We start from the raw sequence: 57,671 nt of genomic DNA on the forward strand, positions 1-57,671 counted from the left end.
AAGTTTTTTGATTGAGATATTTTTTGAAAGTACTTTTTGAATTAAAAGGCAAAAAATTCTTTACAACACAAAAATAACTTCCATCCTCCATCTTCCTTCTTCCCGCTTCCCTCCTTCAACTTATTTCAATATCTTCGTTCTCTTAAAAAACTATTTCCAATGAGTTATATCATGGTTGACATAGAGTCGGACGGCCCGATTCCCGGCGATTTTTCAATGGTATGTTTCGGGGCAGTACTCGTTAATGAAGAGCTTGACACTACTTTTTATGGAAAACTGAAACCTGTTTCTGAAAAATTCAATCCTGATGCTTTGGCTGTTTCCGGTTTCAGCAGGGAAGAAACAATGAATTTTGATGATCCTGAAGAAGTAATGCTTGCCTTTGAAGACTGGATTAAAACAAATTCCAAAGGGAGACCTATTTTCATCAGTGATAATAATGGTTTCGACTGGATGTTTATATGCTGGTATTTTCATCATTTTATCGGAAGAAATCCTTTTGGTTTTTCTTCCAGAAGGCTTTCTGATCTTTATTGTGGATTGGAAAAAGATACTTTTGCCCAATGGAAGCACCTTCGCAAGACTGAACACACGCACAATCCGGTAGACGATGCCAGAGGAAATGCTGAGGTTTTGCTGTACATGAAAGAAGAAATGGGACTGAAAATTGCATTAAAGTAGACACTCTAATTTTTATTTTTGAATATGAATCTTGACCTTCACTACAAAAAAGCTGATGATACCGATATTGATTTTCTTCTTGATCTCAGAATAAAAACCATGAATCCTCATTATAAAACTTCAGGACTTTCCACTGACCGGGAAACGACTATGCAAAGAGTTCTGTATCAGTTTGAAAAAGCCAATATTATTTTTTTAGACAATCAGCCCATCGGACTGTTAAAACTAGACAGAACTTTTACCAACATTGAGGTCCTTCAACTTCAGATTGATCCCAGTCAGCAAGGTAAGGGACTTGGAAAAAAGATTTTATCTGATATTCTGGAGGAAGCTTCATTAGCAGGAAAGACAGTGTCATTAAGTGTCTTAAAAACCAATAAGGCCCAGCATCTTTATACAAGTCTGGGTTTCAGAATCGTGGATGAAGATGAGTATTCTTATTTTATGGAAACTGAAAAGCAGTAAAGTGAGATCATTTAAGTTTGGGCTAAAGCCGTTGAATTTTTCCTTTGATTCAAACACCAATCTTACAAATGAACGAGCACAAATAGCCACAATCATCTGCGAGATCTGAAAAATCTGAGATTGCTTCACTACGTTCGCAATGACCGTTTACTGATTTGCCATGGTTACATAGATCAGCCTTCCGCCTTCTTCTGCAGAAAGCAGTATTTTTTTACCATCTGTAAGCTCCACCATGGAACCGGGTGGAATTTCTTTTTGCTCTGTAACATCTTTCATTCCGGATAAACCCTGATTTACCAATACCCATTTTCCCTGATGGAAGGTAAAGTATCCCACCGGCATTTTATCCTGCATGGTAAGATTTTCATTTCTTATCACTTTTCTGGAAACATGCCACTTGAATAAATACTGATTGTGATAGACCATCAATCTGTGATTTTCCGGCTTCCACACCTCATCATCAAATTTAAAATACAGATCCAAAACCGGTAATGTTCCCTGATGGGGTGTTCCACAGAAAGGGCATTTGGGCTTGCTGGTATTATCAAAGACATACCATTTTTCGGTACAGTTGGAATTGTGGCAAGGTTGTATCAGGTCTACCGTTTTCAATAAGGCGCTTTCCCATTCGTTGGCTGTAGGACGCCTGATGGGGTCATGCAGTCCGTCTATAAATGTTTTCCTGAACAGATCTGAAAGATAAGGACCTGTTATGGTATAAGGAATTTTTTGCGGATCGCCCCAGAATGCATCCCATTTTCTGAGATGATCTGCTTTTACATGATTGGAAGAATCTCCCGGATGTTCTACAAACAGGGCTTTTTCTCCCATGGATAAAATTTCATCTTTTTCGGAATCCAGATCCCAGATTTTCCCTCCACGCAATGGGTGCCTTCTCAGGAGATACATATACATCAAAACAGCAAGAGCATGAAGATCTGTTTTTTGATTGGGCAGGTGCCGTTTGGGATCCTGAAGAATCAGATTTTTGGTCTTTAAAACTTCAGGAGCAATAAAATCTGCGGTTCCTATGACTTCAGGTTGAAACAGTTTTGGAACAACCAGACCGTCTATATCAATGATACAGGCAGATTTTGAAACGGGATCCACCAGAATATTATTATAGGACAGATCAGAATGTGCCAGCCCCATCTGATGCAGTTTTTTTACTCCTCTGCTGATATTGACTGCAATTTGAAAATAGCTCAGCCAATCCCCCAGTTCAGACGGATCCAGTCTCAAAGGATACTGCTGATTTCTGAACATCGGAGCGGTAAACCATTTCCCTACTTTATCCTGTCCCTGGATATTATCTGAACCGATATATCCTTTGGCAAAATAAAATTTATTGTGATAAACAGGAACCACAATTCCTGTGAGTTTGTTTCTTTCAACAATATCGTAAGGCCATCTGAAAATTTCGTTCAGAAAGTATTCGGAGGTATTTCCATTCTGTATATTCTGCAGATAGGTAGAAACAATTCTCATGATTCTTTCTTTTTGCCCTTCATCCAACGGACTTCGGTAGAAAGCGACTACATACTCTTTATCAGGCGAAAAATAAACATCTTTCACTCCACCCCGGATGGGATTTTCATCTACGTATTCATACGATTTGGCTGTGTCCAGAACAGAAACAACCTTAATGGTCTTTTTCATGGTATTAATAGATTATGGCCAATGTACGGTCATCATGGTTTCCTCTGCTCCAGAAATCGCTCCATAAGAGAAGCTGTTCATCAATTTTTTCATCGTTGACGAAATCTGCTTTCGTCCGGTCATCGTTATTTCCGGCAAGGTCTTCAAAAAGAGACTTCCAGCTTTGGGTATCTTCCAGTTTGTTTTCTGTGGTAAATTTAGGATCATAAATACCATCCGTCATCAGCACGAGATAAGAAAAATCATCCACACAGGTCATTCTAAAACGGGAAGCTATCTGATCATTGAAAATTTCTTTCATGGTGATAAAGCGGGTTCCTCCTCCAAATTCTCCCACATCCATCTGATTTAAGAGTTTCACTTCGGAAAAATCAGCATTGATAAGGTTAATCGGACAGTCTCCTACTCCAAAACTCAGAATGACATATCCGAAACTGAACTTTTTAAGTAATGTGAAAATAAGGGTTGCATGCAGGTCATTTACAGACAACGCATTTTCTGCTGCCGTTTTTTCTAATGTGTGATAAACATTCAAAACGCCTTCCGACAAAAGATTGATGATATTGGATTCTGCATCGGAACGTTCCTCACCGGAAGATTCAGAGGCGTACATACGATTGGTATTGTTTTCAATTTGGCTTATTATTTCCTGTGAATTGAAAAACTGATTGATCGTTGCCGTAGCCAATCTTGAACCTTCTCTGGCAGCCTTAGCCGAGCCCGCTCCATCTGAAACAGAAATAATATTCCAGTCTGCAGGAAGCCTGTTCACAGCAAAATCATCTTCACGGAATTTTCCTTCATGAGCATGGGAACGCCCTCTTTTGGAAGCCACCACAATTTTTTTGTCTGAAAATGAACCTTTGAAGGAGTCTTCTTCGGATTTATAAAAAGCAGCATTTTTATCGCTTGGAATATTTTTCCACAAGTCTTTCGGATCTGCGTTTACAAAAAGCTGGATCTTCTTTATTTCAATCTGGTCCCGATCATGAATGTGATAAAAATGAACATCCAGATGATACATATTATTCGTAACCGGAGTTCCCGAAAGGGTATTATTTTCAAAAGTAAGCCCCGTTCCTTCCAGGTTTCCGATCTTCTGAATTTTTATGTTCGGAAAGTCTTCCATGGCAAGGCTGAATTCATAGAACTGCTTTGCACCGGCATTCTTCAACACCCAATGGGCATCTTTAAACTCTTCTTTTTCTTTATAAACAACAGCTTGTTCTATAGTCTTTGGCTTAGATTCAGAGGCTGATTTCCTGAAAAATTTGCCCATCATTAGCCCAGAGTTCTGTTAATATCAAATCCACCACCAGAGAATCCGTAATAATCTGAAGTTCCGCACCATGGACATTTGCTATATCCTTCTCCTCTCAGGCAGTGAATACCACCACATGAACAGGTAGCCAATGCAATAGGATTTGCACAATGAGGACATGAAGTACCTCCTTCTAGTTCTTCTATATTAATTTTAAGGGAAGTTTTCTGATTTGAGGAAAGTCTGTAGTAGGCTTTTTCATCAATTTTATAAGCTCCGTCCAATCTATAATATCTCGTAGCCATTCCCGGAATACTTGATTCTGCGAAGGCTTTTTTAAATTTCATCAGATAAAGTTTTTCCGTTTCTTGGCATTTTCCGTTCAAAACCACAAAATTATTGTCCGGGAATTTCTGCTCCATTTCGGGATCTACTTTTTCCAGAATAAGAGAATCGATCTTGGATAGGTTGATTCCTTCTTTTTTCGCTTCCGTTACACTCTGGCTGGTTGTTTTAATAGAATCCGTTACCCATTTGAAAAATTCTTTGTAAGAGTTTTCATCCGAATTATTGAATAATAATACATTATCGGCTAAAGACCCGAGAAGTTTATAATTGGTATTTTCACCTATGGATACAGCAATCGTATTGGGTTTTCCGCTGTATTTATGAGTCCATCTTTCAATGGCTTTGGTGGCATCATCAGTGGGAACTCCATCTGTAAACAGGAACACAATGGGCTTCCAGTCTCCTTTTCGTTCATAGGTTGTTTTCACAATATCCCTGTCGATACAATCCATTATTTTGATCAGCCCCTGTGAAAGTGACGTACCGCTTCCAATAGGAATCTTAGGCGGATAAAAGCTGATAATATCCTGCATGGGAGTAATCACTTCTGCTTCTCCGGCAAAACCTACCACGGAAATATAAACGGTTTCCAATGAATAGGGATCTTTTTTCAATTCCCTGATGATATTGGCGATACCTTCCTGTACCTGCTCAATAGGCTCTCCTACCATAGATTCGGAGATATCTACTAAAAAATAAATAGGCAGTCTTCTCATATTGTAAAGACAATTTTTAAATAATAATAGTAAGCTCCGATGGTGGCGGAGGTAACGTGATATTTTCTCCCGTATTCTGAGATTGCCCTCCCTGTGTAATGGAAGAACTCACCCACTTGAAAAAGGAAGAAAGAGTAATGGCATCTGTAGTATCTAGTTTTACTACATGATCCGTCAGTTCTTTCAGAAACTGTTCATCCGCTTTTGGCCCTGCTGCACACCCTACGATGGCACCAAATTCCAATCCTCTGATGACAGGAATCATCTGTCTGTACTTCTGAATATCCGAAGGCTTTCCATCCGTAAATATAAAAAGTAACGGCTGCCAGTCCCCTCTTGCATCGGCTGATTCTTTTATAATTTCTTTCGGAACCAATTCGGAAACCATTTCCAATGCCGCACCTGTATGAGTGGGTCCGCTATCCGGACAGGTAATTTCCATCGGGTAAAAACTCGCCAGATCTGTTAATGGTATAATATTCTTAACCTCTCTATCGAAGGTAATGACACTCAAATGCAGACTGTCCATCGCCTGAGGATCTGCACGAAGCATACTTATAAGGCCGTTGAATCCGTTATTCAATGCCTGGATAGGTTCTCCATTCATAGAACCTGAAGTATCTAATAAAAAATAAGCTAATAATCTCCTGCTCATTATAGACAAGTATTAATTCTGAAGCCGGCGGAGGAAGTCGAAGACTTCCAAGCCGGCTTTTATGTGAGTTGAAAAAAATCGAGAATCTAGTTGGAATAAGAGTACTGCTGTCTCAGAATATCTATAAAGTTATCTGTATGATGCGGCTCTCCCACTGCACGGAATTTCCAGTCGCCATTATGACGGTATGCTTCTGCAAAAACCATGGCACACATACCATTCATACTTGAATCTCCGGAAAGACTATATTTTGTAATTTCTTTTCCTGTAGCATCTACGGCCCGGATAAATGCATTTTCGATCATTCCGAAATGCTGATTATTGGTTTTCCCCTGATAAATGGTAACAAGGAACACAATTTTCTGATAACTCTGGTCCAGCTGATCCAGTTTCACAATGATCTGCTCATCATCTCCATCTCCCGCTCCGGTTCTGTTGTCTCCTGTAAGCCATACATTTCCGCTAGGGTGCTGCATAGAATTGAAGAAAACCACATCTCCCTGATAAAGTCCCATTTGTCTTCCATCATTGGTCTGTATCGTTCTTCCAAGATTGGCTACTTTCCCGTTGCCATCCAGAAGAAAGGCTACTGCATCAAGGTCATATTCAGCTTCTTTACTGAACAGTTTACCAAAGAATCCACTGCCCTGCTTCCTTACATCCCATCCTAAACCAATGGTTACTTTTGAAAGATCATAAACGCTTTCTCCGCGGTCATTCTTTCTTAAATCTATCGTTTGTCCTTTCTGTAAATTAATTGCCATAGTTATCGTTTTGTGTATTTGATGATTTTATTTGATGATTTGCCCTTTGTAGTATTTTTCAAGGAAGAAACCAAGGTCTGCTCTATATCCAATCCCTGAAGCTTCAAATTTCCAGCTGCCATTTCTTTTGTACAGCCTTCCGAATTCTACTCCTGTTTCAATAGAGAAATCTTCATCCAGTTCATATTTTGCAATTTCCTGGTGGGAATGATTGTCTACCACTCTGATATAAGAGTTTCTTACCTGTCCGAAATTCTGCCTTCTCCTTTCAAAATCTTCTATGGTGACCACAAAAAGGATTTCTTCGACTCTTGAGTCTACTTTATCCAGATCTATAACAATAGCTTCATCATCGTCACCATCACTGTTTTTTCCACTAGGATCATCTCCTGTATGAGTAAGTGCTCCGTCCGGAGAATTCAGGTTATTGTAAAAAACAAAATACTCTTCGCTTACTAATTTTCTGTCAGAATCAATCATGATTGCAGAAGCATCCAGATCGAAGTCATAACCGGTTCCTTCATTCGGGTCCCAACCCAATCCTATCGTCATTTTAGTCAAGCCTATCTCGATCTTTTGTCCTTTCTGTAGATTAATTGCCATAGTGTTTTATATTATGATTATTTTTTGCATTAAGATAGAAGTGATTTGTGAATTGACCAAATTTATTGACAGAAAAATGATCCTCACAGCCCAATTAAGACTATTTAAGTCACAAAATGACCATAAAAAAAGGTCCAATTAAAAAATTGAACCTTGTATTGTCTAAAAGTATGTTGAATTAATCTTCAAAATTCTTATCTGAAACGGCAGCATTTCTTGCTTTTGCCAGCATAGGAATAGAAATCAGTCCCATCACCAGCATAATCACAATCTGCAGCGGTAAAGAAATAAAGGAATAGGTAAGCCCCATTTCGCCTCCGAAATCTGCACTTTTTCCTACTGCAATAAAAAGAGCCATAAAACCGTACTTCATCGCAAGATTATAAGCTCCAATTCCTCCACTGGCAGGAATAATCATTCCCAATGTTCCCACAACAATAATGAAGAAACCGTCAGCAAAGGTAAATGCCGATGTTTCAGGAAGTGCAAAGCAAACCAGATAAGCCGCTAAATAATAACAAATCCAGATTCCTAATGTATAAAGGATGAATTTTCCTTTTTCTTTTAATTTAAAAATGGAAGTTAGTCCCTGAAAAATTCCATCAATAAAATTAACAACCTTTCCTAAAAATGGAATTCCTGAAAGTTTCTTTTTGAATACAAAAAATAAGACTGTTCCTACAATCAGAATTGAAATGATCCATAAAATCTTATTAGGATTCATATTTATTCCGGAATTTTTATAGAACGCCAGAATTGCATCATATTTAAACAATAAAGTCAGTCCTAAAAAACCAAGCATACAAACCAAATCAACAACCCTTTCCAGAATGATAGTCCCAAAAGATTTATCCACAGGTACTTTTTCCACTCCATACAAAGCCGTAGCTCTTGCCACTTCACCGCTTCTTGGAATAGTAAGGTTCATCAGATATCCAAATGATATGGACCAAAGAGCATTGGAATTTGAAATTTTGTATCCCATGGGTTCCAGCATCAGGTTCCAGCGAATAGCCCTGAACCAATAAGCAAGAAGTCCAAACACGGAAGCAAACAATACCCAAAGATAATTGGCCTTTGCTAATGACTTCTGAATGACTTTAAAATCAAGCCCTCTTAAGGCAAGCCATAAAAAAAAGCCTGCAAAAGCAAGCGATATTACTATTGTTAGTATTGATTTTACCGGATTTTTTGATGTCTTCTCCATGTACTATGTAAGAAGGTTTGTTTTTTCATCCGGGAAAACGATCTTCGGCTGGAAGTCTTTTGCCTCCTCCGGGGTCATCTGTGCATAAGCGATAATGATGATGATATCATCTCTCTGTACTTTTCTTGCAGCAGGCCCATTCAGACATACTTCTCCTGATTTTCTCTTCCCTTTGATAACGTAGGTATCAAAACGTTCTCCGTTGTTTACATTCACGATATAGACTCTTTCTCCCACTACCAGACCGGCAGCTTCTATAAGATCTTCATCTATCGTTATACTCCCTATATAATTAAGGTCAGAGGCCGTTACTCTCACCCTATGAATCTTAGACTTGAAAACTTCTATTAACATGATGCAAATTTATTAATAAAAATTTATAAAACAGGCCTTTCATCTTATTTTAAAACTCCCACAGACACAGGGGTTTAATTTTAAAAAATACAAGAAATTGGAAAATTGCTTACAAATTTAATAATCATATGGTCAAAAATATTAATTGTTTACACCCAATTTAGGATTTAATAAATGAAGGAAATAATATTAACTTTTTGCTAAAGTCAATAAACATAAGCATTTGGCATGATTTTAGTAACGCGTAACGTAGATTTTCCGTGAAAAGTGGAATTATCATATTTTAACTGTTTTCACCGAAAAGTAAAAATATTTTACAAGTTTTAATAAAAAAATTGCACAATTAGAAAATAGTATTATATTTGCTATAATTACGAACTAACTTTAATATTAAAAATTATGAACAAGTCTGAATTAATCGACGCAATCGCAAAAGATGCAGGTATCACTAAAGTTGCAGCAAAGGCTGCTTTAGAATCTTTCATTGGTAACGTAACTACTACATTAAAGAAAAAAGATGGAAAAGTTTCTTTAGTAGGTTTCGGTACTTTCTCAGTAGCTGAGAGAGCGGCTAGACAAGGGATCAACCCTGCAACTAAAAAACCGATCAAAATCGCTGCTAAAAAAGTTGCTAAATTCAAGGCTGGAGCTGATTTATCAAATGCAGTTTCTGGTGTTAAGAAAAAATAATCATTCAGATTACAAAAATTCAAGGGCTGTTTCTTAGAAACGGCCTTTTTTTATTTCAAATCGTGAGAGGAAATTAAACCGTTAAGGAGTTATTAAGTGGGTTAAGAGTTATTAAGTTTTAGCTAAAGCCCTTCTCATTATTCATAATAAAATAAGCGGGCTAAAGCCCGCTTCTATTGATAGTATAAAGTTTATCTTTTTTCTGGAAGTCAGTTTACTATAAAACTGGCATCACTAACTTCTAATTTCTAGCTTCTAACTTCTAATCTAAGGCGCTAGTCTCGAAATCTTCCAATCCAGATCTTCAAGCTGATAGATTATCCTATCATGAAGACGGTTGGGTCTTCCCTGCCAGAATTCAATTTCATAAGGTCTGGCAAGATATCCGCCCCAATTGGCTGGTCTTGGAACTTCAAGATTTTCGTATTCTTTTTCCAGATCTTTCAATTTTTCCTCCAAAAATTCTCTGTTGGGAATAACCTCACTCTGTGGAGAAACGGCAGCACCCAGCTGGCTTCCTTTTGGTCTTGAATGAAAATACCCATCACTCAGGTTTTCTGCCACTTTCTCAAGATCTGCTTTAATGATGATCTGTCTTTCGAGATTAGGCCAGAAAAAATGCAGACAAGCTTTATGGTTGTTTTCTATTGCTTTTCCTTTTCGGCTGTTGTAATTGGTATAAAAAATAAATCCTTCGTGGGTATATGCTTTAAGAAGCACCATTCTTGTTCTCGGGCAGCCATCTTCCTCTACTGTAGAAACAGCCATAGCATTGGCTTCTGAGATCATTGGGCTCTCACTGGCCTCCAAAAACCAGTCTCTAAACTGCTCAATTGGATTTTGTTTTATCTCACTTTCAATAAGTTGGGATTTCTCGTACACTTTTCTTTTGTCGTGCAGGTTTTCCATAAATATTTTTTATTAAATTTGAGTATGAATCACTCATACAAAGGTAAAATATTAATCTCGACCCCTGACATTTCCGGCGATATTTTTTCAAGATCGGTAGTATTGGTTATTGAACATAATGAAAGTGGTGCATTTGGTTTGATATTGAATAAAAAGAACAGCCAGATGAGTAGCAAATTCAAAGATTTTTTTGACTTTAAAATTGAGGTATATGATGGAGGACCTGTGGAAAATGACAAGGTATTTTTCATCGTAAAGGGTAAAAAAGTTACAGAAATCTATACAGACATTACCGATGAATACTATCTTACAGAGGATATTGAACGTATTATAAATGCAGTTTTGAGCAGCGAACTGAATATTGAAAATATTAAAATATTTTCAGGCTATTCGGGGTGGGCTCCTAACCAGCTAGATACTGAAGTTCAAAGAAAAATGTGGACCGTAGTGGATGTTTACAATCTGGATTATACGCTTCCCAATGATCAGACACTTTGGAAGTCTATCATGCATAATCTTGGGGGAGAATTTCTTCTTTGGGCTAATTCTCCTGAAGATATCTCATTGAACTAAAAAGTATATTTTTCATCTCAGTAGCACAATTAACAAACTTTAAGATTCCTTTAACCAATTTTAAAGAAAGTTTTTCCGTTCTTTGAAAAACCAAAAACCACTGATATGAAAGGTATTACATTACTTACTTTATCAATATTTTCTACCGCATTTTTATCATTCACCCCTATCAACAAAAAATACATTGTCATAGATGCCGGTCATGGCGGAAATGATTTTGGGGCTACACATGGTGAAATTTTAGAGAAAAATATTTCGTTAAGCGTTGCTAAGGAGATTCAGAAGCTTAATAAAAATAAGGACAAATATGAAGTTATTTTAACACGAGATTCTGACAGTTACCCTACTCTTTCCGATAGAACCAATCAGATCAACAAACTGAATCCTGCAATGGTGATCTCCCTTCACGTCAACAGCTCTCCTCAAAAGGAAACGGTTGATAACGGATTTGAAGTATACACCCAGAATTCTGATGTTTCAAAGGAACTGGCCGGAAAAATTTATAAAAAATTCAATGCCCACAAAATAGAGGAAAGTAATCTGCATATTTTAAGGGAGACTAAAGCTCCTGCAGTATTGGTAGAACTTGGGTTCATCAATAATTCTGAAAACAGGAATTATATTACCAGTGAAAAAGGGCAGAAAGAAATCGCACAGAAATTTGTTGATGTCATCAACGAATATTAAATAAAATAAACAATTTCTGATTTACTCAGAATAAAACCCGGTAAAGGACTTCTGGAACTTTGTTGTTTACCGGGTTTGTCAATTTTTTTATGAATTAAAGCTTTTTTTCCAGCTTGCTACCAATTCTAGGAAGCGGGCGTTCTCAAAAGTCTTATTTCTTATCTTCCCTACAGAAAATATCCCTTTTTCATCAGAAATCATTAAAATCTCTTCTGCTTTCTGAGATTCGAATGCGATGATCTCGTGTTCCTGAATATCTGCAAGGTTGTTTTTATGTAAAAAAGTAACAAAATTTTCCATCACAGGAGAAATGTATGCTCCTTCGGTCTGTTTGGGCACTTTAATAATATCTCCTTCCAAAAAAAGAAGATTACCAGCAGTAGTACGAGCTATTCTCTTATTTGGATTCAGAAGGATCACGTCGTCAAGGTCATTTTCCTGCGCATAGATCGCTCCGTAGATATTTTCCGGACAATGAACTCTAATATTGCTTAAAAGGTTATTATTGACGTTAATTTCCTTAATCAAATCCAGATCTAAAGGTCTTTGATGAACAGCAAGTACATCATCCATTTCCGTCACTTCATAAAAATAGGAAACAGAAGATTTTGCCAATGTCAGCCCGTCATTATTTCTGAACACCTGAAAATTAATAATTCCGTTTTTTATTTCCTTTCCTTCAATAATATCTTTCTGAAAAAGAGTTTGAAAAAATTCCAGGGTGTAAGTGAGAGGGATATTCATTCTCATTTTTCTCATGGAAGCCATCAGGAAAAAATAGCATTCTTCGTCCATGATCAAACCACCATTTCTTACAAAGAAAGAAACCTTCACTGAGTCACCCAAAAGAAAGGCTCTGTTCTTTAGATTTAACTCGTCTGATGTAAAATATTGATTTTCCAATTTTTGATGCGATTTATTTACAAAAAAATAATGAACGATAAATCGTTCATCAGTTTTATCATTTAATAAAGTCCGACATTATGCCGCACCTAATTTTATTCTGAGATTTTCAATAAGATTTTCCCAATACATTGCGTTTTCCTCTTCATCCCCTTCCTCACAGAAATCTGTAATATTAAGGGCTAAATCCTCAGTAATATCATCTATTGTGATAGTCATTTCAAAGAAATTCTTAGTTCCTTCATCTTCTTCCCATCTGAAACGCACGAAACCTTCAGGCTTATATCTGATCAAAGTGGCCTTCTCAGCAGGTCCTCCGCCCCAGCTAAAAAAGAAATCATCGCCTTTCTCTGTTACCTCATCCGCAAACCATTCAGATAATCCTTCTGCAGTTGCCAGATATTCGTATAAAATCTCTGATAAACAGTGCATTGGGAATTCGTAATGGACTTTATGTTTCGCCATATAATCTTTGTTTTATCGTCCCGCAATATATAAATTAATTTTTTTATTACGCAAAAAAACAATTACTATTTTATAGAATCTGTATGATATTTATCACCGGATTCAAATCTTTATTACGATAATTTTTAATTCATAAAACTACCATGTGAGGCATAAAAAAATCTCTCCTTTTCAGAGAGATTATATCTTTAATTTTCGTTGAGGATATCGAGAATAATCTGGCATCCTTCTTTAATTTCTTCCAGGGATAATGTAAGGGGCGGAGAGATTCTCAGGTACTCATTTCTGTACAGCTGCCAGAAAACAACAAGTCCTCTTTCCATACATTTTTTGGCCACTTCCAGCGTATATTCCGGGGTTCCAAGATTCACGGCAAGCATTAAGCCTTTACCATTGATATTTTTAATTTTCGGGTGAACTAAAAGTTCTCTGAATAGTTTTTCTTTTTCTTCTACTTCATTCATTAATCCGCTTTCCAGAACTTCTTTTAAAGTAGCGTGGCTTGCAGCGGCGATCAATGGATTTCCTCCAAAAGTAGTGATATGCCCCAGTTTTGGTGAATGCGAAAGGGTTTCCATAATTTCTCTGGAACTCATAAAAGCGCCTACAGGAACTCCTCCTCCCATTCCTTTACCCATCACCAGGATGTCCGGAACGATTCCAAAATGTTCAAAAGAGAATAGTTTACCTGTTCGTCCAAATCCGGGCTGTATTTCATCCAAAATCAAAAGCGCTCCTACTTCTTCACATCTTCTTTTTAGCTGGATCAGATAGTCATTATCTGGGACCAGAAATCCTGCTGCTCCCTGAATGGTTTCAAGGATAACGCAAGCGGTCTTTTCGGTGATCTTATCGAAATCTTTTTGATTGTTAAATTCGATAAAAGAAACCATTGGCAATAAGGGACGGAATTCTCTTTTATGTGTTTCATTTCCTGAAACACTCAAAGCACCGTGCGTATTCCCGTGATAGGAATCTTTAAAGGAAACAATCTCTTCTCTCCCTGTATATCGTTTTGCCAGTTTTAAGCTGCCGTCAATAGCTTCTGCACCACTGTTCACAAGATAGGTAACTTCTAAGGGATCCGGAGTAGCTTCTGCAAGCAGTCTGCATAGTGCTATAGGTTTTTCCTGCGCATATTCTCCATATACCATCACGTGAAGGTATTTATCTGCCTGTTCTTTGATGGCATTCACAATTTTAGGATGTGAATGTCCCAGTGTATTGGCAGAAACTCCTGCTACAAAGTCAAGATATTTCTTTCCGTCTGTACCATAAATATAGCTTCCTTCTGCTTTCTCCACTTCAAAACCTGCCGCGAATTTTGTGGTTTGAGCCTGATATATAAAAAAATCTTTATGCATTTCCATTGTCTCCAAAATTTCAGCAAAGCTATAAAAGATTCATTAAACGCTGAAATTAATACATAAAAAAAGACCAGTGTGTACTGGTCTTTTCTATTATTTTCTGGTCCGTTTAGGTTTTTTAGCTTCTTCTTTGGCTTTTTCGTCATCTATGGTTTTCTGAGCTTTATCGAAGAGCTCGTTATCAGCAGTATACTGTACTTCTTCGTTGTTCGGGCTGTCTACCAATATATCCTGCCATTTTCTTATCCTGTCTTTGGTATTCCAGTTAAAATCCGGAAACTTCCTTCGTGCAGGTTCTATCTTACTCATCGGATAGGTGTCTGAATTTGCACCGATACTGCATGAAATAATCTGTAGGGCTCTTTCTTCAAATAACGCTCCGATAATTCCGCAGGTAGAAAGTGTAATTCCTATTCTTTCCTGTTTTTTGGTTTCCTGATCGGTATCATCAACATATACAATAGACTGGGCATTTCCTACTACTCTTGCTTCTTTAATATCATTCTTCTCGTAGTAAACCGTCATGAATTTTCCTTTCACCTGGTTGAACTCATCTTTCAGGCTTAATGAATCTACTTTACTGATGGCAAAAGCATTTCCTATTACCTTCAGCGAGTCTATATTTTCACTCTTTGTATTAAAATAAGCTTCTACCTTATCTCCGGTTACCTGCTTCTCACCGCTCCAAAGAATTGGGTTGGTATACATGTGCATGATTCCGTCTGTTTCATTGAAAGCGATAGAGTCTGCTCTCCCCTGTGCATTAGATTTATAAACACGTGCTTTTTTGTAGGCTCGCAGATAACTTTTTTTCACTTTTATATCCAGTGAATCCGGTCTTTGATAAGAAACAATTTTCTCAGCAGCAAAATAAACGGAGTCTTTTTCCATTATTTTTACTGCATAAGGATTTTTCGTCATCATTGAAGAGTCTTTTTTCTCAAAAATTTCTCCGTAGCCTCCTTTTATATATCTCTTTTCTTTCGGATCATCAAGGGTTACATTTCCTGTTGCTGTACCAAACCCTGTTATCTGATTGTAGTACATCTCATCACCGGTAAGGATTTTATCGTTATAAAAGATCCTGGAGTTTTTGGTCAGAAAAGCCTCCTTTGTTTCCATTTTATAAATTCCTTTTTCAGTATAAATCCTATTTTTAGGATTGGTTTTACTGGTAATAGTTGTAGGGCCTAGAAAATCAGCAATTTTTGTATTTTGATTCTGCTTGATGTTGGGTCCTTCTATAGTATATTGAGGGGTTTCAATTTTCACATTTCCTGTAAGGTCTACGACTCTTGTATTGAGGAAATAAGTTCCTACTTTGGCATAGGTCACATTCTGACCATCAGAGATCGTTCCTCCTGTATTAAAATAAGCCTGATTAGCAAGTCTGTCATAATACAGAATATCAGTTTTTATCGTTTGTTTGGGATCAGTAAGGACTACATCTTTTCTGGCAACACCTTTCTGGGTATTGGCATCATATTCCATTTCTCCTGCTGTAATGACAGAGCCATCTGTATTCTGAAGTTTTGTATTGCCTATAGCCTTTACAAAGTTCTCTTCATTGTACAAAATGACTTCATCTGCGGTAAGAATGGAGCCTTGGTGTTCAATCTGAACATGCCCAACAAAATATTGATTCCCGTCATATTTTTCAGGATTTTTCTTGATTTCGTCTGCGTGGATGATCTTTACTTTATCTTCAGGTCTCATCTGCACCTGTTTAGGCTGACCAGATGAAGGAGTCTGCAAGTAGGGATCTCTCTTCACAGGGGTTTTATCCTGCGCAAAATTTAGCGTAGAAATAAAGAGTAACAGAAAAAGGATTATTCTCATTAATTAGTCATTCTTAGTGCCATAGAAATATAGCGAATGAGAATCAATATTTACGCCAAATGCTTCTTCAATGGCTTCTTTGATTCCTTGGATTCTTGGGTCACAGAACTCAATAATTTCTTCAATTTCCTTATCAGAGCCTTTTTTGTAAATTACCAGGTGGTCATGTTGTTTGTCAAAATAAGACTTTTCGTACGATGAAGAAGTCAATGTTTTTTCTCCAAACTGATGCTTACGGATCAAACCTGCATCAAGGAAAATTTCAATCGTGTTGTAAATCGTTGCTTTGGAAACATGATACTTTTTCTGCATCATTAGAAGATACAGATCATCAACGTTGAAGTGATGATCCATATTATAAATTTCTTCCAATATCGTATATCTCTCAGGTGTGTTTCTGAACCCCTTTTCTAATAAGTAGTTTCTCAAAACATCCTTGATCAAAGCTATATTTTTTTCTTTTTGTATTGTATCCATTAAAAAAATTATCTACAAATTTATTGAATTTTATTTAAATAGATATTATGGTTACATGCCAGAAGTTAAGAGTTGTGGCGGAAATACCCCGACTGCTCAATCTTGTTGTCATAAACTGTTAATTCTGTGATCGGCGCAGATTCCACTTCAACGTTATGAGAAGACACTCCCCAAGCCTTAAAGTCGTCACTTCCGATATACTTCACAAAGTTGTAAATGTTAAGAATAATCTTCTGTTTAACAGTTAATAGTATATCGTTGATATATGTATTATCTATGATCACATATTTAAGATCCGGCGGTATCTCGTGAGCTCTCAAAGAAGGGTGGCTGCTTCTTGAAGGAATTGTTCCGTCAGCCATTAAATCTTTAAGTACCATATTGAAGTAATCATTGATTCTTCGGTCTACTTTAAATCCTAAAAGAAAGTTGATTTTATATACGGTCCCGGGAAGAATTTCATCTACCGTATATCTGAAGGTATATGGATCTTCCTGGTTAACGATGCTCAGAATAAAGTAATGATCGGCTCTTTTCGGCTGTTTTTTGATAATGGAATAGATAATTTTGGATTCTACTTCATCATTTCTTTTTGCTCTGCTCAGATAAGCCAGATTGGTAGCATATTTCGGAATGGTTTCATCCAGCTTCATGTCTTTAAGGATAGACACGTATTTTTCTATTTTCACAAACTGGATAAATCTTGTTTTGATCAAACGTCCGTTATACCATGCATACATAGAAATTCCGATAGAACCAGCCAATACAACGGTAATCCATCCTCCTTCCATGAACTTGATGATATTGGCACTAAAGAAGCCTAATTCGATCGCCATATATACTAATGCGAAGAATAATATCAAAACCTTGCTTACTCTATGTTTCAGTAGCCAGAAGACCAGCAGGACGGTTGTCATCAACATCGTAACGGTAATGGAAAGTCCGTAGGCTGCTTCCATCTTACCGGATTCCCTGAAATGAAGAACCACAATAATACATAGAATAAGAAGTCCCCAGTTGATTCTTGGGATATACATTTGTCCTTTAACTCCGGAAGGATAATCAATTTTTTGATTGGGCCACAGGTTGAGAGACATTGCTTCAGAGAAGATTGTAAAAGAACCTGTAATTAATGCCTGGCTGGCAATAATTGCGGCAGCTGTTGCTAAAATTACGCCTGGTATAATCATCCATTCTTCCATAATTCCAAAGAATGGGTTTACTACAGAAAATCCAGGTTTATTATGGTTGGTCAAAAGCCATGCTCCTTGTCCAAGATAGTTCAGAATAAGCATAATTTTAACGAATGCCCAGCTTACTCTTATGTTCTTGGCACCACAATGTCCTAAGTCTGAATAAAGAGCTTCTGCTCCTGTCGTACAAAGGAAAACGGCACCTAAAATAACAATCGCACTCGGAGAGTTCGCAATCAGTTTGTAAGCATAATAAGGATTGAAAGATCTTAGGATCTCAAAGTTTTCACTCAAATGCATTACTCCCAAACCTCCTAATACTAAGAACCATACCACCATTACAGGGCCAAAAAATTTCCCGATAAAGCTGGTTCCGAATTGCTGCACCACAAAAATGGCAATCAGAATTCCAATTGTAATGGGAACAACCGGTGTGTGTGGATTATAGATTTCAAGACCTTCAATGGCTGACATTACTGTAAGCGATGGTGTAATTACTCCGTCTGCGATAAGGGCCGCAGCACCTACGATTGCAATAAGATATAACCACCCTTTTTTAAGGTTTCTTACGAGTGAAAACAAAGCCAGGATACCTCCTTCTCCTTTGTTATCTGCCCTCAAAGCGATGATCACGTACTTTATCGTAGTCTGAAGGGTAAGTGTCCAAATAATACAGGAAAGAGCTCCTTCTATGTATTCATTGAATGGCATATTACTCCCCTGCGATCTCGCATTCACAATCGCTTTCATTACGTAAAGCGGTGAGGTACCAATGTCCCCAAAAACAATTCCTAAAGACACTAGAATTCCGATAAAAGAAAGTTTCTTTATATCAAAATGATAACCATCTTCTGTAACTTCTGCCATATCAGCTTATTTATTTTAAAGGCGCAAATTTATACTAATTTTATGACGTCAAGAACTTTTCTTCATGAATATAATAAATGAAAAAACTTCCTTTCGGAAGTTTTTCTCTATAACTATTTTACGTACATCGCTTTTTTAATTTCCTCTTTCACTTTTTCAAGCTTAGGGAACCATTCTGCAAACAATGCTGCAGAGTAAGGTGCAGGTGCATCAGGAGTAGTAATTCTCTTGATAGGAGCATCTAAATAGTCAAATGCTTTTTGCTGTACCATATAAGTAATTTCAGAAGATATAGAAGCAAATGGCCAAGCTTCTTCTAAAATAACCAATCTGTTTGTTTTCTTCACTGATTCTAAAATAGTGTCAAAATCAAGAGGACGAACAGTTCTAAGATCGATAACTTCTACAGAGATTCCTTCTTTAGCCATATCTTCAGCAGCTTGTAAAGCCAGCTTCATGATCTTACCAAAAGAAACCAAAGTAACGTCTGTACCTGCTCTCTTGATATCTGCTTTTCCTAATGGTAAGTAGTATTCTTCTTCAGGAATTTCCATTTTATCTCCATACATCTGCTCAGATTCCATGAAAATAACCGGATCATTATCCTGAATTGCAGTTTTCAACAACCCTTTTGCATCGTAAGGATTAGAAGGAACCACTACTTTAAGACCAGGAATGTTTGCAAACCAGTTTTCAAAAGCCTGAGAGTGGGTAGCTCCCAATTGACCTGCAGAAGCTGTAGGGCCACGGAAAACAATTGGGCAATTCCATTGTCCACCACTCATCTGACGGATTTTTGCAGCATTATTGATAATCTGATCAATTCCTACCAATGAGAAATTGAATGTCATATACTCTACAATTGGTCTGTTACCATTCATCGCAGCACCCACAGCAATTCCTGTAAAACCAAGTTCTGCAATTGGGGTATCGATTACTCTTTTAGGACCAAACTCATCCAGCATTCCTTTTGAAGCTTTGTATGCACCATTATATTCTGCAACTTCCTCCCCCATTAAAAAGATGGATTCGTCTTTACGCATTTCCTCGCTCATTGCCTGTGCAATTACCTCACGAAAAGTATATTCTGCCATATTTATTCGAAAAATTTAGACTACAAAAATAGTGTTTTTTTATTATACACATCATAAAAAGGCTCCACATTTGAATGATGAAGTCATAATATTAATTTTATTTAAAACGGTTTTTCTTCATGACTACTCAATTCTTTATAGTTTTTTCTAAGATCCATTAAAATTTTTCCGTAGGTCATTTTATAGATGATATACAATAAGAATAACCCAATCAACAGAAAAATTCCAAAGGCAATATAATTTCCGGTTACAGGCATCAGTTGATTGGGATCTGTAAGTGCAGCATCCATGTGGTGCCGTGTATTCCATCCATCTTTAAATCCTGCCATAAAATCTCTCGTATTATGATCAAAATGAATGATACCGTCTGCAACAGCCAAAATCAAAGAAATACAGGCATATCCTAAAATAAGTGTTCTCAGATTCAAAATACTTTTCATCAGGGAGATGCTGTTCTGCCCGGTTTTCATTTTTTGGAACAAGGTGATGATGATTGCCATAAAAACTAAAAACATTCCCATTCTTACATAGGGAAACTGTTTGTCCAGATAACTATACAACGTCCATAAGATGACTTCAACTATTCCAATAATGAATACCTTTTTTGTGATGGAAACAGATTTATGTTTTATCATTGTATAAATTTCTTTTTCGGAATATTCCTTGAAATCTCCTGATTCCTTATTCCAGTCTTTTTTCAGTAATTCCAGTTCGTCCATATTTATTTTGCAGTGATTTTGGTTTTCAAATTATTTTTCGCTCTGTTCATTTTCACTCTTGCATTTCCTTCTGTTATCCCAAGGATCTCTCCTATCTCTCTATAGGGTTTATCTTCAAGATACATCATGATCAAAGCTTTTTCTACATCAGACAGTTCGTAGATCGCTTTATACATCTTCTTAAGCTTATGTTCGTCATCTTCATAGTCTTCGTATTCCATTGTAAGAGCCGAAACATCAATATCTACAGCTTGGCTCCCAGCTTTCTTAGGTTTCCGGAATAAGGTAATTGCTGTATTCAATGCTACCCGATACATCCAGGTCGAAAACTTAGACTCTCCTTTAAATCCCGGAAAAGATTTCCACAGCTGAATGGTAATCTCCTGAAAAAGGTCTTCATGATCTTCCGCATTGTCCGTATATATTTTACATATTTTATGAATCACCCTTTGATTGGGCTTAAAAAATTCGATAAATGTTTTCTCCTGTTCGGTGCTCATATCCTATAAGTGGGACGTTTTTATTTTCGTTACAATATTTTTCAAAAAAAACGGCATTTCATTGCTGAAATGCCGTCTTAAAATTCTATTTAAACTTAAATTAATTAACTTTCTCCCAAACCTGGGTTCTTCCTAATAGAGATAGTCCTAAGTATCCTCTTACATTCAGCTTATCTCCGCTTCTTGTAATAGTACACTTATATGTTTTTCCCGTTTTGGGATCAGTAATCGTTCCTCCTGTGAATTCATCACCGTCTTTTTTCAGTCCTCTGATAATTTCCAGTCCTAAAATAGGTTTTCCTTTTCTGTCATCCTTACAAGATGTACAGTTGGGCTCAGCTGGTTTTATCAGCAATTGAGAAACTTTTCCATAATATTTCCCGTCTGATTTTTTGTACACTTCAACAATAGATTTTGCCTGCTTTGTTTCGTCATCTATAGTTTTCCACTTTCCTTCTATCTGTGCGAATGTAAGTACACCGAACAGAGAAAGTGCGAATGTTAACAATAATTTTTTCATATTTCTTATAGTTTTAATTTTAATATAATATTCTTATCTACGTATTGATAAAAATATAAATTAATTTTCAACAAACAAAAACTTTTATTATACAAAGCATAAAGAGGTACAGAAAGGTAAAATAAGGAATTGCAAAAAAAACTAATTTGCCCGTCAACATAACCGTCATTTTGCGGTTGTACTCTTTCGCTTTAATTCAGCTTTCTATTAATTACCCTATCCATATAATCCTGATACCATGCTTTTGCTGTTTTCTTTCCCTGTTCTACTTCAGGAGTTTTAACTTCATTAAGAAGATTTTTTTCAAGGCTCAGATCAGATTGATTATATACTCCGATGATTTCTTTTCCGTCAAAACGGTAAATATAATTTCCGATCATAAACTGATCTGTGCTTCCATCTGAATTGACTACGATGAAAGGATACTTTTTATCACTTACCAAACTTCTTCCCCAGCTTCTGATCGGCTTGTTATACCCTATAAGATCTGCCAGTGTAGGATATATGTCTGCCTGCTGGGCTATTTCCTGACTGACCCCTTTTAGCTGATATGCGGGATTTGGAGAGTAGAAAACCAACGGAACAGCATAACGGTTCATGGCTCTTTCATACTCCGGATAATACACCTGATTGGTGTGATCTCCAGTGAAAACAAAGATCGTATTATTAAACCACGGCTGTTTTTTAGCGGTTTCAAAATATTTTTTGATAGAATAATCCGTATACTGCATCGGCTCGTGTATTTCTATTTTCCCTTTTTTAAATTTCCCGTTATATTTTTCAGGTATTTTAAAAGGGTGATGCGAGGAAGCGGTAAATACAGTGGTCATGAAAGGTTGTTTCTTCCCTACATTTTTAGCAAAATACTGAAGAAACGGTTCGTCCCATATCGCCCACATCCCGTCAAAATCTTCATCGTGATTGTATTCTGTCTTCCCGAAATAATGTTTAAATCCTAAGATATTACCGAATCCAAGGAATCCCATAGATCCGTTAGGCGCTCCGTGATAAAAAGAAGTATCATATCCCAGATCATTACAAACCGAAACGATAGACTGAATTTTCTGGTTGGAATACGGAGATCCCGTAAAAGCATCGGTAAGGCTCGGAATCCCGGCCAATACACTGCTCATCCCATGAATTGACTGTCTTCCGTTCGCAAAAGTATTGGGGAAAATAAGACTCTGGCCAGCCAGGCTATCCATAAACGGAGTGTAGGAAACGTAATCTTTAATATTTTTATCTTTATTGAAAGCACCTGAATATTCTCTTCCGAAAGATTCCACAATGAAAATAACAATATTAGGACGGTTTTCTATTTTTCTGTCATATACTTTATAAGGCTGTACGTTCTCTTCAATGTATTTTTCATCTACGAAATGAACTTCCTTAAAATTATTGGTATTTAAAGTCCTGAAAAAGGAAAACGTACTGTTAAGCACCATATTTCCCTGCAGAGGATTTGTTACAAAACGGGTAGCATCCACCATATTAATAGGTCTTGTACTGTGTTTAAAATCTCCTCGGATTCCTCCAACCACCAATACCGCTGTGATACACAAAGTAAGAATGGAAGTAATAAAATAAGGCAGGAGTTTCACAGGTTTCGAGTCTTCCACTTTCACCTTTCTGTAAAGGAAAACCCACAGAATCATTAAAACCACATACCAGATCAGGACAAAAGGATGCTGTCTGATAGAGATCATCAGCGTTTGAGAAACATTAGACTCATGTTCTGCCACCTGAAATACGGCTGAAGTAAGCCTTGCCTGCGAAAATTTATAATAAATAAAATCTCCGAAATTCATGGCATAAGCAATCCCGTTGGTGATAAAATAGAGCCAGAAAAGAATTTTTTGAAAAACTTTCTTTGTATTGATGACCAAAGGCAGTAAACTCAGCAGTATAAATAATGCGTTTACATATAAAATAGCCGTGGTATCGAAAGCCGTACCATGGAAGGCGAGCTTTATATATTCTGAAACAGAGTCAACTTTAATCAGATCTTTATTAAAAAACCAGAATAAAAGTCTGGCAATCTGATAAAAAAAATAGGCCAGAAAAATCCTGTAAACTAATGCCAGAAGTTCCTGTTTTCTAAATCCTTTTAAAAATTTCATGGAGCAAATTTACATCAAAATCACATTAATGCATTTTTTAGTTCAGATTATTTTGAGTTAGAATTTTTAAAAACTGTAATTTTGTGCTTATGGATTTTATAAAGAATAATCTGGCCAATGCTTTAACGCTGGCTAACTTATTTGCAGGCTGTGTAGGTGCAATACATCTAATTTTAGGAGATTATCAGACCACGGCAATCTGCCTTGTTCTCTCTTCGATTTTCGATTTTTTTGATGGCTTTGTAGCCAGAGCAGTAAAATCAAACTCCAATCTGGGACTTCAGCTTGACTCTCTTGCGGATATGGTAAGCTTTGGATTGATTCCGGGACTTACTATGTACAAAGCACTTGAGCCATTTGGAACCGAGCTTTTGGGGCTTCATTTTCCATTTGAAATCAAGTACCTTGGATTGATCGTTACTGTATTTTCCTGCCTGAGGCTTGCCATCTTTAACCTTGATGAAGAGCAGCGTTATTATTTTAAAGGATTGAATACGCCAACCAATACCGTTCTATTGTTTGGTCTTTATTATGCCTTTAAAGAAACCGGAACTTTCAGCTTTTTATTTGATAATGAACTGCTATTGATTCTGCTGACTCTTCTTACGTCATGGCTGCTGATCAGCCCGATCAAGATGATGGCCATGAAATTCAAATCCAAACAGTTGAAGGATAACTATCCTAAAGTAGTATTACTGGTGGGTGGCATTGCTATTCTTGCCATATTCCAGATAGTAGGAATCCCGATGCTTGTTATTTATTATATACTGGTGTCTCTTATTTTTCAGGGACAGCTAAAATAGATCGTAATTAAAAAAATTATATGAGGCACAAATACGTATAAAGTGCGTATGAAGTCCTTTATAAATAGAACACATTTTCAAATTATTAATGATCAACATGAACTTAAAACTCCATAAACCGCTTTGTATTTTTGACCTGGAAACCACAGGAACCAACATTGGAAAAGACAAAATTGTCGAAATCTGTATTTTAAAAGTAAATCCGGATGCATCCAGAGAGAGCAAAACGTGGCGTGTAAACCCGGAAATGCTTATTCCTAAAGAAAGCAGTGAGATCCACGGAATTTATGATGAGGATGTAAAAGATGCCCCTACTTTCAGAGATATTGCGGCAAAAGTGATGGAAATGATTACCGGGAGTGATCTGGGAGGATTTAATTCCAACAGATTTGATGTTCCACTTTTGGCTGAAGAACTTTTAAGAGTAGGAATGGATTTTGATCTGAGTAAATTCAGATTGGTAGATGCACAGACTATTTTCCACAAAAAAGAACCTAGAAATTTAGGGGCTGCTTATCAGTTTTATTGTGGAAAAACATTAGAAAATGCACACTCTGCAGAAGCTGATGTAATGGCAACATTCGAAGTTTTGGATGCTCAGGTAGGAAAATATGATGATATTCCAAACGAAATTGCTCCATTAAGCGAGTTCACTTTTCATAACAAGAATGCGGATCTTGCCGGATTTATCGGATACAATGAAAAGATGGAAGAAGTTTTCAACTTTGGAAAATACAAAGGCCAGGGGGTGAAAGCAGTATTCCAAAAAGATTTAGGATATTACGGATGGCTTCAGAATGCTGACTTTCCGTTGTATACCAAGAAGGTTTTTACAAAAATTCAACTATCAAGCAGATTTTAAAAATGTCAGATCTTGTTCGCTTTAAATTTTATGAGACTGCCCTTGAAGCTAACAGGGACAAGCAGATATTGGCTGAAAACGGCATCAACAGCTTTATTGCGAATGAACAGCTGATCCAGTCGGATTGGCTTCTTTCACAAGCTGTTGGCGGTATACAACTTCAGGTTTTTGAAGATGATCTGGAAAAAGCCCAGCAAATCCTGCAGGATTATAAAGATAATGAACAGTATTCTTTGGAAGTAGAACATACCATTGAAGATCCTGAGTTTGATTTTGTATGTCCGAAATGTGGTTCCAATCATATTTACAGGGATGACAGTGCAACCAGTTTCTTTGGGATTTCTTTTCTGACGAGTCATAAGTTTAAATGTTATTATTGCGGGAATGAGTTCACCCAATAAAGCTTACTATGATCAAAAAGATTGGAAAAATTCTCATCATCATCGTTCTTGGCCTTCTTGTTTTCATAATAGGAAAGTTCTTACTAGTATGGGACGGTGTAGAAGTTGATCATAGCCTAAGCAAAAGGTCTCTTTTTAAAACATTTGATAGACAAAAGCAGGAAACGATTTGGAGCAAAAGAGGCATTAAATCCAATGACTTTAAAACAAAAATGGAAACAGATAGCCTGAGCCCGGAATATTACGAGTGTGCTATCCATAAAAATCCAATATTAACCGTAAGACTTTATGTAGGAGACGGTTTTAGCGGCGGTGGTTTCCAAATAGATATTTTACAAAACAGATATAAAATTTCACCGTATTCTTATACAGACAACATCAAGCCTTTTGATTTTCTGGATACAGGAGAATATTATAAAGTTTTGGACAGTAAACTTATTCTGGATAAAGAATCTTATAAAGAGGGCGACAGTATCTTTGGATATACCGAACTTAAAGTTCAAAGAAGATATGGTCCTGAAAAATATACAGTAGAAGGAAAAGGATATTTTAAAGGTATAGTAAATTAATCAATATAGTTATGAAAATCATCTGCATAGGAAGAAACTACAGTGAGCACGCAAAAGAATTAGGAAACGAAATTCCTGAGAACCCTGTTATCTTTATGAAACCGGATACAGCGGTTCTAAAAGGAAATGATTTTTACATTCCTGAATTTTCAAATGATATTCACTACGAACTTGAAGTGGTAGTGAAAATTTCAAAGGGAGGGAAATATATTCAGAAAGAAACAGCGCACAAGCATTATGAAGAAATAGGGCTGGGAATAGATTTCACAGCGAGAGATCTTCAGAGTGAGCTAAAATCAAAAGGACTTCCGTGGGAACTTGCCAAAGGTTTTGACGGTTCTGCGGTGGTAAGCAGTTTCTTCAAAAAAGAAAGTTTCAGTCTTGACAACCTTCAGTTTTCATTATTGAAAAACAAAGAGAAGGTTCAAGATGGTAATACAAAAGATATGATGTTCAACTTTGATGATATCGTTGCTTTTGCTTCTCAGTATTTTACTTTAAGGGTTGGTGACCTTATTTTCACCGGAACTCCAAAAGGGGTTGGAAAAGTAGAAGAAAATGATATTTTGGAGGCTTATCTTGAAGAGGAAAAAATCCTTGATATCCGAATATTATAAGTATTTAACATCATAGTCTTACAAATTTTTCCTATCTTTAGGTAACAAAATGAAAGGTTATGATAAATATTGTATTGCCCGTAGATTTTGGGGACAAGACAGACCAATTGGTAGACGGTGCCATAAAATTTGCAAAACAGCTTAACGGCAGAATTTACCTGATCCATGTAGCGCCATCAGATATTGGCTTTGCCATTGGCGATATGGGATTTCAATATTTTCCGGAAGTGGAAGCCAACGAAATCAGAGAGGAGCTGGTGCAGCTTAATAAGATTGAGCAAAGAATCATCGCCCAAGATATCGATTGTGAGCACCTTTTAAAACAAGGACTTGCCAAAGATATTATTCTGGAACATGCAAAGGATAAAAATGCAGATTATATTGTGATGGGATCACACGGCAGAAGCGGAATTTATGATGTATTCGTGGGAAGCTTAACAAAAGGAATTACGAAAAGCTCAAGTATTCCTGTTCTTGTACTTCCAATTCACGACTAAGAAAAAGAAATTTTAATCGTTAGTAATAAAAAAACCGATCAAACATTATGTTTGATCGGTTTTTTACTATATAACCAATTAATTAACCTTCTTTTTTGTAGATCTTTGGATCGTAGTAAGGATTCTTACCTTCCGTTGGAGAATAATAGTCTTTATCTTTGTCACCGCCTAATGTAACTACCAGTACATAGCACCAATAAGTAAACAATATACAGCAAACCGCAAATAGAATCCAGTTTAAAACATTACCAAATGATTCAAAGAAACCGAAAGTCCATTTGAAAACTTTACTTAAGAATAGAAAGAAAGACGTCATTATTTTCCTTTTTTAAATTAACTTTGTACAAATTTATAAAAAATGTTTAAATTACTTTCAAAAGAAAGCAATATTTTTTCAATTCCTGTTTATATTGGTTTTCTTCTTTTAGTAGTAATAATATTTAACATACTGAATTTCAACACTTACGAAGCTATTGTTGCCGGAATAACTTTTTTGGGAATTGCTTTAGGATATTTTTGTTTTCACAGTATTGCCCTTAATTATCAAACTCATCTGCCGTTATTCTTATATACTTTTTTCATTTTTGGGCTGTATCCCGGAAATCTGGATATAGGAATTGCTGTTTCGCTGCTTACCAATTCTTTTCTTATCCTTCTTCTGACAAGTGCGGATGAAGACATCAGAAAGAAATCGTATGTATTGGTGGGAGCTATTGTAGCGTTGAACTTTATTTTCCTTCCTACGACCTGGCCGATGGCTTTATTTGTGATCATTCACGTGATTGCTACCTCTGCCAAAATTGCATTGAATCTTTTCAGGTTCCTATTGGGAATCGCCCTGATTACATTCAGTTATTTTTCTGTGATGTATTTCGTACAGTTCACCTCCTGGAACATTGATTATTTTCCGTTTGGAAAGATGAAGCCGATCACAGATTATACGGAGATTCTGCCATTGATCCCTGTGGTTCTGATGCTGATCTATGCGGTATATGACCATTTTAAAAATTATAATAAGAAGAGTCCGATAAGCAGGTATAAGTATACTTTCTTGCTGGTCTTTTCGGTGGCACAGCTTGTTTCCATTATCCTGTATATGAATAAAAGCTACGAATATCTGATGCTTCTGGCATTTCCTTCAAGCATTATTCTGAGCAGAATGATGAGATTTTTGCCTAAATACTGGATGAAAGAGGCTGGTTTATGGCTTATTATTATTAGTTTACTGACCTTCAAAGCAGGTACAGTTTTTGATTTATTTTAAAAAATTATGATTCAGATAGACGATAAATTGATTTCCGAAGATATTTTTTCCGAGGAATTTGTTTGCAACCTTACGAAATGTAAAGGTGCATGTTGTGTGGAGGGAGATGTAGGAGCTCCGTTGGACAAAGACGAGCTTGAAGTATTGGACAGTATTTTTGATAAAATAAAGCCTTACCTTACTCAGGAAGGAATCAAAGCCCTTGAAGAGCAGGGAACATGGACTACTGATCCGCACGACGGAATGTATGTTACTCCAATGGTGGAGGACCGCGAATGTGCTTATGTAACTTTCGATGAAAAAGGAATTACCAAATGTGGTATTGAAAAAGCGTATGAAGATGGTGCTGTAGACTGGCAAAAACCTATCTCATGCCACCTCTACCCGATCCGTATTACGGAATATTCTTCATTTACCGCTTTGAATTATCATGAATGGAATGTATGCAGTGATGCCTGTACCCTTGGAAAAGAGCTTCAGGTTCCTGTCTATAAGTTTCTGAAAACTCCATTGACAAGAAAGTATGGTGAAGAATTTTACACTGTTCTGAGTGAAGTCGCTGACGAATGGAAAAAAGAATTTGGTTCTTAAACGATTTGGATTAAATAACAAAAACCGCAGATTTCTCTGCGGTTTTTTTATTGAAATAAGAATTTATTGTTTTATACCTGCACCATTCTTAATTGCTTTTTGGGTGTTTTCAAACCCGTCTTCCGGCATTAATACCGCGATACTTCGTCCTTTAGAAAGATATTTTCTGGCAACATCCTGAAGATCCTTTACCGTAAGTGCCTTTACTTTATCCGGATAATTCAGAATATTGTATTTATCACTGCCATCTACCTGATTTTGGGAAATTCCCTGTAACCAGAATCCATTGTCTTTAAGGCTTGTTTTATATTCGTTGTATTCTCCCTCTTTATATTTATCAAGGTCTTTTTGCTCAGGACCTTTATCTATGAATTTTTGTAATTCGGCCATTGCAATTTTTGTAAGTTTATCCACATTTTCAGGACCACAAGGGAAATTAACACTAAAATCGTAGGCACTGTATGGAATTTTACTGAAGCTTCCTCCTGCACCGCCGCCGTAAATACCACTTTCCTCTTCTCTTAGTTTTTCAAGAACTTTAATCGTAGCCACTTCACCAAGAGCTGAAAGTGCCATAGCCTCCTTCTCATTATAAGGGGCTTCTCCGCTATACGAGATTGTTACCAAACTCTTCGGTTCTTTTCCCTTTTTATATACCTTGGTATATCCTCCTTCCACAGGTCTGTAACCTGTATCTTTAAATGTAGATGATTTTCCAGAGGTGGGAAGTGATGCAATATACTGCAGTACTTCTCTTTTAAGCTGCTCTTCATCTATATTTCCTACAAAATAGAAGTGGAAATTACCTGCATTGGCAAATTTCTGTTTGTAGATATCATATGCTTTTTTATAATCTGTATTCGCCCAATCTTTTTCGGTAGGTTCAAGACCGGTAAATCTCGGATTTTTCTGATTGATAAATTTGGCATATTCATTAGAAAAATAATATTCCGGATCTGAATCTACGTTAGCCAGTGCTGCAGATTTCTTTGTCTTGTAAGCATTGAATGCATCAGGGTTGTAATTTAAGTCTGTAAAACAAGCATAGATCAGCTCCATAGCCGTTTTTAGATCTTTTTTCGAACTTGTTCCGGAAACGCCTTCTGTAAGCCCACCCACATAAGAGCTTGCACTCACCTGTTTTCCAGCAAGATAATGCGTAAGATCTGTCTTGGAAAGCCCGCCAATTCCTGCCTCCAGCAAAGCATCGAAAGCAAATCGTGTTTTATGATAATCAGCATCCGGAATAACCGATACTCCTCCAAGGCTTATTGCTGCAAAAGTAATTTCATCATCTTTAAAATCTGTTTTCTTAAAAGTAACTTGAGTTCCGTTGCTTAATGTCCAGGTTGTTGTCCCTAGCTTAGCATCTGTTTCTGTTTTTGCAATTTTACCTTCGGATTTGAATGGTTTTATCAAGCTTTCAGCCTTAGTTTTTTCTTCATAAGGTTTAAGGTCAGCCATTTTCACAGCGTCGAATGTCTTCAGAACCATCGCTTCTGTCGGCATTTTAATATTATCTTTTTTCGGGCCTGTAATCACGATCACCCTGCTGTCATCCTTTACCAGCTTTTTGATAATTCCGTTGGTTTGTTCCAGCACTACGGTTGGAAGGACCTTTTTAATATGTTCATATCCCCAGGTAATTCCAGGGATTGGATCATGTCTTAGAAAATTACCTACATATCCATCAATCAGATCCCCACTTTGGTTCTTGTCTTTATTGTTGTAAGCCCATTCATAAGAAGAAAGCAACTGTTCTTTTGCTCTATCCAGTTCAGATTGGGTAAATCCGAATCTTTTTGCTCTTTCTACTTCTTCCAAAAGGACTTTCAGTGCATTCAGCTGATCACCGTCTTTTGTAGCCGCTGATCCCTGAAATGCTTCTTTTGTTCTTGCATAAGTTCCTCCGTGGTATACCGAACCATACGTAAAAGGAGGATTTGTTGAGTTAACCAGTTCTGCCAATCTGCTGTTCAGCATAATATTCACAAGACCTTCTACAAGACTTTGATCATATTGCTGGACCGTTACATTAGGTTTGTACGCTTCAGAATCTTTGATGATAAACTGCACTCCGGAACCTGTAGCATCAGGATCTGTCTCAATAGCAACCAGTGCTTCTTTATGATTGGGAAGATCAAAAGATTTTCTTTCTCTAGGTTTTGAAGGGTTTTTGTATTTGCTGAAGTTATCCCTGATCTTTTTTTCAATTTCGTCTACATTGATGTCTCCTACTACAATAATTGCCATCAAATCTGGTCTGTACCAATCCTGGTGGAATTTTCTGATCACATCAGGTTTGAAGTTTTCAATAACTTCTTTTTTCCCGATTGGGAGTCTCTCTGCATACTGAGATTTGTATAAAAGTTTCGGAAGATATTTATCCATCATTCTTTTATCCGGTCCAAGACCTAATCTCAGCTCTTCCAGTACTCCTCCTCTTTCTTTATCGATCTGTTTGTCAGAAAGTGTTGCATTAAATGCCCAGTCTTCCATCACTTTCAGTCCGGCATCCAGATTTCCAGGCTTATCCAGTGGAACAGGAAGCATGTAAACTGTTTCGTCAAAACCGGTAGAAGCATTAAGGTGCTGCCCGAATTTCACTCCAATAGACTGTAAAAAGTCTACTAATTTGTTATCTGGAAAGTTTTTGGTTCCGTTGAAGTTCATGTGCTCCATAAAGTGAGCCACTCCTCTTTGATTCTCGTCTTCAAGAATAGATCCGGCATTGATTGCCAGGCGGAATTCTACCTTTTTCTCGGGTAAAACATTTTTTTTGATGTAGTACTTCATTCCGTTGGAAAGAGTACCTATTTTTACAGAAGGATCCACAGGGATATTCTGTCCATAGACATTTACAGACATCAGGAAGATGACCGAAAACGAAGATAATATTTTTTTCATCTGCATTATTTTTTGACCCTCAAAAATATCAATTCTCCCTACAATTGGGCCTTTACCACACGGTTAAATTCAAGTTAAAAAATTTAAATATTACAAAATGAAAGCGAATTGTTTATTTTATATTATTCAAAATAATTTTTCATTAAAAACATTCGTCAATTATTTAAAATAGACTCATTAAAAACAAGCTCTTTTTCTTCGTTAAGCTAAAAATGCTATTGATCTGCCGTTATATTATCCTTATTCAACAAAAAAACCGTTGTAAAAAACAACGGTTTTCTTATTTTAAGTAAAAAAAATTAATTTGCTGCCCCTGGTTTTACAATTGCGGCTTCTACTTTTTTAGTTTCTTCTTTTTTAGCTTTTTCCCAGCCATCTTCCGGCATTAGTGTCGCTACGATTCTTCCTTTTGTAAGGTATTTTTTAGCAACGTCCTGAAGATCTTTTACTGTAAGTGCTTTTACTTTATCCTGGTAGTTAAGGATATCATATTTATCACTTCCATCCAGCTGATTTTTAGCGATAGCATTCATCCAGAACATATTGTCTTTAAGTTCTGTTTTGTTGTCATTGTATTCTCCTTCTTTGTACTTATCCAGGTCTTTTTGCTCAGGACCCTTGTCGATCAGCTTCTGAAGTTCTGCAATCGCACTTTTAGTCAGCTTATCTGCATTTTCAGGACCACAAGGGAAGTTGATACCAAAACTGTAAGTACCATAAGGTATTTTGTTCATACCTCCTCTGGCACCTCCACCGTAGATACCGCTTTCATCTTCTCTCAGTTTTTCGATCACCTTGATGGTAGCCACTTCTCCAAGAGCAGATAATGCTAAGGCTTCTTTCTCGTTGTAAGGAGCTTCTCCACTGTAAGAAATAGATACCATACTCTTAGGATCTTTTCCTTTTTTGTACACTTTTGTATAATCTCCGGTAATTGTTCTGTATCCGGTATCTTTAAACATGGTCGCTTTTCCTGATGACGGAAGACTTGCAATATACTGAAGGACTTCATTTTTAAATTTCGCCTCGTCAATATTTCCTACGAAATAGAACTGGAAATTTCCTGCATTGGCAAATTTCTCTTTATAGATATCATATGCCTTTTTATAATCTGTATTGGCCCAGTCTTTTTCCATTGGGAACACACCGATAAATCTAGGGTTCTTCTGGTTCATGAATTTTGCATGCTCATTAGAAAAATAAGCCTGAGGATTAGACAACAGGTTATTCAGCATAGCAGATTGCTTTTCTTTGTAAGCATTAAAGGATGCCGGATTGTAATTTAAACTTGTAAAATAGGCATACATCAATTCCAAAGCTGTTCCTAGATCCTTTTGAGTTGTTCTCCCTGAAATCCCTTCAAAAAGAGAGGTTACCATAGGATTCACCCCCACCTGCTTACCGGCAAGATAGTTGGTAAGATCTGCTTTAGAGAATCCACCTACCCCTGCTTCCGTTAATGCAGCAAATGCAAACTGAGTCTTATTGTAGTCAGCATCCGGAATAAGAGAACTTCCTCCTAAACTTCTTGCTGTGAATACGATTTCATCATCTTTAAAATCAGTTTTCTTGAAAGTAACTTTCGCTCCGTTACTTAATGTCCAGGTTGTAGTTCCCAGCTTAGCATCAGTTTCAGTTTTAGCAATTTTCCCTTCAGATTTGAAAGGTTTTACTAAATTCTTGATCGTTGCCTTTTCTTCATAAGGTTTAAGGTCAGCCATTTTCACAGCATCGAATGTATTCACAACCATTGCTTCTGTAGGCATGGTTACATTATCTTTTTTAGGACCTGTGATAACAATTACCCTGCTGTCATCTTTCACCATCTTTTTGATGATTTCGTTGGTTTGCGCAAGAGTAACAGACGGCAAGAAAGATTTTGTATCTTCATATTCCCAGGCAATTCCAGGGATTGGTTCCTGCTCCAGGAAGTGTCTTACATACTCACCTACCAGCATATCGCTTTCTGTCTTATCTCTGTTGTTATAAGATCTTTCAAGATTAGAAAGAACCTGAGATTTTGCTCTGTCAAGCTCAGACTGTGTAAATCCGAATCTTTTTGCTCTTTCAACCTCTTCCAGCAAAACTTTCAATGCGCTAAGCTGATTTCCTTCTTTTACCATGGCAAATCCCTGGAAAGCTTCTTTGCTTCTCGCATACGTTCCTCCGTGGTATACAGATCCGAAAGTAAAAGGTGGGTTTGTAGAATTGATCAGTTCTCTCAATCTGTTGTTCAACATTGTTGTTGACAGATTTTCAACTAAACTCTGATTGTATTGTTGAATGGTTACATCCGGTGTATAGGCATCAGCATCTTTCATGATAAACTGTACCATAGAATTGGTCGCATCAGGGTCTGTTTCAATCGCTACCAGGGTTTCTTTATGATTTGGAAGGTCAAAAGATTTTCTCTCTCTAGGTTTTGAAGGGTTTTTGTATTTGCTGAAGTTATCCTTGATCTTTTTTTCAATTTCATCCACATTGATATCTCCTACTACGATAATCGCCATCAGATCTGGTCTGTACCAATCCTGGTGGAATTTTCGGATCACATCAGGTTTGAAATTTTCCAGTACTTCTTTTTTTCCGATTGGAAGTCTGTCTGCATACTGAGATTTGTATAAAAGTTTCGGAAGGTATTTATCCATCATTCTTTTGTCTGCTCCCAGTCCCAGTCTCAGCTCTTCCAATACAACTCCTCTTTCTTTATTGATCTGTTCATCAGAAAGCGTTGCGTTAAATGCCCAGTCTTCCATTACTTTCAGCCCTGCATCCAGATTCCCCGGCTTATCCAGTGGAACAGGAAGCATATAAACTGTTTCGTCAAAGCTGGTGTAAGCATTAAGGTGCTGCCCAAATTTGACTCCGATAGACTGTAAAAAGTCTACTAATTTATTATCTGGAAAGTTTTTGGTTCCGTTGAAGTTCATGTGCTCCATAAAGTGAGCCAGTCCTCTTTGATTTTCATCTTCAAGAATAGATCCGGCATTGATTGCCAGACGGAAGTCTACTTTTTTCTCAGGCAACGTGTTTTTTTTGATATAGTACTTCATTCCGTTGGAAAGGGTACCTATTCTTACAGAAGAATCCACAGGGATATTCTGTCCAAAGGCATTAGCAGACATCAAAAAGATGACCGCAAATGAAGATAATACTTTTTTCATGTTATTTGATTTTATTTACACGCTAAAAGTATCAATTCTTCACAAGGTGAAGAAATACTGTTTGAAAATTTATAGTTAAATTTGAGTTAAAATTATTAAAACATAAAAAAAACCGGGAAATACCCGGTTTTAATATCATAAAAAAGTGATTTTTATTTAAAATCAGCATCAGTAACTCCAGAATTGATTACAATTTTAGAAGTTTTGATAGTCATTTTCTGACCTCCACCTTCAGCATCTACTACCGCTGGAAACTGTAATCCGTCTACGGTCATATAACTTTTGATGGTTGCATTACCTTCTCCTGCATCAGTTTTATACAAAAGTCCGGTTCCTGCATCGAAATAAAATTTTCCTTTGTCTGAAGACAATACGTTATAGTCTTTCCCATCCAGTTTTTCTGTTGATACAGTCTGGAAATTAGAAGCATCAAAGGCTAAAGCATCAATTGGCTTTCCTTTTTTCAGCTCAGCAATCTTATCAGCAGGAATATCCATTTTATTTCCCATCTGATCAAAGTATCCTTTTTCGCCGTCAAAAAGCTGAATCATTTCTTTCCCCATCACCGATTGTACAGACCTGAATTTATTTCCTAATTTCTTGGTAGTCATTTGAATTTCCATTCCCTGTACACTTACTGTGTTATCAATAATGGTAGATTTTACAGCCTCCAATTTATCTTTTCCACCTAATGCTTTGAAATAATTATCAACAACTTCTTTAGATGTCAGTTTGGATTTTGCAGCTTCTGTTTTGACAGATGCAGCTCCTTTTTTCTGAGCTGCTGCAGGTACTGAAAAAAGTACTGCACAGAAAAACGGAATGATGATCTTTTTCATATTTATAATAAAGTTTAAAGAGTAAATATAGGAATATTGACGGACATACAAATAAATAATAAGCAATGAGTAATGAATGATGATTGGCGATGATGATTGATTAATCTTCAGTATGGATATATAATAAAAAAAACCGTCAAAAATTGACGGTTTTCAAATATTTATATATGAATATAATTATTTCTTAAGTTCTTCTAAAAATTCGTCGTGAGAAATTTTAGTTTCTTTTTTAGTTGCTTTTTCAAGAATTACATCTTTCAATTTAGCCATTGCTACTTCAGAAGAAATTTGTCTTACCTGTTCCTGGTCTTTCAACATTTCAACAGCATATTTCTGGATTTCCTCTTCACCTAAGTGGTGGATTCCGTAGATTGCCAATTGATTTTTCACCAACTGCTCAGCCTGTGCCAATACATCAGCATAGTCAAGGTTGATTTCGTTTTCAGTCATCAATTTACCTTCGATGATCTGGTATTTCAATTGGTTTTTCTCAGCTTCAAGAATTTCTTTAGCCTGCTCTTCAGACTGGATGTTCTGGTTAGAGAATAATAACCACTTCACAAGGAAAGATTCAGGAAGTTTCACTTCTTCTGTACCAGTTACTTGCTCTAATACTTTATTTACAAAGTGAACATCAGCATTTTGTTGGAAGTACTCATCTAATTCAGTTTTCACTTTATCTTTAAGTTCATCTTCAGACTTGATGTTTCCTTCTCCGTATACTTTGTCGAATAAGTCCTGGTTAAGCTCAGCTAGGTCTAATGAATAGAAGTCTTTTACTTTTACTTCTACTTCATTGTGGTGTAGGTGCTCAACTTCTTCTTTGCTGAATCCTATTTCTTTAGCCAATTCTTCATCACCTGCAAGAGTTTCTTTAGTTACTTTTACAGAACCGTCCATTTTCAAACCTTTTACCAATTTGAAAGCTTCTTTGTTTTCAGCAGTAATAGTAACGTTTTTTGGGTGGTGGTGGTGCTCTCCTTCAGCATCTTCTTCTACAACCTGAGAAACTTCTAAGGCAATGTAAGAATCTTTAGTGATTTTATCTTGAGGAACCTGCTCAGCGAAACGCTTCTGCATGTTTTCAATACTCTTGCTGATTTCTTTGTCAGAAGCTTCTACTTTGTAGTGAGGAGCTTCATATTTAGCTAAATCTATAGTGAATTCAGGCTCATATCCTACTTCGAAAGCAACTTCTAATTGATCAGCATTGTAATCTAGTTCGTTTACTGGCTGAGGAACAGGCTGACCAACTAATCTTAATTTGTTTTCATTGATATAGTTGTTTAAAGCATCAGAAACTTGTTTGTTGATTTCTTCAAATGCAATACCTGCTTCATATTGTTTTTTAACCATACTCAAAGGCACTTTCCCTTTTCTGAATCCAGGAACTTGCGCATTTTTAGCATAGTTAATCAACTGCTTTTCTACTTTTTCTTTGTAGTCAGATTTTTCCAGTGTTACTGTAAGCAATGCACTTACGTCATCATGGTTTTGTGCGGTAACCTTCATTATTGATTAAAATTTTAGGTTGCAAAAATATGAATTTTTTATGAAAACCACCCACTTAAAATCAACTTATAACGCCAAATATTGTTAAATAAAAAACCACCGGGAATTCCGGTGGCTTTGTTAACAAGATTAAAGGATATATTAATTAATAATATTATAGTTTGCCTGTGCATCGGTTTCACCTCCTGTATGGGTTCCATACACGACTCCGTTTCCACTCACTGAAGAAGTTTCAGAAACTGTTACCGGCTGGTGGAACAATGTAAGAACCAGCTGACTAGCTGCAGAAGTATTTTTTACAGCAGTATTCACAACCCATTTTGTTTTCAATCCCACACGGTTTCCATCTCCTCTTGTAGAACTGGCATCATCGGTACGTGTTAAAGTAATATCTGAGTTTGGGAAGTTATACACCAGGAAATGTTCATTCTTTGCATCTCTAATTTCCTGAGTAGCGTCTTCATTACCATTCTTGAAGATTACTTCTACATTATAGGTATGTCCATTGATTAATTTAACATTAGGATTCGTTGTACTGTTCACTTGGTAATCATAAACAACAGGAGTTCCCGTAGCTTCATCCGTTACTCTTAAGAGAACATCTGAAAGTTCTTCCTGAGGAAGGTCATCTGCTTCATCGTCACTTCTGTTACATGAAGTTAAGCTTAAAGAAACAGCGAAGAATAAAAGTCCTAAGATAAGAGTCGTATTTTTAAAAATATTTTTCATTTTTTTGATTTTAAGTAATTAAAATTGATATTTAAGAGTTAAAATAAAGTTTCTTCCCATTTCGTTGGAAAAGAAACGAAGTCTGTTCAGATAATCTCTGTAAGACGTATTGAATACATTTCGAATTGAAAAGTCAACTCCGAAATTTTTAGACAGATTCACCCCTGTCTGAAGGTTCCAAAGCGAATATCCGTTTGGAGGTGTAGAAATATCTACTTCTTCATTGTAAGCATTTCCGTCAGAATCAAATAATCTGATCGGGACGTTATAAACCGGAAACCTTGTTTGTTTTAAATAAGTATTGTTACTTACTGTAAAATAAAAGTTTTTCCATTCTTTCTTATTGAATTCCAATGAATTATTAAAATTCGGCGGCATCATTAAAATAAGAGGTACATCATTGGTCAGATCCTGTCCATACACATAAGATCCGCTTCCTTTATAAGTCAGATTATCCGTGATCTTAAGCTGAACATCCAGATCCAATCCATACATTTTCGCATTGATCTGTTGATAATTGTAAACTACAAAAGCCCCGCCCCATTGTGTATTCTGATATCCTGTAGGAATTTGGTTGATGAAATTCTGAGTATAAAAGAAATACGGATTTACTGAAACATTCAATCCTTTTAAAATATTTGCTTTTACATCGGCAACTAAGTTAAACTGATTTCCCGTTTCACTTTTCATTCTCATATCTCCTCTTTCAATAATGGCTGCAGAATGGTGAAGTCCGTCTGCAAAAAGTTCTGCAACATTCGGAGATCTGGAAACTCTCGCATAATTGAATTTCAAGTTAAAATATTCAGATGGATGATAGACAAGCCCTCCATTTACAGAAACATTGTTATAGCTTAAAGAAGGGTTTGTAAGAATCCTGTTTTGGTTTATTCTTACTACAAAATCGGAATAATCTGCTGCATACTGTTTATTCCAGTCACTCAGATCATACCATTTTGTTACGTTATAATGATCAAAATCATATCTTCCTCCCAATTCAAGATCCAGTTCGGGGGCAATTTTATATTTTAATACAGAATAAATTCCTGCATAATATCGGTCATAATTGGGAACAAGTCGTCTCGCCTCAGTCTGAGTATTGGAATAGTTGTTTTGATACCCTGCATTGATTCCTGTTTCAAGATTCCATTTTCCTCTTTCTATCAGGTGATTCACATTCAGATCGTTGGTGATCAGCTCAAGGTCCAAAGCCGGCTTTTTACTCAGTTCTTCAGTACGTCTGATATCATATTCTTTTCTATGATTGTACTGAAAACTATAAGTAGCCGTAATTTTTCCAAAATTTTCAAATCTTTTGTAAGCAGATACTTTAGCAATATGATGCTCGATTTCCTGTTTGGGATTATCAATATCATAACTAAAATCTCTTTGGTAGACTGGTTGTGGTGCTGTAAGAGCATTACGCAAATCTTCAGAATTCCCCACATGAGAGCTTCTAAGAATTCCCACTGTGCTCTTTGTCAGATAATAATCAAATGAAAAACCTTTTTCAAATGTCATCTTCTGAACTCCAAAATTAAATCCTGAGCTCTCCAGTCCGGTATTCATCAAGCCATACTCGGGAGCTTCAAGATCTCCCAGTTTTTTATAGCTTCCATTGGTTTTTATTGCCCAGCCGTTTTCCCATGTTTTTGCCAGTTTTACATTAAGATCGGCTCCTCTTCCGTTAGAAATTCCAGAAAGGGAAACACTCCCCATGATGGTATCTTTCTTAGGCAAAACCTGAGGCTGTAAAACAACAACTCCACCTACTGCTCCTCCTCCATATTTCAAGGCAGATGCTCCTTTTATTACATCAATATGTTCAAAATTATTGACATCTACATTGGGTGCATGTTCTACTCCCCATTCCTGTTCGGCTAATTTTACCCCATCATTAAGAATGGAAACTCTACTTCCATAAAGCCCATGAATAATAGGTTTTGCGATATTATTTCCTGTCTTAAGAACATTAACCCCGGAAATATTTGTTAAAAGATTTCCCAGGTTTTCGCTAACATTTCTGGAAATCATTGCTTTGTCAATGGTTTTCACAACCATGCTTCCATTATTCTTATGACTTCCGTGAACCGTTACCGTTTCAATATCCTTGATATGATGTTCCAGGGTAATCACCAGCTGAACATCCTTATCAACTCCTATATTTTCAGTATAGTCATCGCAATCAGGATGCTGCGCAACGAGTGTATACTTCCCTGCAGGAATTTTGTCAAAAGAAAATTTACCATTTTTATTGGTTCTGGCTGTAAAGTTCCCGATTTTAATCACAGCATTTTCCAACATAGTCTTGTCGTGAAAATCCTGAACGGTTCCTTCTACAGTATAAGTTTTTTGTGCACTTGTAAATACTGATCCACAAAAGATCAGCAGCAGGCAATATATCAATTTCATTGTAAATAGATTGATTGCGTACCCTTTCAATAAGGTACATTTTCGTTAAAATTTGTGGGAAGGGTTGGTTTAATTGTAAAAAGTATAATGTCTAATGAGAAGTTAGAGGTTAGAAGCTAGAAATTAGTAATTGAACATTATTCAAATATCAATTACGGATTAACCGTTGTTTTTCTTAACAACTTTAAACCTTAAGCTTTAAACATCAAATTTGAAGCATTAAACATTGAACTTTAAAGTAAAAAACTTTAAACCCTATAGAATCTGTGAATTATGAAATTGCGGGCGGCCCCCGAAGCTGAAAATTGAATTTGGTCTGAGACCAGATTTTCTCCTGAACGGCGATGATTTGTTTTACTTCATGGCTGTAATGCTCGAAAGTAAAACTGAATTCTTCAGGAGCTAAGGTATGTCCGGTAACCAAAAAGTGGCAGGCCAGACAATCGCCAGCTTTCTCTTTAGTAACGGCTTTCGTCACTGTATTCTCCACTTTTTTAAGATTGAAAGCCTTAAAGTAGTCGACAGAATCGTGATGGTGAAAGCTCTGAGAAAGCAGCGCGAGGAAATATACCCCAAACAATAGCTTGGAGATAAAACTCTTTAAATTTCTGCTTTCTTTAAAAATCATGGTTCAAAATTATGAAAATAATTTAATTGTTTCCTTAAACTTTTATTAAATTACTTTGCAACTATTGATAATATGTAGTAACAAATAAGGTTCTGTTACAAAAAATGCTTCATAACTTTTAGTTGATGAAGCATTTCTATTTTATTTTTAATCAAGTTGGGTTCCAAGATATTCCCACTCCTGTAGTGCTGTGTCCAGCTCTTCCTTCGCTTTATTGTATTGCTCTAAGGTTTCATCTGAAGGGTTTTCTTTGGCAAAAGAAGCTTCCATTTCCTCTACTTTTGTTTCAAGCTCAGAAATTTTCTCTTCTACTTTTTTGATTTTATTCTGAATATTTTTCTGCTCTTTACTCACAATATTAGAAGTCTGACTGCTGCTCACAGCTGGTTTTTCTTCTACTTTCTTGGGTTCTACCTTTACTTCCTGGTGAAGTTTGGCTTTTTCTGCAGAAATCTCTCTAATCGTTTCTTTTTGTCTGTATTCAAGATATTCGTTGATATCTCCAAGGAATTCTTTCATTTTCCCATCACGGAATTCGTAGATCTTATCACAAAGTCCCTGAAGGAATTCCCTGTCGTGAGAGATTACAATCAAAGTTCCTTCAAAATTCTGCAATGCCAGCTTGATAATTTCCTTAGACTGAATATCAAGGTGGTTGGTAGGCTCATCCATGATCAATGTATTGAAAGGACGAAGCAATAGTTTACAGAGTGCCAGACGGTTTCTCTCTCCTCCGGAAAGTACTTTTGTTTTCTTAGAAACGGCATCTCCCTGGAAAAGGAAAGATCCTAATAAGTCTCTTACTCTAGGTCTTGTCTCTTCTGTTGCAGCGTCTTCTGCTTCTTCCAGAACCGTTTTATTAGGTGTTAAGACCTCTTCCTGATTTTGAGCGAAGTATCCGATATTCACATTGTGACCAAGATTCCAGGTTCCTGAATAATCTTTGATATCTCCAGCTAAAATTTTAGCTAAAGTTGTTTTTCCCTGTCCGTTCTGTCCTAAAAGAGCAATTCTGTCTCCTCTCTGAACAATGAAATCTACATCATCAAAAATCTGTTTCTGCCCGTAAGCTTTCCCAAGATTTATTGCTTCGAAGATCACTTTCCCCGGCACCATAGATTGTACGAAACGGATGTTGAATTTTGAAACGTCTTCATTGTCAACCTCGATACGTTCTATTTTATCTAATCTTTTAATAAGCGACTGTGCGAATGATGCTTTTGTAGCACTTGCACGGAACTTATTAATGTTGTCTTCCATCTGCTTGATCTCCGCATCCTGATTCTTTTTAGCCTGAATCAGTTTTTCACGGCGATCTTCTCTCATGACCAGATACTTGGAGTAATTGGCTTTATAATCTTCAACTTTTCTATTGTTGATATCGAAAGTACGGTTACAAACCGCAGTCATAAACTGTTTATCGTGACTTACAAGAACAATAGCTCCCGGATAGTCTTTCAGGAAGTTCTCCAACCAGATGATGGATTCCATATCCAGGTGGTTGGTAGGCTCATCGAGAAGCATAATGTCATTCTTCTGCAGAAGTAATTTTGCCAATTCGATTCTCATTCTCCATCCTCCGGAAAATTCATCGGTGATTTTTTGGAAATCATCGGCTTTGAACCCTAAACCAAATAACACTTTCTCCATGTCACCTTCAAGATTGTAGGCATCATGGTTCATCAAAAGGTCATTCAGCTCGGTCATTTTATTAATCAGATCTGTATAAGAATCACTTTCGTAGTCTGTTCTGACAGTCATTTGGTGATTCACCTCCTCAAGCTCGTTTTTCCATGCATTAATCTGTTCGAAAGCCTGCATCGTTTCAGCCCAAACCGTTCTTCCTTTTACGAAATCAAGATCCTGTTTCAGGAAACCAATGGTAACACTTCCTTCAGTGACCACTTCTCCTTCGTAGAAATTAATTTCTTTGGAAAGCATTTTCAATAAAGTGGACTTCCCCGCTCCATTTTTACCTACCAGACCTACTTTATCATCCTTTTTAATGGTGAAATTGACATTTTGAAATAAATAATTTCCTGAATGATGTAATCCTAAACTTTGAACCGAAAGCATTTTAATTGATAATTAGTAATGAATAATGAATTTTCGCCCGCAAAAATACGTAAAAAGAAATGAATAGCCCAGAAATAAAAAAAGCGGCCTACTTTAGGTCGCTTTTTCCTTTAATGTCAATGATGCATAAAATTTTTTATCCAGCGGTAAGCGGAGGTGTTTTTCTTCCCGACTCTACCATTGCAATCATCTCTACAAGGGTTTGTGCACCCTCTTTGTAGGTTACCTGCTTGATCCCGTGGTGAGATCCTATTTCATGTTGCAATTCGTTCAAACTAGTGGCCTGAGCCATAGTCATTTTTTTACTGCCATTTTTGATACTGATCTCGTATTCAAAAGTCTCTAAAAGTTTTTTTGCTTTTTTAAGCCATGCTGAAACTGTCATAATTATTTTGTTTTTGGGGTGATTGAATGATTGGATATAAGGCTTTTCATATTTCGCTTATATTCCTGTTTTTATTTTGAAGCTTCATAAAATGAACAGTTCAAAATAACGAGAATTAAAATCCAAAAACTACAGTAGAATGTACCAAATTTAAAACTAAGTAATTATACTTAATTGATAATCAATATATTTACAGAAAAGGAGACACCTGAATGATGTCCCCTAACCTAAATTTAAAACTGAGAAGTGATAGCGTTAATTATTAATTCCATTTAACTTGATCGTTGAGGATGTTTTTAAAATTGAACGAATCCAGATATCATTGTTGGGCACGCTTGTTCCATACAGAAAATCTGCTACAAAGCTGTCTTCCGGCAAATGAAGTTCTACGGAAAGCCTGGCCTCACTGGTCTGATCTACAGAGGTACTGCTGGAAACATTTAATCCGTTATTGATCAGTTCAATATTAATTTCCTTAGGCGTTCTTTTCTGGAAAATATTACTATATAAACCAAAATTGGAAGAAATATGGGTATAATCTGCAAATCTTCCGAAATCATAGATCGGTTTTTTATTGATGGAAAGATCTTGTATATATTCTTTCATTTTGCTATAAAAACGGTTGAGAAAAGAATGTTTATTATAATCTGTTCCAAAATAGGCATCGTTTTCTGTGCTGAAGATGGACAATACTGTATTGGTCTCATCCATCATGAGCTTTCCATAGACTTTTGAAAGATCATTGTATACTTTATCCCTGCATACATAAGCCTGGGAAAGACCATCTTTTGTTTCAACTTCATAGCCGGAAAGCAAAGCATCCCAGATTTTATTTCCTTCAGCATTGGTTTTTGCATTTCTGATATCTGAAACATAGCTATGCAAATCATCAATATTCATGAAATCTGTAGAAATATAAACAGATTGTGGTCCTTCCAGATAGCCGCCACCTATATCTGCATGATCACCTGGTACAAAGATTTCTTTCCAAACCGATGACTGCTTTTCTGATTTCTGATCCTGCATTTCTTTTGAATTCTCAAAAAAACCGGTAAGCGGGAAAAAAAACCGACTCTCATTCACTGCACAGATATGCAATGCATTCTCTACCTGGACAGGGACGCTCAGATTATAAGTATTGAAAGGCTTGGATTCTACGGTATCGAAAGCTCCTAAAAATTTTATCCTGCAATTTTCCAGAGAATAATAAGTTGAAAGATAGTTGCAGAAAGTTCTTGCCAGCATCCCTCCTCTGCCAAATCCATAGATATAAAAATGATATTCCTTTGTCTGATCAAGAGCAATCTGCCGTACAAACTCCTCTGCTTTCTGAAGCTTATCGTCTGAAGAATATCCATTTCCGTACGGTGGGTTTGCACATGTCGCCATTGCAAAATTATTATCTTCACTCCCTGCTACAGTTCCAATTCCTTCGATATATATTTTTTCATCACCAATAAATAAACTGTATAATTTATAGATATTAGTGAAGTTGCCATAGTAGCTTTCATTATTATTCAGCGGTTTGTCCGGTGAAAGAATATTTACCCCATTATTTCCTGTACCGTCGAAGAAAATCCCGACGGAAATCACTCTACTGCCATTCATGTTTTTACTTTAATTTTTATTACAGATCTTGTTTGTGTTTTTTTTCAACTAAAATCCCTAAAAGAGACATTTCAAAATAACAGAAGAAAAGCAAGGTTAACTAGAGTGAAAAGTACTAAATAAAAAATTCCGTATTTCTACGGAATCAAGTTATATTTTTTCAAGAGAGTAAATATTGTTGACAATGGCATAAATGACTATCCCTACTGTATTTTTGGCTCCTATCTTCTCAAGAATACGCTGTCTGTGACTTTCTACGGTTCTCGGGCTGATAAAGAGTTTTTCTCCTATTTCGTTGTTGGTAAACTCCTGACAGATCAGTTTTACAACATCTTTTTCTCTTTCGGAAAGCTCATCTTCTGTCTCAAAAAGGGAATTTTTCTTAGCCGTGCTGTTCATATAGGTAAACAGCATCTGATGGTCTTCCGCTGTAAAGAAAACTCCGTTTTTGTCAACCATCGTAATGGCATCAATAAATGTTTTTTTATTTGAGTTTTTTGGAAGAAATGCTGATACTCCCAGTTTCACCATATATCCGAGGATAGAGGTCTTATAATGGGATGATAGAATAATAATTTTAAGGTCAGGATGTTTTTCTTTTAAGATTTCTACCAGTTCAAAGCCATTCATAGGTTTCATCTGAACATCTACAAGAGCAATATCAGGAAATTCATCTTCTGAAAGTTTTTCGAGGTCTACTATAAAATCGGGGCCGTTATCTGCGGTAAGGCATACCGATATATTTTTTTCATTGGACAGCAACATTTTTACCCCTTCGAGGATCAGCTGTTCATCATCAATCAGTGCTAGTTTGATTTGGGAACTCATGATGTTTTGGAATTTTTATGATTAAACGACTTCCTTTATTCGAAAAAGTTTTTTTCCATTTGTGTGTAGCGTTCATAGATTTGATACGGGATTCAATATTTTTAATTCCCATTCCTTTTTTTACGTCTTCATATTCGAAGCCTTGTCCGTTATCGGAAATAATGACCGCCATATTTTCAGGATAATCTTTAATATAGATCCAAAGGTCTGCTGCATTTGAATGCTTGATCACATTGGTTGTAAATTCCTGAATAATCCTGTACAGCTGTACTTCTACAAAAAGATCTTTTTTTTCATATCCCGGCATTACCTGCAGGGAAATATTAATTTTGTGGGAAAGGTTGGATATTAATTCTTCAACATATAAAACCAGCCCCACCGATTCCAGATTTACAGGATATAATGAATGAGAAATACTTCTGGCAGCATCAATCAGGGAAGACATCTGACTGTAGATATTTTTTTTGATCAGATCATCACCCTGGGTATCAAGATTATTCAGCCATAAGGAAAGAATATTGAGTCGGTTTCCAATATCGTCATGGATCATTACTGCAATTCTTTTTCTTTCTTCCTCCTGGGCTTTAATGTTTTCCAGCACTAATTTTTTCTGGTGCAGAACTTCCGCTTCATGCTGTACATTTTTCTCCTTAATAATTCTGGTTATAAAAGCTCTGTAAGCAAGCAGAATAAACGATACTATAATTGTTATGGTAACAATTATAAGGATAAGCAAATTGATATTTAAAGTTACTTCTTTAATTTGATAAATGTATATAAAAATGAACAGTACAAAATACTCGAAAGAATATTATTGGCACTGAGAATAATATAATAATCGTTTTCTGAAAGGTTGGCTATCTGGTGCTGGATGATAAAAATAAATACTGAAACAGAATAATAGAAAAAAATACTGGCATCTACCAGAAGAAAACGGTTCTGTGCAGACGTATTTTTAATCTCACGGATCAGCATAACTCCGGAGAGGCAAATGATCATAATATTGGAAACTACTTTCGCAATATCAGCATTGGAAGGGTAATCAAATCCATATTTCGAGATCATAAAAGCCACCGCTAGTGAACCTGTAAGACCAAGAGCATATTTTGGTCCATCCAGTTTTCTGATAAATAATCCTGTCAGCAGAAAAAATTCCCCGGCGATGTAGAAAGGATATAGAAATGAAGTATCATTCAGCCTGAAGATATAGGGTAATACCAGATTCAGGAGTTCAATAAAAAAAAGAAAAGCAATACAATAAAAATACTGCTTTTCTTTAGAATTTAATATGCGATATTTTGCTGCTCCCAAAAGTATAACAGATAGAAGCAGTCCATAATTCAGGAATAAAATTACCTTATAAAGTTCGGCCATTCCTTGAGTATATTATTTTAAAATTCACATCCAACATCTACATCCGGTATACGGCAGATAGGAGGACATGGTTTTGCCCAGTCATAGGTATTTGAAATGGTCTGCGCCCCAGCCACTGTATTACTCTTAGGGTTCTCAATGAAAGAGATAAAAATAAGGGTTACCAGCATTTTCCCATAAATATCATTGTATTTAAGGCCAAAAGAGCAGGTAATACTCGTTAGGTTTTCATCTGAAAGACAAAGGTCTGCCGTAGGAACATAGAATTTTCTGAAAATTCCGCTTCCTTTATCTTCTCCACATTCTTTGTAAAACCAATCCATACCTTCATTTCTCCAACGCTCAATCGCATTTACTGCAATATCCTGTTCAAGAATTGGTGTACTGGATATAGGAAAAGACATATTGGAATCTTTCTCTGTTTTTTCAAGACTTTTGGAAAGAACTGCATTTTTAACAACGGTATATTCCTGAATTTCCTGAAGCCTCACGTCTTTCTCCAGTTCGGTAAGAAAGCAGTATGGATATTCTTTTACATCTATTTTTGTTCCTTTATCATTCATAGGATAAAGAATCATAATCAAACGCTCTCTATAGACTCCTATTGCTGAACAAAACTCTTTATATTCCTCAAAACCTTTCATCCATTCAAGGTGGTCTCTGGAAATTCTAAAAACATAATTGGTAGGAATAAGACTCTGAATTTTGGAAAAATCAGAAAAGCGAGCTCTCCACTCACCCGCTGCAGCTCTACATTCTTCTACAGGAAGCATGTAGTCTACAATGTTTAATGTTGTCATAAGCATAGTTTTTGGTTGTATAAAAGTATATAAACTAAATATGCTATGCAAGAAGATTTTTATTAATAATTTTTCACCGTAATATGATAACAGCTCTGCTGTTTTTCTTTGATATAATAGATTCTACCGGCCTTTTCATAGTGCTTCAAGACCTTTTCAAGAGCAGCTTCCATTTTGGGATTGTACTTCAGAACGTTGTTGAATCTTATATAAGAAATATCAAAAGAGTTGCCGTAATTATGAGAACTAATCCCTAGTGAGGCATTAGAGTTTACTCTTCTCAGCCTGCACTGATCTTCAAGAGTTCTGGTGATGGACGAAACTGTGAATGTACCTCCTTTTGTATCTTTACTGAACTTTGAACCTATTTTCTCCAAAGTAGCTTTTGCTTTTGAAACCATATAAGCCCTGCTGTAATCAAGTCTCTGAATCTGATATCCTTTACTGGTCTTTTTTATTTTATGGAATTTCCCGTTATTGATATACTTCTGTACTGTTTTGGAATCTTTCAGAAGCTGTATTCCGAAACTCTTTGAAGCATCAAGATGAGGTTTGTAAAGCGGTGTAGGCTCCACCTTCAATACAGTAGCAAAATCATAGCAGGGAAAAGATTTCTTTGCCGTCTGCGAATCGTGTAAACTATAAATAAAAGGTACGAAGACCACACAAAAAAACTTTCTCATTCACCATCCTTTAAAATTACAAATGAAAGATAAAACATTTATGTTATCTCTTCCAAAACCGACTATAACACTCTTTAAATAAATCCCAAACAAACTTTACACCAAATTATTGATTTTATAATTTTTGTTCCCACTTTTTTGAAATATTTTTTCAGTTTTAACTTTTTACTTTAAGATTTAAATTTTACATTTGAGATACATTAAACAATAAACAACATGATAAAAAAACTTTTCGCTGAATTTTTCGGCACATTTTGGCTTGTTTTCGGAGGTTGTGGAAGCGCTGTTTTCGCAGCTGGTGTTCCAGACATTGGCATCGGACTTTTAGGAGTTGCCTTGGCCTTCGGTCTTACTGTTCTTACTATGGCTTACGCTGTAGGACATATCTCAGGAGGACATTTTAATCCCGCAGTTTCTTTTGGACTTTTAGCAGGGGGAAGATTTCCTGCCAAAGATCTTATCCCTTACATTGTAGCCCAGTGTCTGGGAGCGATTGTTGCTGCAGGATGTCTGTATACAATCCTTAACGGAGCAGGAGCAGTGGAATTCTCAAAACCCGGAGATTTCGCCACCAACTTCTACGGAGAGGCCGTTTACAACGGAAAGGCTTTCAGCATGGGGGCTGCATTCCTGGCTGAGTTTTTATTAACCGCTTTCTTCCTTATCGTAATCATGGGAGCTACGGATAAATGGGCCAACGGTAAGTTTGCCGGTCTTGCTATCGGTCTTGCCCTTACTTTGATCCACCTGATCTCTATTCCGATTACGAATACCTCTGTAAACCCTGCAAGATCGCTTTCACAAGCAGTCTTCATGGGAGGAATTGCCATGTCACAGCTTTGGCTGTTCTGGGTAGCTCCTATCTTAGGAGGAGTTGTAGGAGGATTGATCTACAAGTTCTTACTTCAGAGAGACACTGCAGAAATCGCAGATTAATTTTAATAATTATAAAGTAAAAAATCCTGTCAGGCGGCAGGATTTTTTTATTTTTCTGTTCTTGAGTTTTTTGTAAACGAAAAGTTTTTATGAAGAAGGATTTTTATTTAAGGAAGTAAAGTGGTAACGACTATGTCGCTGATGAAGCTAGTAATACAAAAGCTTAGTAAGAATCAATTTCATTGGTTCCACCTTTGCATCCTCAAAACTTAAAAATAGAAATTAAACTTTGTGTTAAAATCAGAAAATCATCTTTATTTTAGTTTTTTGATGTCAAATGGGTTTTTGAAGATCAGTTCTTCATGCTTGCCTTTGATTTCCATTTTACGCTGAAGAAGGTTCAGAGCCATTTTCCTGATAAAAAGGTCTTTATCATTCAGTTTCCAATAAGAATCTTCGTGAAGCTTTTTAGGCTGGCGGATAAGGTAAAATTCGGTTTCCCAGGTGTCTACATTATGGTAAAACTCGATAATCCCGCAATGCTCAGGGATAAGAGCAGCATCTACCATTCCCATCGGGAGCAGAAAACTGAAAGCATTACAGATATAGTCTCCACAGGAAATTTTATCGTGTTTCAGAAATTTTTCTCCGGTATCTTTATTGAGATATGATTTTTTGAAATCATTTTTAAAATCACTTTTTGACAGCTTGATCTCTATTTCATGACTTTCACCTTCTGAATCGATGGTCAGTATATCCGCTTCCCAATCTGCCTGAAAATAATTAGTCAGTACGATCTCTTTTTCAAAATCGCAATGGGCATGGATGTAGGCATGTGTAAGTTCTTCTATTTTGATCATTCGTATGATTGTAAAACGTACAATGGTAAATTTTTATTTTATCAAACCAACGGTGAATTTTGCTAAATGCTATTTTCACTTCACGGATAAAATTCACAATTGATCTATCCTTTTTCCTAGCTTACCAATAGACTGCATCCTCTGATATCAGAATGATCTATCCTTCCTAATACCTGAAACTTATCTCCTTCTATTTTCCCAAGATCCTGTGTTGCAATAAATGAGCAGGAATGGGTATTGGCAAGATCAATGATATTAATAGCCCCCGTTCTTCCTTCTTTTTCGTAAGCCAAAGGGTCTTCTGCATTCCGAACCATGATTCTCATCCAGTTTGGACATTTATATTCATTATTTCCAAGTGAATAAGCCTGTGAAAGCAGTTCCGTCATAGAATATTCTGAATAAATCTTTTCTGTTTTAAGACCATTCTGTAAGATTTTCAGCAATTCATCTTTGGTCATTTCTTCTTTTCGCCCTTTCATTCCTCCGGTTTCAATCACTATTAAATTTTCTGGAAAGTTTAGGGATTCTTCGCTTTGCTCAGAATGACAATAGTCTAAAAAGTCAAGAAGAGCAAAGGAAACTCCGAAGAGAATGACTTTTTTATCCTGTAATGTGTTCAAAAGGTCAAAGAGGTCAGAATGGTTGTAAAGGAAATATCCATTTTCCGGTTTGGCAGATTTTTTCATAAGATAATCCACCATATAGATCAGTGATGAATTCTGCTTTTCCAGATAACTAGGAAGTAATCCCAGGAAAATAAACTCTTCAGGTTTTCCTATAAACTGTTCAAAGCTTTTATAAATACTCTCTTCATAAAGTTCCGGATCTGCAATAAAATGCTTTGAAAGATTCATCTGCGTAGTTCCTGAACTTTGAAAAAACAAATCTGTACTCACGTTTTTATCCAGAATCAAATGATTTTTAAACATTTCTATTGGCAAAAACGGAATTTTCACCAAGCTGTCTACCTTATCAGGATTCACCTTCAGAAAGTCTACAAATTTCCTGTATATTTCAATATTTTCATATTGATATCGAAATGTTTTCAATGATGCATTCAGAAAATCCTGTTCAGTCTGTATGTTGAATATATTTTTCAATTCCATAAACTTTTTGAGCTTATTACTCCCTCACTATGAAGTAATTATAAAGATAAAACAATGTTATTTAATAATTTTTTAATCTATCAAATCTATTTTGGTAAACTTATTGCAAGTATTTATTTGGAATATGGATTAAAAACAAGAATCGGTTTCGGCCCATTCGAAGATTACCTCTTTTTAGGGGTAATTTTTTTTGCTTTATTTTTCAAAAGTCTTTAGTTCAAAATCCTTTTCAAAAACCCCATAAGTAAAATAGGAAATCCAGTCTCCGAGATTGATATATTTTGAATTCTGTTCCAGCTCCAGCACCATAGGCAGATGTCTGTGCCCATAGATAAAGTAATCGATCTTCTGGGTCTTCAGCTTTTCTTTGGAATAAATAATCAGAAACTCTTTATCCTCTCCCAGGAAAGCTTTGTCTTCTTCTCCGGAGATCATTTTATTTTTTTGAGAAAGGTAGAGTGCAACTTTCATTGCAATATCAGGGTGAAGCCATTTGAAAAACCACTGTGCCACAGGATTGGTGAATAATTTCTTCATTCTTTTATATCCTTTGTCTCCAGGTCCCAATCCATCTCCATGTGCCAGCAGGAACTGCTTCCCTCCCATTTCAAAATATTGTTTCTGATAAAAAACAGTACATCCTATCTCCTCTTCCAGATAATCTTTCATCCACAGATCATGGTTTCCAACAAAGAAATAAATATGAATTCCTCTGTCTTTAAGCTCTGCAATTTTTCCAAGCACCCGGACATATCCTTTGGGAATAACATGCTTCCATTCATGCCAGAAATCAAAAAGGTCACCCATTAAAAACAAAACCTGAGCATCTTCTTTGATCTCATCCATCCAACGTATAAACTTATCCTCACGCACCTTGCTTTCCTTCGGTGTAGGAGCACCAAAATGCTGATCTGAAGCAAAATATACTTTTTTTCCAGGTTCTAAATTAATTATCGTCTTTAACACCTTCTGAGTTTTGTGGGATATAATTATTGATTATCTTCTGCAAACCATTCTCCATAAGAGTTTTCTGTCTCATGAAGTTTAAGATAAGCTAAAGAAATTCCATCAGGAAGTTTTGATTTAACTTTCGCAGCAATAGCATACAGCATGTTTTCACAAGTTGGCTGGAAGCTGCAGTAGATTACTTTATGTCCTTTCTGTTCAAGGTCATCTCCCAGTTCTTTGTGTGGAGATAGTGCATTGACAAGAACCGAATGGTCCCATACATCTACGATCTCAGATTTTACGATACTTTTGATATCTCCGAAATCTACCACCATTCCATTTTTAGGATTTTCAATATCATTGATTGGTTTTCCTTTCACTGTCACAAACAGCTTGTAGGAGTGTCCATGCATATTTTTACATTTCCCATCGTAGTTGTAAAGCACGTGAGCAGTTTCGAATGTAAAAATTTTTGTAATACGTATCATAGTGCAAAGATATGACAAAACCGCTTAACACAGAAAAGACTGTTTCTATTACGGTGATATTAACATATTCTTATTAGTCGATCTTGAAGGTTACATTATTATTCTGGGATCCATCAACGTTGATTGCGTTGTAAGATAGAATGAACAAGAGATTCAGCAAGCGCTTATTCATAATTGTTGGTTTTATTGTATTACATCTAGGAAAAAAATATTTATTATTTTCCGGGACTTAATTTATCTATTTCTATTTAAAAAAATTTCTCCAGCCAGTCTCTCTCCAGGCGTTTGATCTTCTTGGTTTCCGGATCAAAAAGAATCCAAAGGGTACTTGAGTTTACCACCAGTTCATCATTGCAGTAGAATTCTACTTTTCTTGGCTGTTTGGCTCCTTCAGGATTCATGGGATAGGTTCTTACTGTGATGACATCATTCAGATAGACCTGTTTTTTATATTGTATGTGGTGATCCAGAAGCATCCAGGCATCATTCACATATTCGGTTTGATGTTTTAGAAAATCCCAGTGTTCTGCTGCTATTTCTTCTACCCAATGTACATATTGTACATTATTCACATGATTGTTCTGATCTATATGCTCTTCTGTTACCTTTATCTGTTTTTCGTACATTAAATTCATTCTCCTGAAAGTTTACTCAAATTTATCATTTTAAAATAAAATTCTCTTACTCCTATAGAAACAAATCCTGCATTTTATTGCATAAAAAAACGGAATCAGAGATCTGATTCCGTTTACAATATTTAGTATACTGTGAAATTCTTATTTAGATTTTCCAGCAGGTTTAGCAGCTGTTGTTGTTCCTCCTAACTTAGTTTTCACAATACTTGTGATGTCCTCACTTCCGTCAGTGTAAAGAAGATTATTAGATTCCTGCGCTGCTGTATCAAATACATAGCTCAGACTTCTTTCTTTTGCTACAGCATAAATAGCATCTCTTACTTTCTTCTGCAGCGGGCTAAGCAATTCATTTTGTTTAGCAGAAATATCTTTAGCAGCCTGTGCTCTGGTTTCTTCTATTTTTTTACCTAAAGCCTGTAATTCTGTTTGTGCTGCAATCAGTTCTTTAGTTACAGCTTCTTTGTTGGCTTCACTCAGTGTTTTTTCTTTATCCTGAGCAGTTTTCAGCTTGGTCTGATAATCATTAATCAGCTTCTCAATCTCTGTCTGCTTGCTCTTAGTCAAATTATCAATGGTAGTTCCTATAGTTTTCACTTCAGATAAACTTGCAAAAACCTCCTCTGTGTTTACACTTCCAACCTTCTGTTGAGCATTTGCGATATTTGCAGTAAGTGTTAATCCTAATGTAATAAAAAGTACTTTAATTAAATTCATGTTTAATAATATTTTTCCGTCCCCAAATATAATTCAAATTTCAATTACTTATGATGTGATATTTATTCCCTGCATTATTTTGAAGTTTAAATGAATTAAAAACAGTTTTAAACAAAGAAAAACCTCCCCATAAAAGAGAAGGTTTAACATCAAAAAATATGGAAAAATGACTAATGAAATTGTGCGGTTTCTGTAGAATCCCTCATCGCTACAGCAGCAAGATATTTATTATAAGCAGAATACTTCTACTATATAAGTTGAAAACTCTACATATATTTGATTGATAATATCTAAACTTATGGAGAAACAAAATACAGGCACCCCATTGGAATATTCTGATTCAAAATATTTTGTTTATTTTGAAGTATATCCTTCTGAAATAAGTAAATTAAAAAAAATTATTCAGCAAATTGAGGGTGAGAACACATTTATGCTGGAACAGGAATTCGGAATAACTTGTAAAATTAACAATCAGGCAATTCCTGAAATTGTTCGTGAGCTTTCTGCTCATAATATTGCTGTTTATGGAGTTTTGTCGAGCAGTTTATTGGAAAGAAGTAAAAATTACTCAATAGACCATCTCTCTTAAATTGAATGAATTATCGACTATTACAAAACAGCCTTCTTTATTGTTAAAACCCCTTTCTCAAAAAAATTAAGAAAGGGATTTAATTAACATCAAAAAAATATGGAAAAAAATGACTAATGAAACTGTGCGGTTTCCGTAGAATCTTTCATCGCTACAGTAGCTGAAGAGCCGTTGGTAACAATATTCTGTACTTCATCAAAATATCCCGTTCCTACAAAAGACTGGTGCTTCACTGCTCGGAATCCTTTCTGCTGCAAAGCAAACTCACGCTCCTGCAGTTCTGAATATCCGGCCATTCCTCTTTCTTTATAGGCTAAAGCCAATTCAAACATCGCTGTATTCAAAGCATGGAATCCTGCCAGCGTAATAAACTGGAATTTGTACCCCATTTTAGCCAGCTCTTCTCTGAAAGTAGACATTTCCTCTACGCTCAGCCTTGCCGCCCAGTTGAATGATGGGGAACAGTTATACGCAAGCATTTTACCGGGGAATTTTGCATGAATTCCTTCTGCAAATTTTCTTGCCTGCTCCAGATCAGGATTTGAGGTTTCCATCCAGATCAGGTCTGCATAAGGAGCATACGACAAACCTCTGTCGATCCCCTGTTCTACACCATTTCTTACCACATAAAACCCTTCAGCAGTTCGTTCTCCGGTCACAAACTTTTTATCCCGGTCATCAATATCTGAGGTCAGAAGGTCTGCAGCATCAGCATCTGTTCTTGCAATAATAAGACTCGGAACACCCAGTACATCGGCAGCCAGACGTGCTGCAATCAATTTATTAATGGCTTCCTGCGTAGGTACCAATACTTTTCCACCTAAATGTCCGCATTTTTTTGCAGAAGAAAGCTGATCTTCAAAATGTACGGCAGCAGCTCCTGCTTCAATCATTTGCTTCATCAGTTCAAAAGCATTCAGATTACCTCCAAAACCGGCTTCTGCATCTGCAATAATTGGCACCAGATATTCTTTATTCCCAGCTCCGCTTACAGACTGTACCTGATCTGCTCTTAGCAATGCATTATTAATTTTCTTCACAACAGAAGGTACTGAATTCGCAGGATACAACGACTGATCCGGGTACATTTCTCCTGATAAATTGGCATCTGCAGCCACCTGCCATCCTGAAAGGTAAATAGCTTCCAGACCGGCATCTACTTCCTGCACCGCCTGATTGCCCGTGAGTGCGCCAAGCCCTGCTACATAATCCTGGTTATTTAATTTATCCCAGAATTTTTTGGACATTTCTGTAGCAATGGTATAATCTATTGTATACGAGCCACGAAGTTTTAAAACTTCTTCTGCTGCATAGGGTCTTTTAATACCATTCCAGCGTGGGTTTGTCAGCCAATCTTGCTCTATAGCCTGGATTTGTTCTTGTCTTGTTTTCATAATATTTGGATTTTGTTAGATTAGGATTTCAAGGTATGAGATTTGAGATTCTGGATACGGGATGTGAGGTTCAAAATTTCAGACACTCCCATTCTCTCATTCTCTCACTCTCAGACTAAATAAAAGGATAGGCTTTGAGGGTCAGAAATTCTTCAAAGTTTGCAGAGAAGATCAGTTCATTGAAAAGTTCTTTGGCAAGGTTGAATTTTCCATTGTTGAAGCGGGCTTCTCCCACGTATGTTTCAATATTGTCCATTTCTTCTTTTTCCCACTGCAAAATCATATTGCGGGTTAATGTTCTGTCATCACTTAACACCGCTTCATTTTTCAGCCATTGCCAGATCTGTGTTCTTGAGATCTCTGCAGTAGCGGCATCTTCCATCAGGTTATAAATGGCGGCAGCACCGGTTCCCATCAGCCAGCTTTCAAGGTAAAGGATTCCTACATTGATGTTTTTTCTGACTCCTTTTTCAGTAATGTCTCCTTTTGGAATTTCCAGCAGGTCACTTTCCGTTATATGATATTCGAATTTTTTATCAATTTGATTTTTTGAAGGCATGTACTGGTCAAAAACTTCTTTGGCCACAGCTACTAATGCAGGATGTGCCACCCAGGTTCCGTCATGACCGTTTTTTACTTCACGTTCTTTATCATTTCGCACTTTTTCAAAAGCTTTGTTATTGGCCTCTTCATCGTCTTTTACCGGGATTTGGGCGGCCATTCCGCCGATAGCATGTACATTTCTTTTATGACATATTTCGATGACTCTTTTTGAATAGGCACTCATGAAAGGGGATGTCATCGTTACCTGATCTCTGTCCGGAACGATAAATTCCGTGAGATTTCTGAATTTTTTGATATAGGAAAAAATAT

Annotated in this window: 59 protein-coding genes (1 of these 59 only partly in view); 15 read left to right on the forward strand and 44 right to left on the reverse strand. The window is 36.4% G+C overall.

What is annotated here, in order from left to right; all coding sequences use genetic code 11:
• Positions 1-159: 159 nt before the first annotated feature.
• A complete protein-coding gene (locus DBR39_RS15325; protein ID WP_124534535.1) occupies positions 160-681 on the forward strand; it encodes a 3'-5' exoribonuclease domain-containing protein in 522 nt (173 codons plus the stop codon).
• 24 nt (positions 682-705) lie between these two features.
• Positions 706-1,146, forward strand: coding sequence for a GNAT family N-acetyltransferase (locus DBR39_RS15330; RefSeq protein ID WP_124534537.1), 441 nt, complete (start codon positions 706-708; stop codon positions 1,144-1,146).
• A gap of 147 nt (positions 1,147-1,293) precedes the next feature.
• On the opposite strand, the gene DBR39_RS15335 is transcribed toward DBR39_RS15330, so the two are convergent.
• The 8 genes from DBR39_RS15335 to panD form a co-directional block, all read right to left on the reverse strand.
• Entirely contained in the window at positions 1,294-2,805 is a 1,512-nt protein-coding gene (locus tag DBR39_RS15335; RefSeq protein WP_124534538.1) for a helix-hairpin-helix domain-containing protein, read from the reverse strand.
• A 4-nt stretch (positions 2,806-2,809) separates the two neighbouring features.
• A complete protein-coding gene (locus DBR39_RS15340) occupies positions 2,810-4,087 on the reverse strand; it encodes a PP2C family serine/threonine-protein phosphatase (RefSeq protein WP_124534540.1) in 1,278 nt (425 codons plus the stop codon).
• Positions 4,087-5,130, reverse strand: a complete 1,044-nt coding sequence (locus DBR39_RS15345; protein ID WP_124534542.1) for a TerY-C metal binding domain-containing protein — start codon at positions 5,128-5,130, stop codon at positions 4,087-4,089. Before DBR39_RS15345 ends, DBR39_RS15340 begins: the two co-directional genes overlap by 1 nt.
• 16 nt (positions 5,131-5,146) lie before the next feature.
• Positions 5,147-5,785 carry a vWA domain-containing protein gene (locus tag DBR39_RS15350; protein ID WP_124534544.1) on the reverse strand — a complete coding sequence of 213 codons (639 nt, stop codon included), beginning with the start codon at positions 5,783-5,785 and terminating at the stop codon, positions 5,147-5,149.
• 86 nt (positions 5,786-5,871) lie between these two features.
• Complete coding sequence (locus tag DBR39_RS15355; protein ID WP_124534546.1) at positions 5,872-6,549, reverse strand: TerD family protein; 678 nt, start codon at positions 6,547-6,549, stop codon at positions 5,872-5,874.
• A 27-nt stretch (positions 6,550-6,576) separates the two neighbouring features.
• A complete protein-coding gene (locus tag DBR39_RS15360) occupies positions 6,577-7,152 on the reverse strand; it encodes a TerD family protein (protein WP_124534548.1) in 576 nt (191 codons plus the stop codon).
• 178 nt (positions 7,153-7,330) lie between these two features.
• The gene (locus tag DBR39_RS15365) at positions 7,331-8,359 is read right to left on the reverse strand and encodes a lysylphosphatidylglycerol synthase transmembrane domain-containing protein (RefSeq protein ID WP_124534550.1); all 1,029 of its coding nucleotides are present in this window, start codon (positions 8,357-8,359) and stop codon (positions 7,331-7,333) included.
• A gap of 3 nt (positions 8,360-8,362) precedes the next feature.
• Complete coding sequence (gene panD, locus DBR39_RS15370; RefSeq protein ID WP_029294648.1) at positions 8,363-8,713, reverse strand: aspartate 1-decarboxylase; 351 nt, start codon at positions 8,711-8,713, stop codon at positions 8,363-8,365.
• A gap of 399 nt (positions 8,714-9,112) precedes the next feature.
• On the opposite strand from panD, the gene DBR39_RS15375 reads away from it, so the two are divergent.
• Entirely contained in the window at positions 9,113-9,403 is a 291-nt protein-coding gene (locus DBR39_RS15375) for an HU family DNA-binding protein (protein ID WP_034748416.1), read from the forward strand.
• A 267-nt stretch (positions 9,404-9,670) separates the two neighbouring features.
• On the opposite strand, the gene pdxH is transcribed toward DBR39_RS15375, so the two are convergent.
• The gene (gene pdxH / locus DBR39_RS15380; RefSeq protein ID WP_124534552.1) at positions 9,671-10,312 is read right to left on the reverse strand and encodes a pyridoxamine 5'-phosphate oxidase; all 642 of its coding nucleotides are present in this window, start codon (positions 10,310-10,312) and stop codon (positions 9,671-9,673) included.
• A gap of 24 nt (positions 10,313-10,336) precedes the next feature.
• On the opposite strand from pdxH, the gene DBR39_RS15385 reads away from it, so the two are divergent.
• Together DBR39_RS15385 and DBR39_RS15390 are read left to right on the forward strand one after the other, a co-directional pair.
• On the forward strand, positions 10,337-10,885 hold the full coding sequence (locus tag DBR39_RS15385; protein WP_103232450.1) for a YqgE/AlgH family protein: 549 nt from the start codon (positions 10,337-10,339) through the stop codon (positions 10,883-10,885).
• Between the two features lie 105 nt (positions 10,886-10,990).
• The gene (locus DBR39_RS15390) at positions 10,991-11,572 is read left to right on the forward strand and encodes an N-acetylmuramoyl-L-alanine amidase (RefSeq protein ID WP_124534554.1); all 582 of its coding nucleotides are present in this window, start codon (positions 10,991-10,993) and stop codon (positions 11,570-11,572) included.
• Between the two features lie 87 nt (positions 11,573-11,659).
• Here the strand turns inward: DBR39_RS15390 and DBR39_RS15395 are convergent, their stop codons facing one another.
• The 11 genes from DBR39_RS15395 to DBR39_RS15445 all read right to left on the reverse strand — a co-directional run bounded on the left by DBR39_RS15395 (position 11,660) and on the right by DBR39_RS15445 (position 23,636).
• Positions 11,660-12,475 (reverse strand): aminotransferase class IV, encoded by an 816-nt coding sequence (locus DBR39_RS15395; RefSeq protein WP_124534556.1) that lies wholly within the window; start codon positions 12,473-12,475, stop codon positions 11,660-11,662.
• A gap of 78 nt (positions 12,476-12,553) precedes the next feature.
• Positions 12,554-12,940 carry an START-like domain-containing protein gene (locus DBR39_RS15400; protein WP_034696870.1) on the reverse strand — a complete coding sequence of 129 codons (387 nt, stop codon included), beginning with the start codon at positions 12,938-12,940 and terminating at the stop codon, positions 12,554-12,556.
• Positions 12,941-13,128: 188 nt separating this feature from the next.
• On the reverse strand, positions 13,129-14,304 hold the full coding sequence (locus DBR39_RS15405; RefSeq protein ID WP_124534729.1) for an aspartate aminotransferase family protein: 1,176 nt from the start codon (positions 14,302-14,304) through the stop codon (positions 13,129-13,131).
• A 96-nt stretch (positions 14,305-14,400) separates the two neighbouring features.
• Positions 14,401-16,146: an OstA-like protein gene (locus DBR39_RS15410; RefSeq protein WP_103233419.1), complete on the reverse strand. Its 1,746-nt coding sequence runs from the start codon at positions 16,144-16,146 to the stop codon at positions 14,401-14,403.
• 3 nt (positions 16,147-16,149) lie between these two features.
• Positions 16,150-16,623 carry a Fur family transcriptional regulator gene (locus DBR39_RS15415; protein WP_034731532.1) on the reverse strand — a complete coding sequence of 158 codons (474 nt, stop codon included), beginning with the start codon at positions 16,621-16,623 and terminating at the stop codon, positions 16,150-16,152.
• 65 nt (positions 16,624-16,688) lie between these two features.
• Complete coding sequence (locus DBR39_RS15420; RefSeq protein ID WP_124534558.1) at positions 16,689-18,683, reverse strand: KUP/HAK/KT family potassium transporter; 1,995 nt, start codon at positions 18,681-18,683, stop codon at positions 16,689-16,691.
• A 113-nt stretch (positions 18,684-18,796) separates the two neighbouring features.
• Positions 18,797-19,777, reverse strand: a complete 981-nt coding sequence (locus tag DBR39_RS15425) for a pyruvate dehydrogenase complex E1 component subunit beta (RefSeq protein ID WP_103233421.1) — start codon at positions 19,775-19,777, stop codon at positions 18,797-18,799.
• Positions 19,778-19,878: 101 nt separating this feature from the next.
• Positions 19,879-20,496, reverse strand: coding sequence for a hypothetical protein (locus DBR39_RS15430; RefSeq protein WP_124534560.1), 618 nt, complete (start codon positions 20,494-20,496; stop codon positions 19,879-19,881).
• Between the two features lie 2 nt (positions 20,497-20,498).
• Positions 20,499-20,996, reverse strand: a complete 498-nt coding sequence (locus DBR39_RS15435) for an RNA polymerase sigma factor (RefSeq protein WP_124534562.1) — start codon at positions 20,994-20,996, stop codon at positions 20,499-20,501.
• A 100-nt stretch (positions 20,997-21,096) separates the two neighbouring features.
• Positions 21,097-21,516 carry a DUF2147 domain-containing protein gene (locus tag DBR39_RS15440; protein WP_124534564.1) on the reverse strand — a complete coding sequence of 140 codons (420 nt, stop codon included), beginning with the start codon at positions 21,514-21,516 and terminating at the stop codon, positions 21,097-21,099.
• A 191-nt stretch (positions 21,517-21,707) separates the two neighbouring features.
• Positions 21,708-23,636, reverse strand: coding sequence for an LTA synthase family protein (locus tag DBR39_RS15445; protein WP_124534566.1), 1,929 nt, complete (start codon positions 23,634-23,636; stop codon positions 21,708-21,710).
• An 89-nt stretch (positions 23,637-23,725) separates the two neighbouring features.
• Here DBR39_RS15445 and DBR39_RS15450 point away from each other — a divergent pair, with 89 nt between their 5' ends.
• The 6 genes from DBR39_RS15450 to DBR39_RS15475 all read left to right on the forward strand — a co-directional run bounded on the left by DBR39_RS15450 (position 23,726) and on the right by DBR39_RS15475 (position 27,385).
• On the forward strand, positions 23,726-24,439 hold the full coding sequence (locus tag DBR39_RS15450; protein WP_124534568.1) for a CDP-alcohol phosphatidyltransferase family protein: 714 nt from the start codon (positions 23,726-23,728) through the stop codon (positions 24,437-24,439).
• Positions 24,440-24,536: 97 nt separating this feature from the next.
• Positions 24,537-25,301 (forward strand): 3'-5' exonuclease, encoded by a 765-nt coding sequence (locus DBR39_RS15455; RefSeq protein WP_124534570.1) that lies wholly within the window; start codon positions 24,537-24,539, stop codon positions 25,299-25,301.
• A gap of 2 nt (positions 25,302-25,303) precedes the next feature.
• Positions 25,304-25,702 carry a DUF2007 domain-containing protein gene (locus DBR39_RS15460; protein WP_124534573.1) on the forward strand — a complete coding sequence of 133 codons (399 nt, stop codon included), beginning with the start codon at positions 25,304-25,306 and terminating at the stop codon, positions 25,700-25,702.
• A gap of 8 nt (positions 25,703-25,710) precedes the next feature.
• Positions 25,711-26,271 (forward strand): hypothetical protein, encoded by a 561-nt coding sequence (locus DBR39_RS15465; RefSeq protein WP_124534575.1) that lies wholly within the window; start codon positions 25,711-25,713, stop codon positions 26,269-26,271.
• Positions 26,272-26,282: 11 nt separating this feature from the next.
• Entirely contained in the window at positions 26,283-26,888 is a 606-nt protein-coding gene (locus DBR39_RS15470; RefSeq protein WP_124534577.1) for a fumarylacetoacetate hydrolase family protein, read from the forward strand.
• 59 nt (positions 26,889-26,947) lie between these two features.
• Complete coding sequence (locus DBR39_RS15475; RefSeq protein WP_103231796.1) at positions 26,948-27,385, forward strand: universal stress protein; 438 nt, start codon at positions 26,948-26,950, stop codon at positions 27,383-27,385.
• Positions 27,386-27,467: 82 nt separating this feature from the next.
• On the opposite strand, the gene DBR39_RS15480 is transcribed toward DBR39_RS15475, so the two are convergent.
• Positions 27,468-27,701 (reverse strand): DUF6341 family protein, encoded by a 234-nt coding sequence (locus DBR39_RS15480; RefSeq protein ID WP_103231797.1) that lies wholly within the window; start codon positions 27,699-27,701, stop codon positions 27,468-27,470.
• A 42-nt stretch (positions 27,702-27,743) separates the two neighbouring features.
• On the opposite strand from DBR39_RS15480, the gene DBR39_RS15485 reads away from it, so the two are divergent.
• Together DBR39_RS15485 and DBR39_RS15490 are read left to right on the forward strand one after the other, a co-directional pair.
• Complete coding sequence (locus DBR39_RS15485) at positions 27,744-28,649, forward strand: DUF6427 family protein (protein ID WP_124534578.1); 906 nt, start codon at positions 27,744-27,746, stop codon at positions 28,647-28,649.
• 6 nt (positions 28,650-28,655) lie between these two features.
• Entirely contained in the window at positions 28,656-29,240 is a 585-nt protein-coding gene (locus tag DBR39_RS15490) for a DUF3109 family protein (protein WP_124534579.1), read from the forward strand.
• 63 nt (positions 29,241-29,303) lie between these two features.
• On the opposite strand, the gene DBR39_RS15495 is transcribed toward DBR39_RS15490, so the two are convergent.
• From DBR39_RS15495 to DBR39_RS15565, 15 genes are all read right to left on the reverse strand, one after another.
• Complete coding sequence (locus DBR39_RS15495; RefSeq protein WP_124534581.1) at positions 29,304-32,147, reverse strand: M16 family metallopeptidase; 2,844 nt, start codon at positions 32,145-32,147, stop codon at positions 29,304-29,306.
• A 299-nt stretch (positions 32,148-32,446) separates the two neighbouring features.
• Positions 32,447-35,311, reverse strand: a complete 2,865-nt coding sequence (locus DBR39_RS15500; RefSeq protein ID WP_124534583.1) for a M16 family metallopeptidase — start codon at positions 35,309-35,311, stop codon at positions 32,447-32,449.
• A gap of 152 nt (positions 35,312-35,463) precedes the next feature.
• Positions 35,464-36,150 (reverse strand): hypothetical protein, encoded by a 687-nt coding sequence (locus DBR39_RS15505; protein WP_124534585.1) that lies wholly within the window; start codon positions 36,148-36,150, stop codon positions 35,464-35,466.
• A gap of 177 nt (positions 36,151-36,327) precedes the next feature.
• Positions 36,328-37,662 carry a trigger factor gene (locus DBR39_RS15510; RefSeq protein WP_124534587.1) on the reverse strand — a complete coding sequence of 445 codons (1,335 nt, stop codon included), beginning with the start codon at positions 37,660-37,662 and terminating at the stop codon, positions 36,328-36,330.
• Between the two features lie 141 nt (positions 37,663-37,803).
• Positions 37,804-38,391, reverse strand: a complete 588-nt coding sequence (locus DBR39_RS15515; RefSeq protein WP_124534589.1) for a hypothetical protein — start codon at positions 38,389-38,391, stop codon at positions 37,804-37,806.
• Positions 38,392-38,409: 18 nt separating this feature from the next.
• A complete protein-coding gene (locus tag DBR39_RS15520; protein ID WP_124534591.1) occupies positions 38,410-40,803 on the reverse strand; it encodes a TonB-dependent receptor in 2,394 nt (797 codons plus the stop codon).
• Between the two features lie 271 nt (positions 40,804-41,074).
• The gene (locus DBR39_RS15525; protein WP_165835308.1) at positions 41,075-41,431 is read right to left on the reverse strand and encodes a hypothetical protein; all 357 of its coding nucleotides are present in this window, start codon (positions 41,429-41,431) and stop codon (positions 41,075-41,077) included.
• 147 nt (positions 41,432-41,578) lie between these two features.
• The gene (locus DBR39_RS15530; protein ID WP_124534593.1) at positions 41,579-43,507 is read right to left on the reverse strand and encodes an ABC-F family ATP-binding cassette domain-containing protein; all 1,929 of its coding nucleotides are present in this window, start codon (positions 43,505-43,507) and stop codon (positions 41,579-41,581) included.
• 136 nt (positions 43,508-43,643) lie between these two features.
• Positions 43,644-43,892 carry a hypothetical protein gene (locus tag DBR39_RS15535; RefSeq protein ID WP_103231806.1) on the reverse strand — a complete coding sequence of 83 codons (249 nt, stop codon included), beginning with the start codon at positions 43,890-43,892 and terminating at the stop codon, positions 43,644-43,646.
• Between the two features lie 255 nt (positions 43,893-44,147).
• Complete coding sequence (locus tag DBR39_RS15540) at positions 44,148-45,500, reverse strand: T6SS phospholipase effector Tle1-like catalytic domain-containing protein (protein WP_124534595.1); 1,353 nt, start codon at positions 45,498-45,500, stop codon at positions 44,148-44,150.
• Between the two features lie 150 nt (positions 45,501-45,650).
• On the reverse strand, positions 45,651-46,328 hold the full coding sequence (locus DBR39_RS15545) for a response regulator (protein ID WP_103231808.1): 678 nt from the start codon (positions 46,326-46,328) through the stop codon (positions 45,651-45,653).
• The gene (locus tag DBR39_RS15550) at positions 46,297-47,064 is read right to left on the reverse strand and encodes a sensor histidine kinase (RefSeq protein WP_228447846.1); all 768 of its coding nucleotides are present in this window, start codon (positions 47,062-47,064) and stop codon (positions 46,297-46,299) included. The genes DBR39_RS15545 and DBR39_RS15550 overlap by 32 nt, the downstream gene beginning before the upstream one ends.
• Before the next feature lie 14 nt (positions 47,065-47,078).
• Positions 47,079-47,702, reverse strand: coding sequence for a hypothetical protein (locus tag DBR39_RS15555; RefSeq protein WP_124534597.1), 624 nt, complete (start codon positions 47,700-47,702; stop codon positions 47,079-47,081).
• Between the two features lie 17 nt (positions 47,703-47,719).
• A complete protein-coding gene (locus tag DBR39_RS15560) occupies positions 47,720-48,502 on the reverse strand; it encodes a hypothetical protein (protein WP_228447847.1) in 783 nt (260 codons plus the stop codon).
• A 62-nt stretch (positions 48,503-48,564) separates the two neighbouring features.
• On the reverse strand, positions 48,565-49,185 hold the full coding sequence (locus DBR39_RS15565) for a DUF5715 family protein (protein WP_124534601.1): 621 nt from the start codon (positions 49,183-49,185) through the stop codon (positions 48,565-48,567).
• Between the two features lie 219 nt (positions 49,186-49,404).
• Between DBR39_RS15565 and aqpZ the strand changes: the two genes are divergently transcribed.
• A complete protein-coding gene (aqpZ, locus tag DBR39_RS15570; protein WP_034696881.1) occupies positions 49,405-50,121 on the forward strand; it encodes an aquaporin Z in 717 nt (238 codons plus the stop codon).
• Positions 50,122-50,375: 254 nt separating this feature from the next.
• On the opposite strand, the gene DBR39_RS15575 is transcribed toward aqpZ, so the two are convergent.
• The 6 genes from DBR39_RS15575 to DBR39_RS15600 all read right to left on the reverse strand — a co-directional run bounded on the left by DBR39_RS15575 (position 50,376) and on the right by DBR39_RS15600 (position 54,815).
• Positions 50,376-50,921: a hypothetical protein gene (locus DBR39_RS15575; protein ID WP_124534603.1), complete on the reverse strand. Its 546-nt coding sequence runs from the start codon at positions 50,919-50,921 to the stop codon at positions 50,376-50,378.
• A gap of 116 nt (positions 50,922-51,037) precedes the next feature.
• Positions 51,038-52,030: an acyl transferase gene (locus DBR39_RS15580; RefSeq protein ID WP_124534605.1), complete on the reverse strand. Its 993-nt coding sequence runs from the start codon at positions 52,028-52,030 to the stop codon at positions 51,038-51,040.
• A 195-nt stretch (positions 52,031-52,225) separates the two neighbouring features.
• Positions 52,226-52,996, reverse strand: a complete 771-nt coding sequence (locus DBR39_RS15585; RefSeq protein WP_124534607.1) for a UDP-2,3-diacylglucosamine diphosphatase — start codon at positions 52,994-52,996, stop codon at positions 52,226-52,228.
• Positions 52,997-53,019: 23 nt separating this feature from the next.
• Complete coding sequence (locus DBR39_RS15590) at positions 53,020-53,466, reverse strand: 6-pyruvoyl trahydropterin synthase family protein (RefSeq protein WP_103231814.1); 447 nt, start codon at positions 53,464-53,466, stop codon at positions 53,020-53,022.
• 248 nt (positions 53,467-53,714) lie between these two features.
• The gene (locus DBR39_RS15595; protein WP_124534609.1) at positions 53,715-54,101 is read right to left on the reverse strand and encodes an acyl-CoA thioesterase; all 387 of its coding nucleotides are present in this window, start codon (positions 54,099-54,101) and stop codon (positions 53,715-53,717) included.
• A gap of 141 nt (positions 54,102-54,242) precedes the next feature.
• Positions 54,243-54,815 carry an OmpH family outer membrane protein gene (locus DBR39_RS15600; protein WP_124534611.1) on the reverse strand — a complete coding sequence of 191 codons (573 nt, stop codon included), beginning with the start codon at positions 54,813-54,815 and terminating at the stop codon, positions 54,243-54,245.
• 298 nt (positions 54,816-55,113) lie between these two features.
• Between DBR39_RS15600 and DBR39_RS15605 the strand changes: the two genes are divergently transcribed.
• Positions 55,114-55,404, forward strand: coding sequence for a hypothetical protein (locus DBR39_RS15605; RefSeq protein ID WP_124534613.1), 291 nt, complete (start codon positions 55,114-55,116; stop codon positions 55,402-55,404).
• A 113-nt stretch (positions 55,405-55,517) separates the two neighbouring features.
• On the opposite strand, the gene aceA is transcribed toward DBR39_RS15605, so the two are convergent.
• Together aceA and aceB are read right to left on the reverse strand one after the other, a co-directional pair.
• Complete coding sequence (gene aceA / locus DBR39_RS15610) at positions 55,518-56,798, reverse strand: isocitrate lyase (protein ID WP_124534615.1); 1,281 nt, start codon at positions 56,796-56,798, stop codon at positions 55,518-55,520.
• A gap of 115 nt (positions 56,799-56,913) precedes the next feature.
• A protein-coding gene (aceB, locus tag DBR39_RS15615; RefSeq protein ID WP_124534617.1) for a malate synthase A crosses the window boundary here: on the reverse strand, positions 56,914-57,671 show its 3' end. The gene runs 817 nt beyond the window's last position; the window shows 758 of its 1,575 coding nt (coding positions 818-1,575); its start codon lies off the right edge, out of view — the gene reads right to left on this strand; it ends in the stop codon at positions 56,914-56,916.

It is taken from the genome of Chryseobacterium sp. KBW03, assembly GCF_003852415.1.
GTDB lineage: Bacteria > Bacteroidota > Bacteroidia > Flavobacteriales > Weeksellaceae > Chryseobacterium > Chryseobacterium viscerum.

Coding starts and splice junctions, on each gene's coding strand:
- DBR39_RS15355 (WP_124534546.1), bottom strand. CDS start 6,549: ATGGCAATTAATTTACAGAAAGGACAAACGATAGATTTAAGAAAGAAT.
- DBR39_RS15430 (WP_124534560.1), bottom strand. CDS start 20,496: ATGGACGAACTGGAATTACTGAAAAAAGACTGGAATAAGGAATCAGGA.
- DBR39_RS15510 (WP_124534587.1), bottom strand. CDS start 37,662: ATGAAGGTTACCGCACAAAACCATGATGACGTAAGTGCATTGCTTACA.
- DBR39_RS15530 (WP_124534593.1), bottom strand. CDS start 43,507: ATGCTTTCGGTTCAAAGTTTAGGATTACATCATTCAGGAAATTATTTA.
- DBR39_RS15605 (WP_124534613.1), top strand. CDS start 55,114: ATGGAGAAACAAAATACAGGCACCCCATTGGAATATTCTGATTCAAAA.
- DBR39_RS15415 (WP_034731532.1), bottom strand. CDS start 16,623: ATGGATACAATACAAAAAGAAAAAAATATAGCTTTGATCAAGGATGTT.
- DBR39_RS15600 (WP_124534611.1), bottom strand. CDS start 54,815: ATGAATTTAATTAAAGTACTTTTTATTACATTAGGATTAACACTTACT.
- aceA (WP_124534615.1), bottom strand. CDS start 56,798: ATGAAAACAAGACAAGAACAAATCCAGGCTATAGAGCAAGATTGGCTG.
- DBR39_RS15460 (WP_124534573.1), top strand. CDS start 25,304: ATGTCAGATCTTGTTCGCTTTAAATTTTATGAGACTGCCCTTGAAGCT.
- DBR39_RS15545 (WP_103231808.1), bottom strand. CDS start 46,328: ATGAGTTCCCAAATCAAACTAGCACTGATTGATGATGAACAGCTGATC.
- DBR39_RS15470 (WP_124534577.1), top strand. CDS start 26,283: ATGAAAATCATCTGCATAGGAAGAAACTACAGTGAGCACGCAAAAGAA.
- DBR39_RS15405 (WP_124534729.1), bottom strand. CDS start 14,304: ATGCATAAAGATTTTTTTATATATCAGGCTCAAACCACAAAATTCGCG.
- DBR39_RS15360 (WP_124534548.1), bottom strand. CDS start 7,152: ATGGCAATTAATCTACAGAAAGGACAAAAGATCGAGATAGGCTTGACT.
- DBR39_RS15535 (WP_103231806.1), bottom strand. CDS start 43,892: ATGACAGTTTCAGCATGGCTTAAAAAAGCAAAAAAACTTTTAGAGACT.
- DBR39_RS15575 (WP_124534603.1), bottom strand. CDS start 50,921: ATGATCAAAATAGAAGAACTTACACATGCCTACATCCATGCCCATTGC.
- DBR39_RS15515 (WP_124534589.1), bottom strand. CDS start 38,391: ATGAAAAATATTTTTAAAAATACGACTCTTATCTTAGGACTTTTATTC.
- DBR39_RS15440 (WP_124534564.1), bottom strand. CDS start 21,516: ATGAAAAAATTATTGTTAACATTCGCACTTTCTCTGTTCGGTGTACTT.
- DBR39_RS15375 (WP_034748416.1), top strand. CDS start 9,113: ATGAACAAGTCTGAATTAATCGACGCAATCGCAAAAGATGCAGGTATC.
- DBR39_RS15480 (WP_103231797.1), bottom strand. CDS start 27,701: ATGACGTCTTTCTTTCTATTCTTAAGTAAAGTTTTCAAATGGACTTTC.
- DBR39_RS15520 (WP_124534591.1), bottom strand. CDS start 40,803: ATGAAATTGATATATTGCCTGCTGCTGATCTTTTGTGGATCAGTATTT.
- DBR39_RS15465 (WP_124534575.1), top strand. CDS start 25,711: ATGATCAAAAAGATTGGAAAAATTCTCATCATCATCGTTCTTGGCCTT.
- DBR39_RS15595 (WP_124534609.1), bottom strand. CDS start 54,101: ATGAATTTAATGTACGAAAAACAGATAAAGGTAACAGAAGAGCATATA.
- DBR39_RS15445 (WP_124534566.1), bottom strand. CDS start 23,636: ATGAAATTTTTAAAAGGATTTAGAAAACAGGAACTTCTGGCATTAGTT.
- panD (WP_029294648.1), bottom strand. CDS start 8,713: ATGTTAATAGAAGTTTTCAAGTCTAAGATTCATAGGGTGAGAGTAACG.
- DBR39_RS15500 (WP_124534583.1), bottom strand. CDS start 35,311: ATGAAAAAAGTATTATCTTCATTTGCGGTCATCTTTTTGATGTCTGCT.
- DBR39_RS15325 (WP_124534535.1), top strand. CDS start 160: ATGAGTTATATCATGGTTGACATAGAGTCGGACGGCCCGATTCCCGGC.
- DBR39_RS15565 (WP_124534601.1), bottom strand. CDS start 49,185: ATGAGAAAGTTTTTTTGTGTGGTCTTCGTACCTTTTATTTATAGTTTA.
- DBR39_RS15330 (WP_124534537.1), top strand. CDS start 706: ATGAATCTTGACCTTCACTACAAAAAAGCTGATGATACCGATATTGAT.
- DBR39_RS15490 (WP_124534579.1), top strand. CDS start 28,656: ATGATTCAGATAGACGATAAATTGATTTCCGAAGATATTTTTTCCGAG.
- DBR39_RS15450 (WP_124534568.1), top strand. CDS start 23,726: ATGGATTTTATAAAGAATAATCTGGCCAATGCTTTAACGCTGGCTAAC.
- DBR39_RS15340 (WP_124534540.1), bottom strand. CDS start 4,087: ATGATGGGCAAATTTTTCAGGAAATCAGCCTCTGAATCTAAGCCAAAG.
- DBR39_RS15560 (WP_228447847.1), bottom strand. CDS start 48,502: ATGACAACATTAAACATTGTAGACTACATGCTTCCTGTAGAAGAATGT.
- DBR39_RS15335 (WP_124534538.1), bottom strand. CDS start 2,805: ATGAAAAAGACCATTAAGGTTGTTTCTGTTCTGGACACAGCCAAATCG.
- DBR39_RS15345 (WP_124534542.1), bottom strand. CDS start 5,130: ATGAGAAGACTGCCTATTTATTTTTTAGTAGATATCTCCGAATCTATG.
- DBR39_RS15420 (WP_124534558.1), bottom strand. CDS start 18,683: ATGGCAGAAGTTACAGAAGATGGTTATCATTTTGATATAAAGAAACTT.
- DBR39_RS15495 (WP_124534581.1), bottom strand. CDS start 32,147: ATGAAAAAAATATTATCTTCGTTTTCGGTCATCTTCCTGATGTCTGTA.
- DBR39_RS15475 (WP_103231796.1), top strand. CDS start 26,948: ATGATAAATATTGTATTGCCCGTAGATTTTGGGGACAAGACAGACCAA.
- DBR39_RS15505 (WP_124534585.1), bottom strand. CDS start 36,150: ATGAAAAAGATCATCATTCCGTTTTTCTGTGCAGTACTTTTTTCAGTA.
- DBR39_RS15350 (WP_124534544.1), bottom strand. CDS start 5,785: ATGAGCAGGAGATTATTAGCTTATTTTTTATTAGATACTTCAGGTTCT.
- DBR39_RS15390 (WP_124534554.1), top strand. CDS start 10,991: ATGAAAGGTATTACATTACTTACTTTATCAATATTTTCTACCGCATTT.
- DBR39_RS15590 (WP_103231814.1), bottom strand. CDS start 53,466: ATGATACGTATTACAAAAATTTTTACATTCGAAACTGCTCACGTGCTT.
- DBR39_RS15580 (WP_124534605.1), bottom strand. CDS start 52,030: ATGGAATTGAAAAATATATTCAACATACAGACTGAACAGGATTTTCTG.
- DBR39_RS15485 (WP_124534578.1), top strand. CDS start 27,744: ATGTTTAAATTACTTTCAAAAGAAAGCAATATTTTTTCAATTCCTGTT.
- DBR39_RS15385 (WP_103232450.1), top strand. CDS start 10,337: ATGAATCACTCATACAAAGGTAAAATATTAATCTCGACCCCTGACATT.
- DBR39_RS15425 (WP_103233421.1), bottom strand. CDS start 19,777: ATGGCAGAATATACTTTTCGTGAGGTAATTGCACAGGCAATGAGCGAG.
- DBR39_RS15540 (WP_124534595.1), bottom strand. CDS start 45,500: ATGAATGGCAGTAGAGTGATTTCCGTCGGGATTTTCTTCGACGGTACA.
- DBR39_RS15435 (WP_124534562.1), bottom strand. CDS start 20,996: ATGAGCACCGAACAGGAGAAAACATTTATCGAATTTTTTAAGCCCAAT.
- DBR39_RS15555 (WP_124534597.1), bottom strand. CDS start 47,702: ATGGCCGAACTTTATAAGGTAATTTTATTCCTGAATTATGGACTGCTT.
- DBR39_RS15365 (WP_124534550.1), bottom strand. CDS start 8,359: ATGGAGAAGACATCAAAAAATCCGGTAAAATCAATACTAACAATAGTA.
- DBR39_RS15525 (WP_165835308.1), bottom strand. CDS start 41,431: ATGATTTTTAAAGAAAGCAGAAATTTAAAGAGTTTTATCTCCAAGCTA.
- DBR39_RS15455 (WP_124534570.1), top strand. CDS start 24,537: ATGAACTTAAAACTCCATAAACCGCTTTGTATTTTTGACCTGGAAACC.
- DBR39_RS15400 (WP_034696870.1), bottom strand. CDS start 12,940: ATGGCGAAACATAAAGTCCATTACGAATTCCCAATGCACTGTTTATCA.
- pdxH (WP_124534552.1), bottom strand. CDS start 10,312: ATGGAAAACCTGCACGACAAAAGAAAAGTGTACGAGAAATCCCAACTT.
- DBR39_RS15410 (WP_103233419.1), bottom strand. CDS start 16,146: ATGAGAATAATCCTTTTTCTGTTACTCTTTATTTCTACGCTAAATTTT.